Here is a 57,671-nt window from a genome sequence, read left to right on the forward strand (position 1 = left end):
AGATGTGTATAAGAGACAGGCCTCCGACTGATACCCCACCGCCTGCCCGATTTCCGCCTGCCCGCGCTGTGTCTCCTGCAGCAGCGTGCACGCATGCATCATCCGAATCTGCGCGACAAACGCGCCGACGCTCATCCCCGCCTTCTCGCGAAAATGCCGCGCATAGGTCGCGCGCGACATCGCGACGGCGTCGCCGAGCGACTCGACCGTCCACGGCTTCGCCGGCGCCTGCAGCACGGCCAGAACCGACGGGCCGAGCCGCGCGTCGGCCGCGACTGCGAGCCAGCCCGACGGCATCCGCGTATCGCGCCCGTACGCGCGCAGCGCATACGCGAGCAACGCCTGCCCGAGCGCATTCACGATCGCCCGCGCGCCCGGCTGCGCGCTCGACGCCTCGCTGCGCAGCGCATCCGTCAGCCACTGCAGCGGCGGCGCCGTCGCGAGCCCGTCGCGCAAACCCACGTGCAGCATGCGCGGCAGCGTCCGCATCAGCAATTCGCCGGCGCCGCGTGCGTAGACGAAGCGGCCGCAGAGCAGATCCACGCTCGCGCGATCCCGGTCGGCTGCACCCAGATTCGACTTGATCGGCAGCACCGTGCCGCCGTCGCGGTCCGGCTCGCGCAACGGCGCGGTGGCGCGCGACCGGACCGCGATCGCGTCGAGCAGATCGTGCGCGTCGCCGCCCGGCAGCAACACGAAGTCGCCTTCGGCCAGTTGCAACGTACGGCCGCCGGCGGTACGCAGCCGGCAACTGCCCGCCAGCACCAGATGAAAGGCCGCCTCGCCGGGCGGCAGCGGTGCGTGCGGCATCGCGAACGCGCCGTCGAGCAGACAGCGCAGATCGAGCTCGACGTGGCTGCGGCCGAGCAATAACAGTTGGCTCAATGCATCCATGAGACGATTGCGCTAAAAATCGACACTGTAGCGTATCGAAAGCCTCAGTGCGAACGCGCAGAATAGCCCTGCATCGCCAAGATTGCGGCTGCGGCCGCCCTCCTCACCTCTTTTCCAAAGGACGCATCATGCTGAACTGGAACGAATACCGGAAGGAACTCTCGACGCGCATCGGCGAAATCGCGAAGCTGTCGCCCGATACGCTGGCCGGCTACAAGGCGCTGTCCGGCGCCGGCGCGAAAACCGGCCATCTCGATGCGAAGACGCGCGAGCTGATCGCGCTCGCGGTCGCCGTGACGACGCGCTGCGACGGCTGTATCGCCGTGCACACCGCGGAGGCGGCGAAGCACGGCGCGACGAAGGAAGAAGTCGCCGAAGCGCTCGGCGTGGCAGTCGCGCTCAATGCCGGCGCCGCGCTCGTCTACTCCGCGCGCGTGATGGACGCGATGGGCGACTGACGCGCCGAGGCCGGCGCGACGCGACGGATTCGCGCCACGCCGGCCGCGCATGGAACTCGGCTACCATGCGCACAGACTCATCGCGAAGGAGCGTTTCATGTGTCGCTGGCTCGCCTATACGGGCAACCCGATCCATCTCGAGACCGTGCTGTTTCGCGCGAAGCATTCGCTGATCGACCAGAGCCTGCATTCCGAGCTCGGCGCGACGACGACCAACGGCGACGGCTTCGGCATCGGCTGGTACGGGCACCCCGACGAACTGCCGTTCCGCTATCGCTCCGTGCATCCCGCGTGGAACGATCGCAATCTGCGTGAAGCGGCACGCGCGATCCGCTCGCCGATGTTCGTCGCGCGCATCCGCGCGGCAACCGACACGCCGGTGCAGGAAACCAACTGTCATCCGTTCAGGCACGGCCGCTGGCTGTTCGTGCATAACGGACTGATCCGCGATTTCCACAAGCTGCGCCGCGATCTGACGATGAAGATCGATCCGGCGCTGTTCCCGACGCTCGAAGGCTCGACCGATTCGGAACTGATGTTCCGGCTCGCGCTGACGTACGGCCTCGAACAGGCGCCGCTGCCGGCGCTCGAGCGGATGGTCGGCATCGTCGAGGAAACCGCGGCGCGGCACCGCGTCGCCGAGCCGCTGAACATGACGATCTGCGCGACGGACGGCGAACGGATCATCGCGGTGCGCGACTCGAGCGAGCGGCAATCGCGGTCGCTGTTCCACAGCACGTCGTTCAAGCACCTGCACGCGCTGTATCCACATAATCCGCGGATCGCGGAAGCCGGCGACGATGCGTTCATGGTCGTGTCGGAACCGCTCGTCGATCTGCGCGGTGCGTGGGAGCAAGTGCCGGAGAGCACGGCGATCGTCGCGCACGGCGCGGAGGTTCGGCGTATGGGGTTTGCGCCTCGGCATAAGTAGGAGACGGATGTCGGTAAGATAAACTCGACCGTTTGACGCGAGACGGCGCCCCGAGGGCCGCCCGCACCCCACGGTCGAGCCGGCCGGACCGGACGCCCGTTCGGCCCCGCGGTTTCTTGATATTCTTCGCGCGGCCTTGAACGGGCCTTGCCGACCATGGAGCGCGCAAGGCTCGCGTCCGCTCAACGTAAAAGGGACTACATGATATTGGTGACAGGAGGCGCAGGCTTTATCGGCGCCAACTTTGTACTCGACTGGCTGCGCGCATCCGACGAAGCCGTGCTCAACGTCGACAAACTGACCTACGCGGGCAACCTTCGTACGCTGCAGTCGCTGGAAGGCAATCCGAAGCACGTGTTTGCGCGTGTCGATATCTGCGACCGCGCTGCGCTCGATGCGCTGTTTGCCGAGCACAAGCCGCGCGCGGTGCTGCACTTCGCGGCAGAAAGCCACGTCGATCGGTCGATTCACGGCCCGGCCGATTTCGTGCAGACCAATGTGGTCGGCACCTTCACGCTGCTCGAAGCCACGCGTCAATACTGGAACGCGCTGCGCGAAGCCGACAAGGCCGCGTTCCGCTTCCTGCACGTGTCGACCGACGAAGTGTTCGGCTCGCTGTCGGCAACCGATCCGCAATTCTCGGAGACGACGCCGTACGCGCCGAACAGCCCGTACTCGGCAACCAAGGCCGGCTCCGATCATCTCGTTCGCGCATACCATCACACCTACGGCCTGCCGACGCTGACGACGAACTGCTCGAACAACTACGGTCCGTACCAGTTCCCGGAAAAACTCATTCCGCTGATGATCGCGAACGCGCTCGCCGGCAAGCCGCTGCCCGTGTACGGCGACGGCCAGAACGTGCGCGACTGGCTGTATGTAGGCGACCACTGCAGCGCGATCCGCGAGGTACTCGCGCGCGGCGTGCCGGGCGAAACATACAACGTCGGCGGCTGGAACGAGAAGAAGAACCTGGAGGTCGTGCATACGCTGTGCGACCTGCTCGATTCGAAGCGGCCGAAGGCGGCAGGCTCGTATCGCGATCAGATCACGTACGTGACGGATCGCCCCGGCCACGATCGCCGCTATGCGATCGACGCGCGCAAGCTCGAGCGCGAACTCGGCTGGAAGCCGGCGGAGACGTTCGAAACCGGTCTCGCGAAGACGGTCGACTGGTATCTCGACAACCAGCAGTGGGTCGACGAAGTCGCGTCGGGCGAGTACCGCAAGTGGGTCGAGACCAACTACGCGCAGCGCGCGTAAGGGTGGCAGACATGGCACGCAAAGGCATCATTCTCGCGGGCGGTTCCGGCACGCGGCTCTATCCGATCACGCACGCGGTATCGAAACAACTGCTGCCCGTGTACGACAAGCCGATGATCTACTATCCGCTGTCGACGCTGATGATCGCGGGCATTCGCGACGTCCTGATCATCTCGACACCGCAGGACACGCCGCGCTTCGAATCGATGCTCGGCGACGGCAGTCAGTGGGGGATGAACATTCAGTACGCGGTGCAGCCGTCGCCGGACGGTCTCGCGCAGGCGTTCGTCATCGGCAAGGACTTCGTCGGCAACGATCCGTCGGCGCTGATTCTCGGCGACAACATCTTCTACGGCCACGATCTCGCCAAGCAGCTCGAGCACGCGAACGCGCAGGAGCACGGTGCGACCGTGTTTGCCTATCACGTGCACGATCCCGAGCGGTATGGCGTCGTCGAGTTCGACAAGGACTTTCGTGCGCTGTCGATCGAAGAGAAGCCGGCGAAGCCGCGTTCGCACTATGCGGTCACTGGGCTGTACTTCTACGACAACCGCGTATGCGACATCGCCGCCGACATCAAGCCGTCCGCGCGTGGCGAACTGGAAATCACCGACGTCAATTCGCGCTACCTCGCCGATGGCACGCTGAACGTCGAAATCATGGGCCGCGGCTACGCATGGCTCGACACCGGCACGCACGATTCGTTGATCGAAGCGGCGAGCTTCATCGCGACGCTGCAGAAGCGGCAAGGGCTGGTGGTCGCGTGCCCCGAGGAAATCGCATACCGCCGCCAGTGGATCGATGCGGAACAAGTGCAGAAATTGGCGCAGCCGCTGGCGAAGAACGGCTACGGCAAATATCTGCTGAACATTCTTACGGATCAGGTTGCATGGCCATCACGGTAACTGCTACGGCACTGCCCGAAGTCAAAATCATCGAGCCGAAGGTATTCGGCGATGCGCGCGGCTACTTCTACGAAAGCTTCAACGGGCGCGAGTTCGCGGAGCAGGTCGAGCCGGGCGTCGAGTTCGTGCAGGACAACCATTCGCGCTCGGCGAAGGGGGTGCTGCGCGGGCTGCACTATCAAATCCAGCATGCGCAGGGCAAGCTCGTGCGCGTGGTCGAAGGCGAAGTGTTCGACGTGGCCGTGGACATTCGCCGCAGCTCGCCGAATTTCGGCAAGTGGGTCGGCGTGACGCTGTCGGCGGACAACCATCGGCAGCTTTGGGTGCCGCCCGGATTCGCGCACGGCTTCGTCGTGCTGTCGGAGGCGGCGCAGTTCCTCTACAAGACGACCGACTACTGGTACCCCGAGCACGAGCGCAGCATCGTGTGGAACGATCCGGATATCGGCATCGAATGGCCGATCGATTTCGAGCCGCTATTGGCGGCGAAGGATGCGGCAGGCAAACGGCTCGCCGAAGCCGAGTGCTTCCAGTGAGGGCCGCCGTGCAGACCTTCGATCGCAAAACGATTCTGCTGACCGGCATCAACGGCCAGGTCGGGTTCGAATTGCAGCGTACGCTGCAGGGGCTCGGCAACGTGGTCGCCCTCGATCGCAGCCGGCTCGACCTGTCGCGCCTCGACCAGGTGCGCGACGTCGTACGCGACCTGAAGCCCGATTTGATCGTGAATCCCGCCGCTTATACGGCGGTCGATCAGGCGGAGACCGACGTGGCAATGGCCACACGGCTGAATGCGGAAGCGCCGGCCGTGCTCGCGGAAGAAGCGAAGCGCATCGGCGCCGCGCTGATCCATTACTCGACCGACTATGTGTTTTCGGGCACGAAAGCTGGCCCGTACGTCGAGGACGATGCAGTCGACCCGCAAAACGTGTACGGCAGGACGAAGCTCGACGGCGAACGCGCGATCGCGGCATCGGGATGCGCGCATCTGATTTTCCGTACGAGCTGGGTCTACGGCACGCGCGGCAAGAACTTTCTGCTGACGATGCTGCGGCTCGGCGCCGAGCGCGACGAACTGAAAGTCGTCGCCGACCAGATCGGCGCGCCGACGTGGTCGAACACGATCGCGACGCTGACTGCGCACGTCGTCGCGCAAGCGACATGCGCCTCTGTGCGCGGCGAATGGTGGCATGCACATTCGGGCATCTATCATCTGTGCGCCGCCGGTTCGACGTCGTGGCATGGCTTTGCCGAAGCGATCTTCCGCCTCGCCGATCTGCCGAAAAAGCCGGCGGTAATGCCGATTCCCGCCAGCGCATATCCGACGCCCGCGAAGCGGCCGGCCAATTCGCAGATGTCGAATGCGAAGCTCGCCGAGCATTTCGGTCTGCACGCGCCGCACTGGGAAGCGGCGCTCGCGCTCTGCATGATGCAGACGGTCCGGCATTCCGCTTAGCTCACGCGCGAAACGCGCGATTTCCCCGCGATGCAGTGCGGTCTTTGACATTTGTTGATCCTGCATCGCGGGCGCTTCGGTTATAACCATCGGTCCCCAAGCCGCCTGTCGGCCCCTTCACCCACGGAGCCCCCATGCTGAACCTGGAAACCGCCCAACAATTCCTGATGACCCGCGGCCTCGACTTCGGCCTGAACCTGCTCGCCGCGATCGCGCTCTGGTTCATCGGCCGCTGGGCGATTCACGTCGGCACACGCCTGCTCGGCAAGGTCGTGCGCCGCTCCGGCAAGGTCGATCCGACGCTTGCCGACTATCTGAGCTCCGTCGTCACCGTGCTGCTGACGATCCTGCTGATCCTCGCCATCCTGCAGCTCTTCGGCGTGCAGACCACGTCGTTCGCCGCGCTGCTCGCTGGCCTCGGCCTCGCGATCGGCACGGCGTGGGGCGGGCTGCTGTCGCATTTCGCCGCAGGCGTGTTCATGCAGGTGCTGCGCCCGTTCAAGGTCGGCGACGTCATCAGCGCGGGCGGCGTCACCGGCACGGTGAAGGAGCTCGGCCTGTTCGGCACGACGATCATCACGGCCGACAACGTCGTGACGATCGTCGGCAACAACAAGATCTTCTCGGACAACATCGCCAACTACAGCGCAACGCCGTACCGCCGCGTCGATCTGACCGCGAAGATTGCGAACGGCGTCGATGCGGTCGACGCGATCAACCGGCTCAAGGCCGCAGTCCAGAAGATTCCGAACGTGCTGACCGATCCGGCGCCCGACGTCGGCGTGCTGCAGTTCACGCCCGAAGGGCCGCTACTGTTCGTGCGCCCGTCCACGCAGCCCGCGAATTACTGGCAGGTCTACTGCGACACGCACCGCGTGATTCTCGAAACGTTCCGCGACGCGCAGTACCCGACGCCCGAAACGCCAGTCGCGCATCGCAGCGCATGACGGCGTCGCGACGCAAACGCAAACGCAAGCGCGACACGACAGCCTCCACCGAAACGACGAACGAACAAAGCGGGCGGACCGCGCCGAAAGCGGCCGCCGCAAAACAAAACCCCTCGCAGTACCACGCGAGGGGTTCGTCGATCGTCGATGCGTGGCACACCGCCACGCTCGTTCACCGCACTTCCGCAGCCGGCGTCGGCCTCACCGCCCGCCGGTTTTTTGCGTCGTATCGGAATGCCGTCCGCGCAGAAGTTTCCACAGCGCGCCGATCGCGACCGGCACCACTGCCGCGCCGATGCCGGCCAGCACGATCACGTTCAGATACTGGCGGATGAACGGAATGTTGCCGAAGAAATAACCGAGCAGCACGAGCAGCAGCACCCAGATCAGCGCGCCGAGCACGTTGAACAGCTGAAAGCGCGCCGCGCTCATCGCCGAGGCACCCGCGACGAACGGCGCGAACGTGCGCACGACCGGAATGAAGCGCGCGAGCACGATGGTCTTGCCGCCGTGCTTTTCATAGAACGTGTGCGTCTTCTGCAGCGCCGCGCGATCGAGGAAGCGTTCGAGCACCGGGATGCGCGTATTGAACACCTTCGGCCCGACCCAGCGACCGATCAGATAGTTGACGGTATTGCCGCCGATCGCCGCGACGAGCAGCAGCACGATCAGCGCACCGACATTCATTTCGCCGGTCGCGGCGAACGCGCCGCCGATGAACAGCAGCGAGTCGCCGGGCAGAAACGGAAACACGACCAGCCCGGTCTCGCAGAACACGATCAGGAACAGCACCAGGTACACCCACGCGCCGTACTGCCGGATGAAATCGCCGAGGAATGCGTCGATATGCAGGACAAGGTTGACGAAATGAAGCAGCGTATCCAAATGCGATTCCTCGAAGGCGAAAGGGCCAGACCGGCCACCGGGGTGAAAACGGCGTCCGGCAAGGCCGGCGCGCGCGACGCAGCCATGATACCCAAACTGCCTTCGCGCTCCGTGAAAAAACGTAACGGCCGGCGGCGCCGGCACGCACCCGCGGCCTCGCTATAATTCGGCCATGTCCGAATTCACCGAAACGGCCGCGACGGCCGCGCCCGCCCCTGCTCCGCGCCCGCTACGCGCGATCCAGCCCCTGCCCGACCAGCTGATCAGCCAGATCGCCGCGGGCGAGGTCGTCGAACGTCCGGCGTCGGTCGTCAAGGAATTGCTCGAGAACGCGATGGACGCCGGCGCGACGACGCTGCGCATCGTGCTCGAGGAAGGCGGCGTGAAGCGCATCTCGATCACCGACGACGGCTGCGGGATTCCGCCCAACGAGCTGCCGCTCGCGCTGATGCGCCACGCGACGAGCAAGATCCGCTCGCTCGAGGAGCTCGAAGCGGTCGCGACGCTCGGATTCCGCGGCGAGGCGCTCGCGTCGATCGCGTCGGTCGCCGAAATGTTCATCACGAGCCGCACGGCGGACGCCGCGCACGCGACGCGCATCGACGCGCAGACGGGCGTGCTGTCGCCCGCGGCCGGCGCGGTCGGTACGACGATCGAGGTGCGCGAGCTGTACTTCAACACGCCCGCGCGCCGAAAGTTCCTCAAGAGCGAGCAGACCGAATTCGGCCACTGCGTCGAAATGATCCGCCGCGCGGCGCTCGCGCGGCCGGACGTCGCGATCTCGGTGCTGCACAACGGCAAGGCCGTCGAGCACTGGAACGCGACCGAGCCTGCGCAACGCGTCGCGAAGATCCTCGGCGACGGTTTTGCGACTGCGCACCTGCCGCTCGACGAGCGCGCGGGCCCGCTCGCCGTGTACGGCTGCGCCGGGCTGCCGACTGCAAGTCGCGGCCGCGCGGACCAGCAATACTTCTTCGTGAACGGCCGCTTCGTGCGCGACAAGCTGCTCACGCACGCGGTGCGGGCCGCGTACGAGGACGTGCTGCACGGCGACCGCTATCCGTCGTACGTGCTGTTCCTCGACCTGCCGCCGGAAGCGGTCGACGTCAACGTGCATCCGTCGAAGATCGAGGTGCGGTTCCGCGATTCGCGCTCGATCCACCAGTTCGTATTCCACGCGGTGCAGCGCGCGCTCGCGCGCCATGCGGGCGCGTCGCCGGAAACCACCGCAGGCGGTCACGCCGCGCATCTCGAACCGGCGCCGCGCGGCCCGGCATCGTTCCTGTCGACGCCGCTCGGCCAGAGCCCGAATCAGCCCGCATCGACGGGCGGCAGCGGTTTCTCGTCGCCGTCTTCGTCAGCGCCGGGCAGCACATGGCTGCGCCAGGCACGCATGACGCAGGGCACGCTGCCGGTCGCGCAGCCGCTCGCGCTCTACGATGCGCTGTTCGGCCGCAAGGACACGGGCGCCGGCACGCCGGACGCCACGACGGCGACGGCGCGCGACGCAGCCGACGACCCGGCCGCGGCGCTGCCGGGGTTCGCGGCGATGCCGTCTGCCGTGTCCATGCACGACGAGCAGCCGCTCGGTTTCGCGCTCGGCCAGATTCACGGCATCTACGTGCTGGCGCAGAACGCGCACGGGCTCGTGATCGTCGACATGCACGCAGCGCACGAACGCATCCTGTACGAGCAGTTCAAGAACGCGCTGGCGGACCGCACGGTGGCCGTGCAGTCGCTGCTGCTGCCGGTATCGATGACGGCGACGCCGGTCGAGATCGGCACCGTCGAGGAAGAGCGCGACACGCTCGAAGCGCTCGGCTTCGATCTCGCCGTGCTGTCGCCGACGTCGCTCGCGATCCGTGCGGTGCCTGCGCTGCTGAAGGACGCCGACCTGCAGGCGCTCGCGCGCGCGGTGCTCGCCGATCTGCACGCGTTCGGCGGCTCGCGCGTGCTGACCGAACGCCAGCACGAACTGCTCGGCACGCTCGCGTGCCATCACGCGGTGCGCGCGAACCGGCGTCTGACGCTCGACGAAATGAACGCGCTGCTGCGTCAGATGGAAGCGACCGAACGCGCGGACCAGTGCAATCATGGCCGGCCGACCTGGTATCAGCTCACGCTGAGCGATCTCGACCGCCTGTTCATGCGCGGCCAATGAGCGTGTCCGCGCAGTCCGTCCCGACGACGATCGCCTGTCTGCTCGGCCCCACCGCATCGGGCAAGACGGCCGCTGCGCTGGCGCTCGCCGCGCGCCGGCCGATCGAGATCGTCAGCGTCGATTCGGCGCTCGTCTACCGCGACATGGACATCGGCACCGCGAAGCCGACGCGCGAGGAGCGCGCCCGCGTGCCGCACCATCTGATCGACATCATCGACCCGGCCGCCGCGTATTCGGCGGCCAGCTTCCGCGCGGACACGCTGCGGCTGATCGGCGAGATCGTCGCGCGCGGCAACACGCCGCTGCTCGCGGGCGGCACGATGCTGTACTACAAGGCGCTCACGCAAGGGCTGAACGATCTGCCGACCGCCGATCCCGCGGTGCGCGCGGAACTCGACGCCGAAGCCGCGCGCGACGGCTGGCCCGCGCTGCATGCGCGGCTCGCGCAGATCGATCCGGCAACGGCCGCGCGGCTCGCGCCGAACGATGCGCAGCGCATTCAGCGCGCGCTCGAAGTCTTCATGCTGAGCGGGCAGCCGATGTCCGCGCTGCTCGCGGCGCCGCGTCCCGCCGACGACGCGGCGGCCGCCTACCGCTTCGTGCCGGTCGCGCTCGAACCGTCCGATCGCGCGGTGCTGCACGCGCGCATCGCTCAGCGCTTCGACGCGATGCTCGCCGCGGGCTTCATCGACGAAGTGGAACGACTGCGCCGCCGCGACGATCTGCATCTCGGCCTGCCGTCGATGCGCTGCGTCGGCTATCGGCAGGCATGGGAATTCCTCGACGGCGACATCGATTACCGGACGATGCGCGACAAGGGCATCTTCGCGACGCGGCAGCTGTGCAAACGGCAGATCACGTGGCTACGCGCGATGCCGGAACGGATCGTCGTCGATTGCATCGCGCCCGATTCGACCGCGCGCGCACTCGACGCGCTCGAACGCGTGCTCGACGGGCGCATTGCCGCGGGTTGAGCCAGACGACATCGCCCGGTCGCGTCGCGACGGCGCCCCTACGCTGCGACCCGCGCCACGCAGCCGGAACACGCCTGCACCGTCGCCGCGCTCATTGCGCGAGCGTCACGAGATTCGCGTCGCGCACGAGCTGCCAGCGGCCGTCCTGCTTGCGGAAGATCGTCAGCGTATGACCGGAACGGCGCACGGTATCGCCGCCGGGCGGCGTCGCTTCGATCTCGATGAAGTTGCGCATGTACGCCCAGTCGCCGAGCACGCGCAGTTCGTCGATCCGGTAGCGGCCGTCGATCTTCGGCGCATCGGTGCCGCCGGTATTCGCATCGCGCGACGCGGCCGCGAACGCCGCCTTGTCGAACGGCGGCCGGCCGGCCACCATGAAGATCGCGTCGTCGGCGATCAGGTCGAGTACGGTGGCCAGATCGCCGCGCCGGCTCGACACGAACCAGCTGTCCACCAGTTCGCGAATCGCCCGTTCGTCTTCGCTCATCGTCGTCCCTCCTTCGGCAGCGCGCCGTACGGCGCCCGAAAAAAAACCGCCCGGTGCGAGCCCGGGCGGTTTTGCTGATCCATCGGCAGAACGCGGTGCGTCAGACCACGACCGTCTGCGCCTCGCCTTCGCGGCTCGCGCGCACGGTGCCGATCTTCCACACCTGTTCGCCGGCAGCCGTCAGATCGGCGACCGCTGCGTCGGCATCCGCCGCCGACACGATCACGGCCATCCCGATCCCGCAGTTGAACACGCGGTGCATTTCGGCATCGGCGACGCCGCCGTGCTCCTGCAGCCACTTGAACAGCGGCGGCAGCGGCCACGCCTTCTGGTCGAGCTCGGCCGTCAGGCCTTCGCGCAGCACGCGCGGAATGTTCTCGACGAGGCCGCCGCCCGTGATGTGCGCCATGCCCTTCACGGCGATCTTCTGCATCAGCGCGAGCAGCGGCTTCACGTAGATGCGCGTCGGCGCCATCAGCGCGTCGGCGAGCGAGCGGCCGTGGAAATCGGCCGACAGATCGGGATTCGCGCGCTCGATGATCTTGCGCACGAGCGAGAAGCCGTTCGAGTGGATGCCGCTCGATGCGAGGCCGAGCACGACGTCGCCTTCGGCGATCGTGCTGCCGTCGATGATCTTGCTCTTCTCGACCGCGCCGACCGCGAAGCCGGCCAGATCGTATTCGCCGTCCGGATACATGCCCGGCATTTCGGCCGTTTCGCCGCCGATCAGCGCGCAGCCCGACAGTTCGCAGCCTTGCGCGATGCCCTTGACCACCGTGGCGGCCGTATCGACGTCGAGCTTGCCGCACGCGAAGTAGTCGAGGAAGAACAGCGGCTCGGCGCCTTGCACGAGGATGTCGTTCACGCTCATCGCGACGAGATCCTGGCCGACCGTGTCGTGTTTGTTCAGATGAAACGCGAGCTTGAGCTTGGTGCCGACGCCGTCGGTGCCCGACACGAGCACGGGCTCCTTGTACTTCTTCGGCACTTCGAACAGCGCACCGAACCCGCCGATGCCGCCGAGCACGCCATCGCGCAGGGTTTTCTTCGCAAAAGGCTTGATCTTGTCGACGAGGGCGTCGCCGGCATCGATGTCGACGCCTGCGTCGCGGTAGGACAGACCCTGAGCGTCGGGAGCGGATTTCGGAGGATTCATGGGGGAATGCGAGAAGGTCGGTAAAATGCGATTTTACCCGAAGCCGGCCCGCTGGCCGGAATTCCCCGCATCGAATCGTCAGGGATCGCATCTTGGCCAACACGTCCCCGTTTTCCTCGCCGAGCGAGCCGCGCACGACGCCGCGCGCCGCCCTGCGTACGGTCGCGCGTGCCGCCAACCGGCCTGCGTTCCGCGGTGCGTGCCCGGCGCCCGGCACGCGTTTTTCCAATCGACCCGCATGGTGACCCGTCAACTGACGCTCGATCTCGGCACGCCGCCGCCCGCCACGTTCGACAACTTCATCACGGGCGAGAACGGCGAGCTCGTCACGCGGCTGCAGAAGCTCGATCTCGCGCTCGCGGCGGGCCCCGTGCCGGACCGCTCGTTCTACATCTGGGGCGAGCCCGGCAGCGGCCGCAGCCATCTGCTGCAGGCGCTCGTCAGCGACGCATCGTACGGCTACGCACGCTATCTGACGCCGCAAAGCCCGCTCGGCGCGTTCACGTTCGATCCGCGCATCGGCATCTATGCGATCGACGACTGCGACCGCATGTCCGATACGCAGCAGGTCGCGCTGTTCAATCTGTTCAACGAAGTCCGCGCGCATCCGTCGAGCGCGTTCGTGGCGGCGGGCCCCGCGGCGCCGCTCGCGCTCGACGTGCGCGAGGATCTGCGCACGCGGCTCGGCTGGGGGCTCGTGTTCCACCTGTCGCCGCTGTCCGACGCCGGCAAGATCGACGTGCTGCGCCTCGCGGCGAAGGAGCGCGGCATCACGCTGACCGACGACGTGGCCGCCTATCTGCTCACCCATTTCCGGCGCGACATGCCGAGCCTGATGGCGCTGCTCGACGCGCTCGACCGCTTCTCGCTCGAGCAGAAACGCGCGGTCACGCTGCCGCTGCTGCGCCGGATGCTGGCCCGCCCCGGCGACGACATCGCGCCGCCCGGCACGGGCCCGAACCGCTTCGAGTAAAATGCGCTTCCATGACTAATCTGGCACTCTTTGACCTCGATCACACGCTGATCCCGACCGATAGCGACCACGAATGGGGCCGCTTCATGGTGAAGCTCGGCATCGTCGACGCGGAAAGCTTCTCGCGTCAGAACGATCAGTTCTTCGCCGACTACAAGGCCGGCAAGCTCGACATCCATGCGTACCTGACGGCGATGCTCACGCCGCTCGCGAAGTATTCGCGCGAGCAGCTCGCGCAATGGCACGAGCAGTACATGCACGAAGTGATCCGCCCCGCGATGACGCCCGCCGCGCTCGAACTCGTGCGTACGCACCTCGACGCGGGCGATCTCTGCTGCATCGTCACCGCGACGAACGAATTCATCACGCGGCCGATCGCGGCCGCGTTCGGTGTCGAGACGCTGATCGCGTGCGAGGTCGAGACGATCGACGGCCATCCCGATTCGCCGTACACGGGGCGGCCGACCGGTACGCCGAGCTATCGCGAAGGCAAGATCGTGCGCACCGAAGCCTGGCTCGCCTCGCTCGGCAAGCACTGGGACGACTTCGAGCGCAGCTACTTCTACAGCGACTCGCACAACGACATCCCGCTGCTCGAGAAAGTCACCGATCCGATCGCGACCAATCCCGACGACACGCTGCGCGCGCATGCCCGCGACCGCGGCTGGCGCATCCTCGATCTCTTCTGAACGTCGTGATCAAGAAACTCATCCGCAAGCTGCTCGGCCAGGACGACGCCGTGCAAACCTCCCCCGCCGCGAGCGCGGCCGACGCACCGGCTTCCGCCGCACCGCGGCCGGCCAGATCCGCGCGCGCCGCCGCCGCGAAAAAGCCGCGCAGCAATCACGAGCCGACCATCGTGCCGGCCAGCGTGCACGGGATCGATCCCGCGCTGATCTCGAAGAACGCGGTGCGCGTGACCGACACGCTGCAGCAGGCCGGTTACCGCGCGTTCATCGTCGGCGGCGCAGTGCGCGACCTGCTGCTCGGGATCGCGCCGAAGGATTTCGACGTCGCGACCGACGCGACGCCGACCGAAGTGCAGCGCCTGTTCCGCCGTGCGCGCCTGATCGGCCGCCGCTTCCAGATCGTCCACGTGCAGTTCGGCCAGGAGCTGATCGAGGTGTCGACGTTCCGCGCGCTCGTCGATGCGCCGCCGGAAGCCGCGACGGCCGAGCCGCCCAGGCGCCTGAAGCGCGACGAGCTGGATCGCCGCACGCATGCGGTCGACGCGAGCGGCCGCGTGCTGCGCGACAACGTCTGGGGCGAGCAGCACGAAGACGCCGCGCGCCGCGACTTCACGATCAACGCGATGTACTACGACCCGTCGACGCAGACGGTGCTCGACTACCACGACGGCATGGCCGACGTGCGTGCGCGCCTGCTGCGGATGATCGGCGATCCGGCGACGCGCTACCGCGAGGATCCGGTGCGGATGCTACGCGTCGTGCGTTTCGCGGCGAAGCTCGGCTTCGAGATCGAGCCGCACACGCGCGAGCCGATCAACGCGCTCGCCGATCTCATCAACAACGTGCCGGCCGCGCGCCTGTTCGACGAGATGCTGAAGCTGCTGCTGTCGGGCCATGCGCTCGCGTGCCTGCAGCGGCTGCGCAAGGAAGGGCTGCACCACGGGCTGCTGCCGCTGCTCGACGTCGTGCTCGAACAGCCGCAGGGCGAGAAGTTCATCACGCTCGCGCTGAACAATACGGACGCACGCGTGCGCGCCGGCAAGCCCGTATCGCCGGGCTTCCTGTTCGCGACGCTGCTGTGGCACGACATGCGCCAGCGCTTCGAGCAGTACACGGCCGAAGGCGAATTCCCGGTGCCCGCGCTGCACCGCGCGATGGACGACGTGCTCGACATGCAGACCGAAAAGCTGGCGATCCACAAGCGCTATTCGGCCGACATGCGCGAGATCTGGGGCCTGCAGCTGCGCCTCGAAAAACGCTCGGGCCGCAGCGCGCTGCGGCTGCTGGAACACCAAAGATTTAGAGCGGGGTATGATTTCCTCCTGTTACGCTGCGAATCCGGCGAGCTCGACCCGGCTGTCGGACAGTGGTGGACGGATTTCATCGAAGGCGACGCGGCCGCGCGCGAGGCACTGCTCTCGCAGGGCGGATCGAAGGAAAAATCGCCCCGCAAGCGGCGCCGCCGCGGCGGTGCGCGCAACCGCAAGTCGGGCGAAGGCGCCGCCGAGCAGGCGCCCGATATCGCGGGCAGCTCCGACGACTGACGCGCTCGCCGGCGAACGACGCAGGAAGTGATGCCATGACGGTTGCATATCTCGGGCTCGGCGCAAATCTCGGCGATGCGCGCCAGACCCTGAAGGACGCGGTGGTGTGTCTCGCGCAGCAGCGCACCATCACGATTCTCGACAAGTCGAGCCTGTACCGCACCGCGCCGATCGATGCGGGCGGCGACGACTACTACAACTGCGTCGTCAAGGTCGACACGACGCTCGCCGCCCGCGAGCTGCTCGCGCTCTGCCAGAAGATCGAACATCACTTCGGCCGCGAACGTCCGTACCGCAACGCGCCGCGCACGCTCGACATCGACATCCTCCTGTTCGGCGCCGATTCGATCGACGAAGCCGACCTGATCGTCCCGCATCCGCGCCTGACCGAGCGCGCCTTCGCGCTCGTGCCGCTCGTCGAGATCGAGCCGCTGCTCGACATTCCGGCGCGCGGCCGCGCCGACGCATTCCTCGCTGCGGTCGCACACCAGCGCATCGAGAAGGTGCAGACCTGTCAGTGCCTGATGAAGGCGCTCGCCGCCGGCGACGGCGCCGACAAGAACCGCTGCCGATGAACCCGACACCGCTGACCGTCACCGCGCCTGATCTGCGCGCCCCGCATCGCTATCTCGTGATCGAAGGGCCGATCGGCGTCGGCAAGACGACGCTCGCACGGCTGCTGGCCGAACGCTGGTCGATGCAGACGCTGCTCGAGCGGCCGCAGGACAACCCGTTTCTCGAACGCTTCTATCGCGACACCGCGCGCTATGCGCTGCCGACGCAGCTGTCGTTCGCGCTGCAGCGCGCGCAGCAGGCAGCCGAGCTGATCGGCGCGCTCGATACGGGTCGGCCGGTCGTCGCCGACTTCATGCCGCAGAAGAACGACATCTTCGCGCGGCTGAACCTGCCCGAAGACGAATGGCAGCTGTACCGGTCGCTCGCCGCGCATCTCGAAGCGCCGCGCGCGCCGGCGCCCGATCTCGTCGTCTATCTGCAGGCGAGCCCCGAAGTGCTGTTCGCGCGGATCCAGAAGCGCGGGCTGCCGATGGAGCTGCAGATCAGCGATGCGTACCTGCGCGCGCTCGTCGACGCCTACAACGAATTCTTCTATCACTACGACCGCACGCCCGTGCTGACGGTCGCCGCGGAACACCTGAACCCGCTGGATTCCCCCGAAGACTTCGCGCTGCTGGTCGAGCGCATCGAAACGATGCGCGGCCGCAAGGAATTCTTCGTCAAGGGCGAGACGACGCGCTGACGCGCGCCTCGCCCGTCGTTTTTCACTCATCGAACCGGATTTCCCCATGACCTATCTCCAGGAATCGAGCCGGCCTGCCGTGACGGTGCCGAAGCTGCAGGCGATGCGCGACGCCGGCGAGAAGATCGCGATGCTCACGTGCTACGACGCGAGCTTCGCCGCATTGCTCGACCGCGCGGGCACCGACGTGCTGCTGATCGGCGATTCGCTCGGCAACGTGCTGCAGGGCCACGCGACGACGCTGCCCGTGTCGCTCGACGACATCGCGTATCACACCGCATGCGTCGCGCGCGCGCAGCCGCGTGCGCTCGTCGTCGCCGATCTGCCGTTCGGCACCTACGGCACGCCGGCCGATGCGTTCGCGAACGCGGTCGAGCTGATGCGCGCAGGCGCGCAGATGGTCAAGCTCGAAGGCGGCGAATGGCTCGCCGAGACGATCCGCTTCCTCGTCGAGCGCTCGGTGCCGGTATGCGCGCACCTCGGCCTCACGCCGCAGTCGGTCCACGCGTTCGGCGGCTTCAAGGTGCAGGGCAAGACCGAAGCCGGCGCCGCGCAGCTGCTGCGCGACGCGCGCGCGATCGAGGCGGCCGGCGCACAGCTCGTCGTGCTCGAAGCGGTGCCGACGCTCGTCGCCGCGGAAGTCACGCACATGCTGAAGATTCCGACGATCGGCATCGGCGCGGGCGCCGACTGCTCGGGGCAAGTGCTCGTGCTGCACGACATGCTCGGGATCTTCCCCGGCAAGCGGCCGCGTTTCGTGAAGGATTTCATGCAGGGGCAGCCGAACATCGAGGCGGCGGTCGATGCGTACGTCAAGGCGGTCAAGGACGGCTCGTTCCCCGGACCCGAACATTCGTTCTGAGCATCCATCGCGGCGCATACACGCGATCCGTCGACAAACAAAAAGCGCGACGTCCGTCACCGGGCGTCGCGCTTTTTGTTTGCAGCGTGAGCGAAGGCGCCGCGCTACTTCATCAATACCGCGTCGAGCGCGCCGCGCAACGCGTTCGTGAGCAGCAGCGCCTGCGCACGCGCGAGATCGTCGCGCGTGACGATGCGCTCGACCGCGCCGAAGGCCGGATCGTCGAGCAGCACTGCGCGCATCACGCCCGGGAGCACGCCCGACGCGAGCGGCGGCGTCACCCACTGCCCGTCGAGCTTCACGAACAGGTTCGAGCGCCCGCCTTCGGTCAGCTCGCCGCGCTCGTTGACGAACAGCATGTCGAAGCCGCCCAGCGCTTCCGCCGCCTGCCAGGCGCGATCGTAATCGGCGCGGCGCGTCGTCTTGTGCAGCAGCAGCGCGTCGTTCGCGCGCGTCGGCGCGAAGCCGTGGTCGGCCGCGAGCCAGACGCGCACCGGCCCCGCGGGCAGCGGCTTCAGCGCTGCGGCGACGATGTCGAGCGTACCGTCCTTCGCAAGCGAGAGCTTCATCCGGTACGGCCCGTCGCCGTCGAGCGCCGCGCAGCGCGCGTCGATCGCGCGCCGCAGCGCATCGGCATCGAAGCGAAAGCCGAACGCGTCCGCGCTGCGCTGCAGCCGCGCGAGGTGGCGATCGACGTGGCGGATGCCGTCCGCGCGCGTCGCGCAGGTCGTCTCGAACAGCTGGAAGCCGGGATCGGCGTCGGTCAGGAAGCGTGCTTTCAATTCGCACTCCGCGTATTCGTCGGCGGCCACGCTGTCGAGCACGATGCCGGCGCCGACGCCCATCGTCCCGCGCCGCCGGTCGTCGCCCGCCGGCGCGGAGGCCGGTGGCGCGTCGAGCGTCAGCGTCCGGATCGCGACCGACAGACAGAAATCGCCGCACGCCGCGGCCGCATCGCGCGGCGCATCGAGCCAGCCGATCGTGCCCGTGTAGAGGCCGCGCGGCGTCGTTTCGATCGCATCGATCAGCTGCATCGTCTTGTGCTTCGGCGCACCCGTGATCGAGCCGCACGGAAACAGCGCGCGCAGCATGTCGGCGAACGTCGTGCCGTCGCGCCAGCCGGCCTCGACCGTCGACGTCATCTGCCATACCGACGCATACGGTTCGACCGAAAACAGCGCCGGCACGCGGACCGTGCCCGTGCGCGCGATCCGCGACACGTCGTTGCGCAGCAGATCGACGATCATCACGTTTTCCGCGCGGTTCTTCGGATCGTTCGCGAGGAACGCGGCGGACGCCGCATCCTGCTGCGGATCGGCCGAACGCGGCGCGGTGCCCTTCATCGGCCGTGCGCGCAGCAGTTCGCCGTGCTTCTCGACGAACAGCTCGGGCGAGCACGACACGACCCACGCGCCGTCGGGCAGCGCGATCAGCGCGCCGTAGCGCACCGGCTGACGCGCACGCAGCCGCCGGTACAGCGCGAGCGGCGTGCCGAACACGTCGAAGTTCAGCCGGTACGTATAGTTGATCTGATACGAATCGCCGGCGCGCAGCGCGTCGTGCACGGCGGCGATCGCCGCGCCGAACGCGTCGCGCGTCACGCTTTTCCGCACATGCGCGACGCCCGCGATCGACGGCGTATCGGCGCCGTCCTGCGCGGCGAGCCACGCGTCCACCTCCGCGCACGACAGCCGCTCGCAGCGCGCATATAGCAAAAAGCGCAGCGGGGCATGGCCCGGCTGCGCACGTTGCAGATTGCGTCCGAATTCATAGTCGCCGACGACGACCGCATGCAGACCGTCGCGCAAGTCCTGCGCGAGCGCCGCATCGAGCGCGTCGAGCCGTGCGGGATCGGTACACACGCGTTCACGCACGAAGCCCGAATACAAACGACTCGACCGCGCGGACGCGGTCGAGTCGCAATCGTCCAAGAGCGCGAACGACGCGCTCCCGTTACCGTCAGTCATGACTTACTCGAAGAAGCTCTTCACGCGGTCGAACCAGCTCTTGCTCTGCGGGCTGTGACGCGCACCGCCTTCGGCCAGCGACTTCTCGAACTGCTTGAGCAGATCGCGCTGATGCTCGGTCAGCTTCACCGGCGTCTCGACCTGGACGTGCACGTACAGATCGCCGGCAATGCTCGAACGCAGCCCCTTGATGCCCTTGCCGCGCAGACGGAACGTCTTGCCCGACTGCGTGCCTTCCGGCACCGGGAACGTCGCGCGACCGGCCAGCGTCGGCACCTCGATCTCGCCGCCGAGCGCCGCCGTCGTGAACGGGATCGGCATCTGGCAGTGCAGATCGTCGCCGTCGCGCTCGAACACCGCGTGCGGCTTGATGTGGATCTCGACGTAGAGGTCGCCCGGCGGCCCGCCGTTGATGCCCGGCTCGCCGTTGCCGGCCGAGCGGATCCGCATCCCGTCGTCGATCCCGGCCGGGATCTTCACTTCGAGCGTCTTGGTTTCCTTCACCTTGCCAGAGCCGTGGCAGTGCGCGCACGGCTCCGGGATGTAGGTGCCGGTGCCGTGACACTTCGGGCAGGTCTGCTGGATGCTGAAGAAGCCCTGCGACATGCGCACCGAGCCCTGGCCATGACAGGTCGGGCAGGTTTCGGGCTTCGTGCCCGGCTTCGCGCCCGAGCCGTGACAGACTTCGCACGATACCCAGCTCGGCACGCGGATCTGCGTGTCGTAGCCGTGCGCGGCCTGCTCCAGCGTGATTTCCATGCTGTAGCGCAGATCGGCGCCGCGATACACCTGCGGGCCGCCGCGGCCGCCACGACCGCCCGCAGCCTGACCGAAGATGTCGCCGAAGATGTCGCCGAACGCGTCCGCGAAGCCGCCGAAGCCCTGTGCGCCCGCACCGCCCATGTTCGGGTCGACGCCCGCGTGGCCGTACTGGTCGTACGCGGCCCGCTTCTGGCTGTCCGACAGCATTTCATAGGCTTCCTTCACCTCCTTGAAATGCTCTTCCGCATCCTTGTTGTCCGGATTGCGGTCCGGGTGGTACTTCATCGCCAGCTTGCGATACGCCTTCTTGATTTCGTCGTCGCTCGCGTTCTTCGCGACGCCCAGAACCTCGTAGTAATCCCGTTTCGCCATATCGATTCACCGCCGCCGCGCGCCGCACGCGCGCCGGCTCCTTTCGCCCGCAGTAAAGTCTCTCGACTCGTCCGGCGCCGCAGACGTTACGCAGCGCCCGCCAAAAAACAAATGTGCCCGGAGGGCCGCGAAGCCCGCCAGGCGTGGAGTCGATCCGGCCATCCGCCGCGCAGCGCGCAGCGGCAGGAAGGAAAGACAGACGGCTTGTCGGCCGCGCCGCGCGCGGTTCGCGCGCGCGGCGTACGGTGCCATTGCAACCCGGCCTCAGTCCTTCTTCACTTCCTTGAACTCGGCGTCGACGACGTCGTCCGCAGCCTGCTGCGCGCCGCCCTGCGCCGCGCCCTCCGCTGCACCGGCCGCGCCGGCCGCACCCGCCTGGGCCTGCATGTCGGCGTACATCTTCTCGCCGAGCTTCTGCGATGCCTTGCCAAGCTCCTCGACCTTCGCGTCGATCGCGGCCTTGTCGGCCGACGTGTCCTTCAGCACGTCCTCGAGCGACTTCAGCGCCGCCTCGATCTTCTCCTTCTCGCCGGCGTCCAGCTTGTCGCCGTACTCGGAGAGCGCCTTCTTCGTGCTGTGGACGAGCGCGTCGCCCTGGTTGCGCGAATCGGCCAGCTCACGCAGCTTGTGATCTTCCGCCGCGTTCGCTTCCGCGTCCTTGATCATCTGATCGATTTCCGCCTCGGACAGACCCGAGTTGGCCTTGATCGTGATCTTGTTCTCCTTGCCGGTCGCCTTGTCCTTCGCGCCGACGTGCAGGATGCCGTTCGCGTCGATGTCGAAGGTCACTTCGATCTGCGGCACGCCACGCGGTGCGGGCGGGATGCCTTCGAGGTTGAACTCGCCGAGCAGCTTGTTGCCGGCCGCCATTTCGCGTTCGCCCTGATACACCTTGATCGTCACGGCCGACTGGTTGTCGTCCGCCGTCGAATACACCTGCGAGTGCTTCGTCGGGATCGTCGTGTTCTTGCTGATCATCTTCGTCATCACGCCGCCGAGCGTTTCGATGCCGAGCGACAGCGGGGTCACGTCGAGCAGCAGCACGTCCTTGCGGTCGCCGGACAGCACCTGGCCCTGGATCGCCGCGCCGACGGCGACGGCTTCGTCCGGGTTCACGTCACGGCGCGGTTCCTTGCCGAAGAATTCCTTCACCTTCTCCTGCACCTTCGGCATGCGCGTCTGGCCGCCGACGAGGATCACGTCGTCGATGTCCGACACCTTGACGCCGGCGTCCTTGATCGCGATGCGGCACGGTTCGATCGTGCGCTCGACCAGATCCTCGACCAGCGCTTCGAGCTTCGCGCGCGTGATCTTGAGGTTCAGGTGCTTCGGACCCGATGCGTCGGCCGTGATGTACGGCAGGTTGATTTCGGTCTGCTGGCTCGACGACAGCTCGATCTTCGCCTTTTCGGCCGCTTCCTTCAGGCGCTGCAGCGCGAGCACGTCCTTCGACAGGTCGACGCCCTGCTCCTTCTTGAACTCGCCGATGATGTAATCGATGATGCGCTGGTCGAAGTCCTCGCCGCCGAGGAACGTGTCGCCGTTGGTCGACAGCACTTCGAACTGCTTCTCGCCGTCGACGTCCGCGATCTCGATGATCGACACGTCGAACGTACCGCCGCCGAGGTCATACACGGCGATCTTGCGGTCGCCCTTCTCGGCCTTGTCGAGACCGAACGCGAGCGCGGCCGCGGTCGGCTCGTTGATGATCCGCTTGACTTCGAGGCCCGCGATGCGGCCGGCGTCCTTGGTGGCCTGGCGCTGGCTGTCGTTGAAGTATGCCGGCACCGTGATCACGGCTTCCGTGACCGGCTCGCCGAGGTAGTCTTCGGCCGTCTTCTTCATCTTGCGCAGCACTTCGGCCGACACCTGCGGCGGCGCGAGCTTCTGCCCGTGCGCCTCGACCCATGCGTCGCCGTTGTCGGCCTTGATGATCGAGTACGGCATCAGGCCGATGTCCTTCTGCACTTCCTTCTCTTCGAAGCGGCGGCCGATCAGGCGCTTCACCGCGAACAGCGTGTTCTTCGGGTTCGTCACGGACTGACGCTTGGCCGGCGCACCGACGAGCACTTCGTTGTCGTCCATGTACGCGATGATCGACGGCGTGGTGCGCGCACCTTCCGAGTTCTCGATGACCTTGACCTGGTTGCCTTCCATCACCGCGACGCACGAGTTCGTGGTGCCGAGGTCAATACCGATGATCTTTCCCATTTTTTCCTAATCTCCAGAAATGCTTGTTTGCTGCGCGAAACCGGCCGTTTTTGGCCGGTTTCGCGCGCCGAATTCAACTCTGTTCCCGAAATGCGTCCGGCGGATCCGTTTTCAAGACCTGACGACCGATGCGGATATTAAATTTTTTCAATCGCCGCGCGAAGCAGGATCGTCCTCCGCGGGCGCCGACGCAGCGATCTTCGCGCGCGCGGCCGCGACCGCCGCCTGGAACTGCGCGAGCCCGTGCCAGCCGGTCGCGCGGCCCAGCCGCTTGCCGCGATGGAAGAAGAACCAGGTGGGCACGCCGTGCAGCCCGAAGCGGCGCCCGAGCTCGCGGTGTTCGTACACGTTGCAGTGGAACCACTTCAGGCCCAGTGCGCGGATCGCGTCGGGCTGCGCGAGCATCGCCTTCTTCGCGATCTCGCAGTTGAAGCAGTCGACGCCCCAGAAGAACACCACGGCGAGCGCGTCGCCGGCGCCGGCGATGCCGGCGTCGAACGTGTCGGCGGACAGCGGCTGCATGCCGAACGCGTCGAACGCGGCCGGATCGACGCCGGCGGGTAGCATGGCGACGCCCTTACTTCGGCTGCGCGACCGTCACGAGCGCCGGACGCAGCACGCGGTCGGCGATCGTGTAGCCCTTTTGCAGCACCGTGACGACGGTGTTCGGCTCCTGATCGGCCGGGACCATCGAGATCGCCTGGTGGCGGTGCGGATCGAACTTCTCGCCGACCGGATTGATCGCGACGACGCGGCCCTTCTCGAGCGCGCTCGTCAGCTGGCGCAGCGTGAGCTCGACACCTTCGCGCACCTTGGCGATGTCGCCCGACGTGTCGCCGACGGCGGCTTCGAGGCTGTCGAGCACCGGCAGCAGGTGCTCGGCGAAGCTTTCGATCGCGAATTTATGGGCCTTCGCGACGTCTTCCTGCGCGCGACGACGAACGTTCTCGGTCTCGGCCTTCGCCCGCAGGTAGCTTTCCTGCAGCTCGGCGACCTTGGCTTGAGCCTCGGCGAGCGCCGCGTCGGCTGCTTGCGCGGCGGGAGCCGCGTCTTGTGCCGCCTGCGTCTCGCTGCCGTTTTCTTCGGCCGATTGGGATGCCGGGTTCTCTTGCGTGTTTTCCATGTCGCTGAAAGTCGATTAGAGGTTGAAGCCAAATCGGCAACCGCCGGACGTATGACCGAAGGTGCCGCACATTGCTGGTGCAGATAAGGGCAAAAACCGCGGTTTCAAGAGGGAGATTCGCCGGAATTCGCGCGTGCGGCGAAACAACGATGCGGTTTGCCCCGCATTGCGCGCATCGGCCGCCGAATCGCGCGAAACGGCCGGTAACAACGCTTACCGGGGAAGTACTAGCCCGGCACTGTGCGCTGCACTACACTCGTTTCAGGCGTCGGGAAAAGCGCGTTTACCCTAGCTCCCGCCGCCCGATCTCCGCCTGGCGCCATTTACCCGTCTTTTCGAGGGGAGTACCGTGAAACTGACCTTTGCGATATCGGCGGTCGCGCTGGTACTCATCGCCGGCACCACCACCATTTGCCTTTCGGGCGCCGTGACCGACCGCACGACCGAATACGGCAGCGTGCGCGCGACGTTCGATCAGCTGTTCAGCGTCCACCGGACAGTTTGTCGATGATGCGGCGGTCGCGCTTCGTCGGCCGGCCGTGCAGCGCGGCCGCCGGCTCGCGATACGTACGCCGCCGCTCCAGTTCGGCGAGCCGCTCGGCGCGCCCTGCTTCCGTTTCCGCATAGAGCGTCTGCGCGACGCTCGCCGGCCCGCGCACGTCGCAGACGCCCAGCACGGCAATGTGCCAGACGATGCCGTCGATCGCAATCTCGACCTCGTCGCCGACGCGCACTTCCTTCGCCGGCTTGACGGCCGCGCCGCCGATCTTCACGCGCCCCTTGTCGACCGCATCGCTCGCGAGCGAGCGCGTCTTGAAGAACCGCGCGGCCCACAGCCATTTGTCGATGCGCAGCTTCGCGCCGGGCTCCGTCGAAATCCTGTAGTTCATCCGTTCACCGTTTCGGGTTGGGCGGTCCGCACGGGCCAGCCCTGCAGATTCTCCGCGACGATCTCGCCGAGCGCGCCGATCCACGCCGGCGCGCCGTTCAGGCACGGAATCCGGTGGAACGACTGGCCGCCGCCCGCGATGAACTCGTCGCGCACTTCCATGCCGATCTCCTCGATCGTCTCGAGGCAGTCGGCCGTGAAGCCCGGGCAGAACACGTCGGCGCGCCGCACGCCGGCCTCGCCGAGCTCGCGCAGCGTCGGCGCCGTGTACGGCTGCAGCCATTCGGCCTTGCCGAAGCGCGACTGGAACGTCACGCGGCATTCGATCGTCGAGAGCCCGAGCGCGGCCATCAGCAGCGCGCCCGTCTGCTGGCACTGGTCGTGATACGGATCGCCGAGATCGAGCGTGCGCTTCGGCACGCCGTGAAAGCTCAGCACGAGCTTGTCGCCGGCCGCGAAGTCGGGCCGGCCGTGCTGCGCCCAGTAGTGGCGCACCTGCTCGGCGAGCGCGTGGATGTAGGCCGGATGGTCGGCATAGTGGCGCACCGTGCGCACTTCCGGCTGGTTGCGCATGCGCGCGAGCGCCGCGAAGGCGGCGTCGAACGCGGTGGCCGTCGTCGATGCGGAATACTGCGGGTACATCGGCATCAGCAGCACGCGCTCGACGCCCGCGCGCTTGAACTGCGCGAGCGCCTGCGCGATGCCGGGGCTGCCGTAGCGCATCGCGTAGTCGACCAGCACGTGATAGTCGTTCGAGGCGAGCAGATGCCGCACGCCCTCGGTCTGACGCTCGGTGTACACGCGCAGCGGCGAACCCTCGGGCATCCAGACCGCCGCGTACTTCTTCGCCGACGCCCGGCCGCGCAGCGGCAGGATCAGCGTGCGCAGCAGCACCTGCCAGACGGGCTGAGGGATTTCGACGACACGCGGATCGGACAGGAATTCGGCGAGGTAGCGCCGCACCGCACGCGGCGTCGGCGCGTCGGGCGTGCCGAGATTGATCAGCAGCACGCCGACGCGGTGGGCAGCCGCGACGCTCGAAGGCGGCTCAAGGTCGAAACGCATGGGCAAGAGCGTGCTCGAGGCACGAAACCGGATGGTTTTCAATTATAGCGGGGCGCGGAGGTGGGGCCGCGAAGGCCGGGCCGCGGAAGACCGGCCGGCGCGCAGGTCGGGGCGCGTGGTCAAACCGCGGGAGACCGGCCCGGCGCGCAGGCCGCCCGCGACGATCGATCCGCCGCCCCCTGGCCGTCCGGCCGACTGGCGGCGCGGCGCCCGCGCGCCGATGATGGCGAAACGCGCTCGTGCCGGCTATTGCTGGCTCAGCGTCAGCGACAGCAGGCGCGCGGTGATGTCGACGATCGGGATCACGCGGTTGTACGCCATCCGCGTCGGCCCGATCACGCCGAGCGTGCCGACGATCTTGCCGTTCACCTCGTAAGGCGCGGTGACGACGCTCATCTCCTCGATCGGCACGAGCGTCGATTCGCCGCCGATGAAGATCTGCACGCCCTGGGCGTGGCTCGACACGTCGAGCAGTTGCAGGAGGCCCGTCTTTTGGTCGAATACGTCGAACAGCTTGCGCAGCCGCGCCATGTCGGACGAGAGGTCCGCCACCTCGAGCAGGTTGCGCTCGCCGGAAATCAGCACCGTGTCCTCGGTGTCGGGCACCTCGGTGCTCGCCGTCACGGCCGCGTGCATCAGCGCGGTCATGTCGCCGCGCAGCTGGTCGATTTCGTCGCGCAGGCGCCGCCGCACCTCGTCGAACGACAGGCCCGCGAAATGCGCGTTGATGTAGTTCGACGCTTCGGTCAGCTGCGACGGCGAATAGTCGCGCGGCGTCGCCAGCATGCGGTTCTGCACGTCGCCTTCGGGCGTCACGATGATCAGCAGGATGCGCTTTTCCGACAGCCGCATGAACTCGATCTGCTTGAACACGTGGCTGCGGCGCGGCGTCAGCACGACGCCGGCGAACTGCGACAGGTTCGACAGCACGCTCGCCGCGGCGGCGACCACCTTCTGCTGCGGCTCGCCGGCCTGCAGCGTGCTCTGCACCTGCCGCGCGACGGCCGCGGCGTCGATCGGCGTTTCGACGGTCAGCATCGTGTCGACGAACAGCCGGTAGCCGCGCGGCGTCGGCACGCGGCCGGCCGACGTGTGCGGGCTCGACACCAGGCCGAGCTCCTCCAGATCGGACATCACGTTGCGGATCGTCGCGGGGCTCAGTTCGAGCCCCGAGTACCGGGACAACGTGCGCGATCCGACCGGCTGACCGTCGGCGATATACCGTTCGATCAGGGTTTTCAGGAGGGTTCGTGCGCGAGGATCTAGCATGGTGGAAAATTTTAGCGCAACCGCGCGAGCGCGGCGAGTGGCCGCAAGCGCTGTTGCGCGGCGGCGTCCGATCCGGCCCCGCGGCGGCACGACCGGTTCTTTTCGGCATCGAGCTATGGTGTAATGCCGGCATGAAAACCGGTAATCTGTTCAACACCGTCGCACTCGTCGGCCGCAGCAACACGCCGGGCATCGCCGAGCCGCTCGCGACGCTCGCCGCCTGCATCGCGAAGCGCGGGTTCGAGGTCGTGTTCGAAGGCGACACCGCGCGCGAGATCGGCATCTCGGGCTATCCGGCGCTGACGCCGGCCGAGATCGGCGCGCGCGCCGACGTCGCGGTCGTGCTCGGCGGCGACGGCACGATGCTCGGCATCGGCCGGCAGCTCGCGCCGTACCGGACGCCGCTGATCGGCATCAACCACGGCCGGCTCGGCTTCATCACCGACATCGCCGCGGCCGACATGCAGGCGCTCGTCCCCGTGATGCTGTCGGGCAAGTTCGAGCGCGAGGAGCGCTCGCTGCTCGAGGCGCGAATCGTCCGCGACGGCGAACCGATCTACCACGCGCTCGCGTTCAACGACGTCGTCGTGAACCGCAGCGGCTTCTCCGGGATGGTCGAGCTGCGCGCGTCGGTCGACGGCCGGTACATGTACAACCAGCGCTCCGACGGCCTGATCGTCGCGACGCCGACCGGCTCGACCGCGTACGCGCTGTCGTCGGCGGGCCCGATCCTCCATCCGCAGCTGCAGGGCATCGTGCTCGTGCCGATTGCGCCGCACGCGCTGTCGAACCGGCCGATCGTGCTGCCGGACGATTCGAAGATCGCGATCCAGATCGTCGGCGGGCGCGACGTCAACGTGAACTTCGACATGCAGTCGTTCACCGCGCTCGAACTGAACGATACGATCGAGGTGCGCCGCTCGAAGCACACGGTGCCGTTCCTGCATCCGATCGGCTACAGCTACTACGCGACGCTGCGCAAGAAGCTGCACTGGAACGAGCACGCCTCGAACGAAGACGACAAGGCGTCCTGACGCGCCGCCGCCCGACACCATGCTCCGCCACCTCTCGATACGCGACTTCGTCATCGTCGCCGCGCTCGATCTCGAATTCGACGCCGGCTTTACCGTCTTTTCCGGCGAAACCGGCGCCGGAAAATCGATCCTGATCGACGCGCTCGCCCTTGCGCTCGGCGAACGCGCCGACGCGAGCGTCGTGCGCACCGGCTGCAGCCGCGCCGACATCACCGCCGAATTCACGCCGCACGACCGCGTCGCGCGCTGGCTCGACGAACACGCGTTCGATGCCGAAGACACCGTGATGCTGCGCCGCGTGATCGACGCGAACGGCCGCTCGCGCGCCTTCATCAACGGCACCAGCGCGACGCTCGCGCAACTGCGCGAACTCGGCGAGATGCTCGTCGACATTCACGGGCAGCACGCGCACCAGCTGCTGATGCGTCCCGACGCGCAGCGCGAGCTGTTCGACACGCACGCGGGGCTCGTCGCCGAGGCCGCGAACGTCGCGCGCGCGTGGCGTGTCTGGCGCGACGCGACGCAGGCGATCGACGCGGCGAAGGCGCACGAACGCGAGCTGCAGCTCGAGCGCGAAAAGCTCGCGTGGCAGCTCGCGGAGCTCGACAAGCTCGCGCCGCAGCCGGGCGAATGGGAAGAGGTGAGCGCCGAGCACAAGCGCCTGTCGCATTCGGCGAATCTGATCGAAGGCGTGCGCGGCGCGCTCGATGCGCTGTCCGAATCGGACGATGCGATGCTCACGCAGCTCGGCGCGATCGTGTCGAAGCTGCGCAGCCTCGCCGACTACGATGCCGCGCTCGGCGACGCGCTCGCGTCACTCGAGCCGGCCGAAATCCAGCTGCAGGAAGCGGTCTATTCGCTGTCGCATTACGCGCAGCGTCTGGATCTCGATCCCGACCGCCTCGCGCAGGTCGAAATGCGCCTCGACGCGCTGCATTCGACCGCCCGCAAGTTCCGGCTGCCACCCGACACGCTGCACGAGGAACACGCGGCGCGCCGCGCGCAGCTTGCCGCGCTGGACGCGGCGGCCGATCTCGGCGCGCTCGAAGCCGCGCAGGCGAAGGCGTGGGACGCTTATCTGGCCGACGCGAAGCGCCTGTCGAAGGCGCGCGCGCAAGCAGCGAAGGCGCTCGGCACCGCGGTGACGGCCGGCATGCAGGAGCTGTCGATGGCGGGCGGCAGCTTCGAAGTCGCGCTCGTGCCGCTCGCGGACGGCGGCCCGCACGGGCTCGAACAGATCGAATTCCGCGTTGCGGGCCACGCCGGCGTGCCGCTGCGCCCGCTTGCCAAAGTCGCGTCGGGCGGCGAACTCGCGCGGATCAGCCTTGCGCTCGCGGTGATCGCGAGCGCCGCGAGCCCGACGCCGACGCTGATCTTCGACGAGGTCGATACGGGTATCGGCGGCGGCGTGGCCGAAGTCGTCGGCCGGCTGCTGCATCAGCTCGGGCGCGACCGGCAGGTGCTGTGCGTGACGCACCTGCCGCAGGTCGCCGCGCGCGGCGACCACCATTTCCAGGTCGCGAAAGGCAGCGACGAGCACGGCGGCACGGTGTCGACCGTCGTCGCGCTCGACAAGGCGAGCCGGATCGAGGAAGTCGCGCGGATGCTCGGCGGGCTCGAGATCACCGCCACGACACGCAAGCACGCGAAGGAAATGCTCGCGGCCTGACGCTGCGGCGCAGCAAGCACGCCGGCGCCGCAGCGCCGTCGCGGCGGGCGGACCGCACGTGCGCCCGCCTGCTCCGCCCGCGCGTTTACTTATATAGAAGCGCCGCCCGCCCGCGCACGCCGCCGCCAATCAAACGCCCGTTTCAAGCGCACCGAATACACGCGTCCACAGCGCGATCACGGCCGCGCGCTCGTCGGCGACGAGCGCCGGCTCGACGCGCGCCTTCTCCATCCCGTCGAGCCGCAGCTTGTGCTGCAGCTTCCGGTACGTGCGGTACGCCGCGCCGACGCGCTCGGCCTCGTCCTCGCCCATCAACCCGAAGCGCGCGACTTCGCGCAGCAGCGCGATATTGCCCGTGTTGCGGATCAGTTCCGGGTCGCTCGACGCGTGCAGCAGCACCCAGTACTGGACGATGAACTCGATGTCGACCATCCCGCCGCGGTCGTGCTTCAGATCGAACAGCTCGGTCTGGTTCGGGTGTCCGGCGAGCACCTTCGCGCGCATGTCGACGATTTCCTTCGCGAGGACGTCCGCGTCGCGCGGCGTCGTCAGCACCTGCCGGCGGATCGCCTCGAACGCCGCGCCGATCTCCGCGTCGCCCGCGCTGTAGCGCGCCCGCGTCAGCGCCTGGTGCTCCCAGACCCAGGCGGTGTTCGCCGCATCGCCTTCGCGCAGCTGATAGCGGCGGAACGCGTCGAGATCCGTCACGAGCAGCCCGGCCTCGCCGTTCGGCCGCAGGCGCAGGTCGATGTCGAACAGCGCGCCGGCGCCGGTGGCCGTCGTCAGCCAGGTGATGAGGCGCCGCGTGAACGTGGTGTACACGTCGGCCGAGCGATCGTCCGGATCGTCGTACAGGAAGATCAGGTCGAGATCGGATGCGTAGCCGAGCTCCTTGCCGCCGAGCTTGCCGTATGCGATCACCGCGAATTTCGGCACGTCGCGGTGACGCTTCGCGAGCTGCGACCAGACGACTTCGATCGTGACGTCGAGCACCGCGTCGGCGAGCTCCGACAGCCGGTCGCTGACGTGCTCGACCGACAGCTGCCCGGCCAGGTCGATCAGCAGGATCCGGAATACCTCCGCGTGCTGCGCATGCCGCAGCAGGTCCATCTGCTGCTCGGGGCCGTCGGCGGCGGCCAGGCGCGCGCGCAGCGCGTCCTTGAACGCGGGCCAGTCGAACGGGCTTGCAATCGCTTCGTCGTCGAGCAATTCGTCGAGCAGCTGCGGGTGGCGGATCAGATAGCCGCCGCCCCAGCGCGTCGCGCCGAGCACCGACAGCACGCGGTCGAGCGCGGCCGGATATTCGGTCAGCAGCGCCAGGTAGACGCCGCGCCGGCTGACCGTCTCCAGCAGGTCGAACAGGCGCACGATCGTGTCGTCGCGGCGCGCGGCGTCGATGTTCGGTGCCGCCTCGAGCGCGCGCTGCGCGACGCTGTCGAAGCGCTGACGGCTCTTTTCCGGCAGCCCCGTATAGCGCGACGATTGCCATACGGCGCGCAGCCGCGCGAGCATCGCGGCCGGATCGGCGAAGCCGAGCCCCCCGAGGCGCGCCGTCAGCGCGTCGTCCTCGCCGTCGTCAGCGAGTGCGCCGCTCCAGATCCAGGTGGCCGCCGTGTCGTCGCCGGCACTGCACGGGCCGCCGCCCACCTTGTCCGCGAAGATCTGATCGAACTGCGCCTCGACGAACGTGCGATGCGCGTCGAGCACCGTCATCAGCGCCACGTAGTCGGCAAAGCCGAGCGAGGCCGCGAGCGCCGCGCGCTCGTCGGGTTCGACCGGCATCGCATGCGTCTGCGCGTCGTTGCGGTACTGCAGCCGGTGCTCGAGCGTGCGCAGGAAGTTGTACGCGTCGGTCAGCCGCGCACGCACGTCGTCGGCGATCAAGCCGCGCGCCTGCGCGTGCGCGAGCACCGCGAGCGTCGGCCGCACGCGGAACCCCGCATCCTGGCCGCCGCGGATCAGCTGGAACACCTGCGCGCTGAACTCGATCTCGCGGATGCCGCCGCGGCCGAGCTTGATGTCGTCGGCCTTGTCGGGCCGCATCGACGCGCGGCGCGCGGCTTCGTGGCGAATCTGCTGATGCAGCGAACGGATCGCGCCGATCACGCCGAAGTCGAGATAGCGCCGGTACACGAACGGCTTCACGATCGACTCGAGCTGCGACGCGAGCCGCCGCGCGGCGTCGCTGTCGCCTTCCGACACGAGCCGCCCCTTGATCCAGGCGTAGCGCTCCCACTCGCGCCCCTGCACGTAGAAATACTCTTCGAGCATCCCGAGGCTGCATACGAGCGGCCCGGAATCGCCGTTCGGGCGCAGCCGCATGTCGACGCGAAACACGTAGCCGTCGGCCGTGACTTCCGACAGCACGCCGATCAGGCGCCGGCCGAGCCGCGTGAAATATTCCTGCGTGGACAGCGGCGCGCGCGTGCCGCCGGCCGTCTCGCCGTCGTCCTCGTAGACGAAGATCAGGTCGATGTCGGACGACACGTTCAGTTCGCGGCCGCCGAGCTTGCCCATCCCGACGACGCCGAGCACCACGCGCTGGCCGTCGGCGCCGCGCGGCTCGCCGTACAGCGCCTCGAATTCGGCCGACAGCAGCGCGAGCGAGCGCTGCACGGCGAGCTCGGCCAGATCGGTCATCGCGCCCGTCACCTCGGCGACGCTCGCGAGCCCGCGCAGGTCGCGCTCGGCCACCGCGCCGAACACCTCGGTGCGCAATTGCCGCAGTGCGCGCTTCAACTGTTCGTCGGTCGGCACGGCCGCGCCGGCCGGCGGCACGCCGAGCAGCTCGGTGAGCCGTTCGTCCTGCTGCGCGCGCGTGAGCGGCGCGTCGGCCCAGCGGGCGATCTGCTCGACGAGCGCCGGGCGCGCGGCGGCCGCGCGCGCGAGGTAACGGGAATAGGACGTGCTGATCAGGGCGGAAGCGTCGGTCATCGAGAAGCAGGCCTTGCGGTCGGGCCGGCCGGCACGCGCCTGCATTCGATGCGCGCTGCGGGCCGGCCCCAATGGACAAGGCGCGGCATCGCGGACGCGCCGCGCCCGTGCGACGCCGCGCGCCGGGAGGCCCGCGCCGCGCCGCCTGGCGGCCGCCGGCACGAACCCGTGTGATACATTTCAACGTCAGTCTGCAAAACTACCATATCGCCGCCCGTCCGCCGCATGTCCGACCGTCAGGAATCCGCCGCAGCAGCGCCCGAAGCGGCCACTCCGAAGCACGATCATCCGGTGCTGCGTCGCGTGTTCAAGGTGACGCTGGCGGTCGCGATCGGCACGTACTTCGTCGCGTGCGGCACGTTCCTCGGGCTGCGCTACGTGCTGCTGCCGCGCATCGACGAATTCCGCCCGCGCATCGAGCGAGCGGTGTCCGACAAGCTCCACGCACAACTGTCGATCGGTAAGCTCTCGCCGCACTGGTCCGGCATGCAGCCGGGCGTCGAAGTCACCCATCTGACGATTCGCGGCCGCGACGGTCAGGTCGCGCTGTCGGTGCCGCACGCGACGGCTGCGCTGTCGTGGATGTCGCTGCTGCGGCTGTCGCCCGCGCTGTCGAGCCTGATCGTCGATGAGCCGGATCTCGTCGTCGCGCGCGCGGCGGACGGCTCGCTCAGCATCGCGGGCGTCGGCGTCGCGTCCGCGCACGGCGGCAACGACACGTTCGGCACCTGGCTGCTGAAACAGGAAGCGATCGTGCTGCGCGGCGGCACGCTGCGCTGGCGCGACGCGCAGCACGACGCGCCGGAACTCGCGCTGTCCGGCATCCGGCTCGCCGTGCTCAACGACGGCCGCCTGCACAAGGCCGCGCTGCAGGCGCCCGCGAACGGCACGCTGCTGCTCGGCCCGCTCGATTTCCGCGCACGCTTCACGCACAAGGCGCTCGCGCCGATCGGCAAGCCCTCGAACTGGACGGGCAATGCCTATCTGTCGACGGGCCCCGTCGATCTGCAGACGCTGGCGCGCTATGTCGACATGCCGCTCACGATCCATGCCGGCCGGATCGACAACGCGATCTGGGCGACCTTCAGCAACGGCCGGCTGCGCTCGGCGGGCGGCGACCTGCAGGGTGCCGACGTCGCGCTGCGCGTACGGCCGACACAGCCGCGCCTCGACGTGCCGACGGTCGGCTTCCGCTGGGATCTCGCGCTCGATCCGGGCCGCGACTACACGCTGCATCTGACGCACTTCAACGCCGAGCTGGGCCAGCCGCCGCTGCCCGACGGCACGCCGCTCGCGCGTTCGCTCGCGCTGTCGACGCTGAAGGCGCGCTATCGCGTGCCGACGGCCGATCAGGGCCAGCTGCTCAGCGTCGTCGGCGACCGCGTCGATCTCGGCATCCTCAGCGAATTCATCCGCGGGCTGCCGCTGCCCGCGCGGCTGCGCAACGAGCTCGTCAAGATCGACCCGCGCGGGATGATGTCGAACTACCACATCGAAGTCGAACGCGCGAAGCCCGCGCGCGCCGACCTCGCCGACGAGGAGCGCCGCATGGGCGCCGCGCCCATCGTGCGCTACCGGTTCCTCGGCGATCTGCAGGGCATCAGCTTCGCGGCGCAGGAGCCGCCACCGGGGCTGTCCGCGCGCGGCCATCCGCGCGCCGGCCTGCCGGGCGTCGAGAACCTGTGGGGCCGCGTCGACGCGAGCGAGACGGGCGGCACCGCCGAATTCGACACGGTCGACGCGGCCGTCACGGTGCCCGGCGAATTCGACGAGCCGCGGCTCACCTTCGACAAGCTGCGCGGCCGCGCGAACTGGACCATCACGCCGGCGCCCGGCGAAAAGCACGCGCGCGTCGACGTGAATGTGCCCGATCTGTTCGTGGCGAACCCCGACGCCGAGATCGCGGTGTCGGGCACCTACACGAATCCGGGCCACGGCCGCGGCTCGCTCGACCTGCGCGCCGATTTCGCGCGCGCGTCGGTCGCCCGGATTCCGCGCTATCTGCCGACGGGGATGTCCGATCACCTGCGTGCCTATCTCGGCCACGCGCTGCAGGACGGCCGCGTGACGAAGGGCGCGTCGATCGTCGCGCGCGGCCCGCTCGACAAGTTTCCGTTTCAGCACGAGCCGACGGCCGGCGTGTTCCACATCGTCGCGCCGTTTACGGGCGGCCGCTTCGAGCCGACGCCGTACCCGCCGCGCACGCTCGCGAACGGCACGCCGAGCGTGTGGCCCGCGCTCGACGGCATCGACGGCGTGTTCGAGCTCGCGCAGAACAAGCTGCGCTTCGACATCGACCGCGCGCATTACAAGCGTGTCGCGGTGACGAAGGTCGCCGGCCGCATCGACGACCTCGGCCACCCGAGCGACTCGCCGCTCGTGATCGAAGGCCACGCGCAAGGGCCGCTCGCCGACCTGATCGATTACGCGGACAACAGCTCGCTCGGCGCGATGAGCGATCACGTCGGCGCGCGCATCGACGCGCAGGGGCCGGCGTCGCTCGCACTGAAGCTGACGATTCCGCAGCACGTCGCGCATCCGCATACGCGGATCGAAGGCGCGCTCGCGTTCGGCGGCAACACGCTGTCGGCGGACGGCATGCCGCCGCTGTCCGCGCTGCGCGGACAGGTGCGCTTCACCGAAACCGGCGCGTCGCTGCATGCGCTGTCGGGCCGCTTCCTCGGCGGCCCGGTGCGCGCGAGCGGCCGCTTCCAGTCGCACGGGCCGTACGCCGTCGACGTCGACGGCAAGCTCGCGCTCGACGCCGCGCGCGGGCTGAATCTGCGTGGCGCCGCGGCGGCGCTGCTCGAACACGTGAGCGGCGACGCGCCGTACCGGATCGCGGTGCGCGGCGCGCCGGGCCGCCTGCCGGACATCGCCGCGCAATCGGACCTGACCGGCGTCGCGCTGAACTTCCCCGCGCCCTTCGCGAAGCCGGCCGGCACGACGATGCCGTTCCGCTTCACGCTGCAGCCGGCGCCGCAGACCGACGGCACGCGCCTCGAGCACGCGGACCTGACGCTCGGCCCCGTGTCTGCGACCTATCTGCTCGATGCGACGCGCGGTGCGCCGCTGCGCGCCGTGCGCGGCGCGATGGGCATCCACCGCATGCCCGACATGCCGCAGGAAGGCGTCAGCGCGGCCGTCGACGTCGACGCGTTCGACGCGGACGCCTGGATCGCGCTGGCGCACACGCTGCGCGCCGAGACGCCGCGCGCGGCGCAGCCGCCGGCCGCATCGCGCGTCGATGTCGCGAGCTTCACGCCGAAGCGCTTTGCGCTCCATTTCGGCACGCTGACGCTGCTCAAGCGCAACTGGGAAAACGTGATCGTCGGCGCGTCGCACGTCGACGATCTGTGGCAGGCCAACATCGCCTCGAACCAGGTGTCGGGCTATCTGTCGTGGGCGCCGGGCGGCGGCCACAACGGCGCCGGTGTGCTCAACGCACGGCTCGCGAAGCTCGTGATTCCCGACAGCGCGCAGCACGATCTCGTCGGCCGCGCGATGAACCTGCCGACGCCGACCGATCGGCCGATGCCGTCGGTCGACGTGATCGTCGACCAGGTCGTCGCGCGCAACCACGACATCGGCCGCCTCGTCGTCAACGCACGCAACGTCGACGAGAACGGCACGCCGGTCTGGCAGCTCGACCGCCTCACGCTGACGAACCCGGACGCGAAGCTGAGCGCGACCGGCAACTGGCGCACGTCGCGCCGCGCGCTCGCGCGCGGCGTCGAGGAAAGCGAGGCGCCGCGGCGGTCGGTGTTCGACTTCCGGCTCGACGTCGACGATGCGGGTGCGCTGCTCGATCGCGTCGGGCTGCCGCGTACGCTCGCGAAGGGCCAGGGTTCGGTGACCGGCAAGGTCGGCTGGCGCGGCGGCCCGACCGCGGTCGACCTGCCGTCGCTGAACGGCCAGATCGCGCTCGACCTCGAGCACGGGCAAATCCTGAAGGTCGATCCGGGCGCCGCGAAGTTGCTCGGCGTGCTGAGCCTGCAGAGCCTCGCGCGCTTCCTGACGCTGAATTTCCGCGACGTGATCGGCAAGGGACTGCCGTTCGACAAGATCACCGGCACCGCCCGCGTTTCGAACGGCATCGCGCGCACCGACGATTTCGCGATGACGACCGCACCGGCGAACGTGACGGTGCGCGGCGCCGTCGATCTCGGCACCGAGACGCAGGATCTCCATGCGCACGTCGCGCCGAAGGTCGGCGCGGGTGCGGCCGCGATCGCGGCGGCGGTGATCAATCCGCTGCTCGGCGTCGGCGTGCTCGCCGCCGACTTCGCGCTGTCGCAGACGCTGCAGCACGCGTTCGCGCTCGACTACGCGATCACCGGATCGTGGGCGCATCCGCACATCGAGCGGGTGCGGGGCGATCAGGGTAAGATGAATCGCGATGCAGCCGAGGCGGCCGGGCACTGAACCGCCGTTACCGCCGGGCCGCACCCCATTTATGACGCCACCGATTTCGCGATGACCGATTCCGCCCCATCCGCCACGCCGTTCCGCGTTGCCGCCTTGCAGATGGTCAGCACGCCCGACGTCGGACGCAATCTCGCCGAAGCGCGCCGCCTGATCGCGGAAGCCGCCGACGAAGGCGCGCAACTCGTGCTGCTGCCCGAGTATTTCTGCTTCATGGGGCAGCGCGACACCGACAAGCTCGCGCTCGCCGAGCCGTACGGCGACGGCCCGATCCAGCAGTTCCTCGCCGACGCCGCACGCCGCCACGCGCTCTGGGTCATCGGCGGCACGCTGCCGCTGAAGGCGCCGGAACCGCAGCGCGTGCTGAACACGACGCTCGTGTTCGATCCGTCGGGCAACGAGGCCGCGCGCTACGACAAGATCCATCTGTTCAACTTCGAGAAAGGCGACGAGTCGTTCGACGAGGCGCGCACGATCCGCCCGGGCGAGACGGTCGTCACGTTCGACGCGCCGTTCGGCCGGGTCGGGCTGTCGGTCTGTTACGATCTGCGCTTTCCGGAGCTGTATCGCAGGATGGGCGATTGCGCGCTGATCGTCGTGCCGTCGGCGTTTACGTATACGACGGGCCGCGCGCACTGGGAGACGCTGCTGCGCGCGCGGGCGGTCGAGAACCAGTGCTACGTGCTCGCGGCCGCACAGGGCGGCAAGCACGAGAACGGCCGGCGCACCTGGGGTCACAGCATGCTGATCGACCCGTGGGGCGAGATCGTCGCGGTGCGCGACGAAGGCGCGAGCGTCGTGAGCGGCACGCTCGACCCGCAGCGCATCGCCGACGTACGCCAGAGCCTGCCCGCGTGGCGGCACCGCGTACTGACCTGAGCGGCCGGTCCGCTTGAAACGCCGCGCGGCCCACCCATCTGCGCGATACGCATCCGACAACTTTTTGAGAGCACCCGATACCCGCATGAACATCATCGAACCCGGCATCCGCAACCTGGCGCTGGCGAAGGACATCCTGCTGACGCCGTACGGCCTCGACGAGAGCCTGCTCACGCGCACGATCGCGGACATCTTCACGCACCGCGTCGACTACGCGGATCTGTACTTCCAGGCGACGCGCAGCGAGGCGTGGAGCCTCGAGGAAGGCATCGTGAAGTCGGGCAGCTTCAGCATCGATCAGGGCGTCGGCGTGCGCGCGGTGGCGGGCGACCGCACCGCGTTCGCGTATTCGGACGACCTGTCGCCGGAAGCGATCGCGCAGGCCGCCGCGGCGACGAAGGCGATCGCGGCCGCGGGCGGCGGCCGCCAGAAGGTGAAGGCGGCGACCTCGCTGAAAGGCATCTCGGGCCGCGACCTCTATCTGCCGTCCGATCCGCTCGCGTCGCTCGACGCGACGGCCAAGGTGAAGCTGCTCGAACGCGTCGAGCAGATGGCGCGCAGCCGCGACCCGCGCATCACGCAGGTCATGGCGGGCCTCGCCGGCGAATACGACGTCGTGCTCGTCGCGCGCAGCGACGGCGCGCTCGCGGCCGACATCCGCCCGCTCGTGCGCGTTTCGGTCACGGTGATCGCCGAGCAGAACGGTCGCCGCGAAATCGGCACCGGCGGCGGCGGCGGCCGCTTCGACTACGGCTACTTCACCGACGACGTGCTGTCGCGCTACGTCGATGACGCCGTGCACGCCGCGCTCGTGAACCTCGACGCGCGCCCCGCGCCGGCCGGCGCGATGACGGTCGTGCTCGGACCGGGCTGGCCGGGCGTGCTGCTGCACGAGGCGATCGGCCACGGTCTCGAGGGCGACTTCAACCGCAAGGGTTCGTCCGCGTTCGCGGGCCGCATCGGCGAGCAGGTCGCCGCGAAGGGCGTGACGGTCGTCGACGACGGCACGCTGCCGAACCGTCGCGGCTCGCTCAACATCGACGACGAAGGCAACCCGACGCAGTGCACGACGCTGATCGAGGACGGGATCCTGAAGGGCTACATCCAGGACACGCTGAACGCGCGCCTGATGAAGATGCCGGTCACGGGCAACGCGCGCCGCGAGTCGTATGCGGCGCTGCCGATGCCGCGCATGACGAATACCTACATGCTCAACGGCGACAAGGATCCGCAGGAAATCATCGCGTCGGTGAAGAACGGCCTCTACGCCGTCAACTTCGGCGGCGGCCAGGTCGACATCACGAACGGCAAGTTCGTGTTCTCGGCGTCCGAGGCGTACATGATCGAGAACGGCAAGATCACGTATCCGGTCAAGGGCGCGACGCTGATCGGCAGCGGCCCCGAATCGCTGAAGTACGTGAGCATGATCGGCAACGACATGTCGCTCGACACGGGCGTCGGCGTATGCGGCAAGGAAGGCCAGAGCGTGCCGGTCGGCGTCGGCCAGCCGACCCTGCGCATCGACAAGATGACGGTCGGCGGTACGGCATAACCGCATCGTCGCGCAGACAATCCGCGTATTTTTGACCGAACGCGCGGATTGTCCGCATTTTTGACGCACCCCGGTTGCCAGCGGCACGGCGACCGGGTATAAATTCCGAATCGACTTTTTCGACGAACCGAATCTCCGTCATGTCCGCCAAGTTTTACTTTTACTTTTTTTGGTATCTCAGACCGCTGGCGGATCGAGAGGGTTGATGGCGCGCGAAGCGCAACCGAAATTCCCGAAAAAACCGCCGGCGAACCCGGCGGTTTTTTTTCGCCCTTCGCCAGCCGTCGTCGCGACGGCCGCCCTGCAGCCCGAACGACACACCGCACCACCCGAATCGACGAATCTGCCGCACGCACACTGACCGAACGGCGCCCCCAAAAGCTAGGAGAAACAGCATGCCCCCGCACAATACCGACGACGTCCGCATCCGCGAACTCAAGGAACTGACGCCGCCCGCTCACCTGATCCGCGAATTCGCCTGCTCCGAAGCGGCGTCCGAGCTGATCTACAACGCGCGGCAGGCGATGCACCGGATTCTGCACGGCATGGACGACCGTCTCATCGTCGTGATCGGGCCGTGCTCGATCCACGATACGAAGGCGGCGCTCGAATACGCGGGCCGGCTCGTGAAGGAACGCGAGCGCTTCAAGGGCGAACTCGAAATCGTGATGCGCGTGTACTTCGAGAAGCCGCGCACGACGGTCGGCTGGAAGGGGCTCATCAACGACCCGCATCTCGACAACAGCTTCAAGATCAACGAAGGGCTGCGCACCGCGCGCGAACTGCTGCTGCAGATCAACGAGATGGGGCTGCCGGCCGGCACCGAATACCTCGACATGATCAGCCCGCAGTACATCGCCGACCTGATCTCGTGGGGCGCGATCGGCGCGCGCACGACCGAGTCGCAGGTGCACCGCGAGCTGGCGTCGGGGCTGTCGTGCCCGGTCGGCTTCAAGAACGGCACGGACGGCAACGTGAAGATCGCGGTCGATGCGATCAAGGCCGCATCGCAGCCGCACCACTTCCTGTCGGTGACGAAGGGCGGCCACTCGGCGATCGTGTCGACGGCCGGCAACGAGGACTGCCACGTGATCCTGCGCGGCGGCAAGGCGCCGAACTACGACGCGGACAGCGTGAACGCCGCGTGCGCGGACATTGGCAAGGCCGGCCTCGCCGCGCGCCTGATGATCGACGCGAGCCACGCGAACAGCTCGAAGAAGCACGAGAACCAGATTCCGGTATGCGCGGACATCGGCCGCCAGGTCGCGGCCGGCGACTCGCGCATCGTCGGCGTGATGATCGAGTCGCACCTCGTCGAAGGCCGTCAGGATCTGAAGGAAGGCTGCGAACTGACGTACGGCCAGAGCATCACCGATGCCTGCATCAACTGGGAAGACAGCGTGAAGGTGCTCGAAGGGCTGGCGGAATCGGTGAAGGCGCGCCGCGTCGCGAGCGGCAGCGGAAACTGACGGGGCGGCAAGCAGCGCGATCGTCCCGTGGCGCCTCGGCCATGCGGCCAGCGCGCGGTGATCGCCTCGCTCTGCTAGACCAGCTAACATTCTCTAGCTAACTTGCCGGGCTGAACATCCCGACAACCGTCGAGGCATTCAATGCCGCCGACGAATCGATCGCCGCCGATTGCGAGGCCAGCTCGGAACAAAGGCTGGCGCCATGAAGCTGCTGCTCGATACGCCCATCGCGCTATGGGCGGCGGAGGGCGCGCATCAACTGTCGACAACAGCGGCCGCGTTGATCGGGCATCCCGAGAACACGCTGTACGTCAGTGCCGCATCCATCTGGGAAATCGCGATCAAATACCGCAAAGGCAATCTGCCGGTCCATCCGCGCGATGCCCGTTCGGCGTTCCGGCTTGCGGGCTTTGCGGAGCTGCCTATCAGCAGCGATCACGTCGAAGGCGTTGCCGCGCTGCCCGATTTTCCGGATCACGCCGATCCGTTCGACCGCGTGATGGTTGCGCAGGCGCTACATGAAGGTATGCCGCTCGTCAGCGCAGATCCCAAACTGTGGCGCTATCACGACACGCTCGTGCTGCGCGCCTGACGTGCTGCACGCAACGAAATCAAAGCCCGGCATACGCCGGGCTTTTTCACGCGCAGCCGCGAGTGCCTGCGCGACGCGTTACTCGAGCGCCCCCGAACCGAAAATCTCCGTATTCACGCGCTCCGGCGCGACGCCCAGCGCGAGCAGCGCATCGCGCTGCGCCTTCATGAACGCGATCGGGCCGCAGATGTAGTAGTCGGCGTCCGGCACCAGCGCGTACTGCTTCACGCGCTCGGGCGTCAGACGCCCTTCGAGGTCGTGATCGATGCCGACGCGGTCGTTCGGCCCGACCCGCTCGTACAGCACCGTACGCTTCACGTTCGCGTGCTCGCGCACGGTGTCGTTCAGCCAGTCGCGGAACGCGTGCACCGCGCCCGACCGGCATGCGTGGACGAACCGCACGTCGCGCCGGCTGCCTTCGGCGACGAGCGTCGACAGCATCGACATCATCGGCGTGATGCCGACGCCGCCCGAGATCAGCACGACGGGCGTATCGGCGTCGCGCTTCAGCGAGAAATCGCCCATCGGCGCCGTCACCTCGACGATCGAACCCGCTTCGACGCCGTCGTGCATCAGCGTCGACACCTTGCCGGCCGGAATCGCCTCCGCGTCGCCCGACTCGCGCTTCACCGAGATGCGCAGCCACTTGCCGTTCGGCGCGTCGGACAGGCTGTACTGGCGCGGCTGATCGACGCCGAGATCGCCCACGAAGCGCTTCACCGTCACGTACTGGCCCGGCTCGAACGACGGCGCCGCGCCGCCGTCCGCCGGCACCAGGTAGAACGACGTGATCTCGTCGCTTTCGCGCACCTTGCGCGCGACCTTGAACGGACGGAATCCGCTCCAGGCGGCACCCGCGTACAGGTCGGCCTCCGCGCCGATCAGGATTTGCGCGAGCTGGCCGTAGGCGACGCGCCACGCTTCGAGCGTATCCGCGTCGACCGCGTCGCCGAGCACCTCGACGATCGACGCGAGCAAGTTCTCGCCGACGATCGGATAGTGCTCGGGACGAATGTTCAGGCTCGCGTGCTTGTGCGAAATCCGCGACACCGCACCGCCGAGCGCACCCAGATTGTCGATGTTCGCCGCATACGCATAGACGGCCTTCGCGAGCGTCTCGGGCTGCGTGCCCGTCTTCTGATGCGTCTGGTTGAACAGGTTCTTCAACTCCGGATGGCGCGCGAACATGCGCTGGTAGAAGTGCTTCGTAATCGTCGCGCCGTGTTCGGCGAGGACGGGAGCGGTCGCCTTCACGCGTGCCATCTGATCGGCGGTGATCTGGGTCATGTTCGTTCTCCGTTAAACATGCGGATACGATACCTCTTTAAAATCGCGGGCCGGACGGACAAATTGTCGCAGTGCGGAAAAAGGCGCCGGCTGGGTTACCGGACGCGGCCGCGCTCCCACAGCACGTCCGCGCCGCCGGCCGCGCGGTTCAGCACGCGCGCGAGCACGAACAGCAGATCCGACAGCCGGTTCACGTAGCGTCGCGGCGCATCGTTGAGCGCGTCGTGCCGGCCGAGCGCGACGATCGAGCGCTCGGCGCGGCGGCACACGGTCCGGCACACGTGCGCGAGCGATGCCGCGCGCGAGCCGGCCGGCAGAATGAATTCCTTCAGCGGCGGCAGCGTCGCGTTGTAGTCGGCGAGCCAGCGGTCCAGTCGCGCGAGATGCGTGTCGTCGATCACCGTGTGCCCGGGGATGCACAGCTCGCCGCCGAGATCGAACAGATCGTGCTGAATCGTCACGAGCGCCGTGCGCACGTCGTCGGGCAGCGTTTCGGCGAGCAGCACGCCGAGGTTCGAATTCAGCTCGTCGACGTCGCCGATCGCGGCGATCCGCGCATCGTCCTTGCCGACGCGCCGGCCGTCGCCGAGGCCGGTGGTGCCGTCGTCGCCGGTGCGCGTGGCGATCTTGCTCAAGCGGTTGCCCATGCGAATGTCCTCTCCGGTGCGCGGCCGCGATGCGGCCCGGTTGCGTTGGAACGCGATTATCGCAGCCCGCGGCGACGGCCGCAGCAGGCGTTCCAGCGTAGAATGGGCCGAAACCGCGTCGAAGCGGGACCCGTTTTTCGGACGGTCGGCCGCCGCGAACCCGGTCGGCGCGACATGCGCCCGGCGTCGTCCGCCGGTCGCCGCGCACGATGCCGGCACGCGCCCGCGCGCTGCCCCGACAAAGGAGACATTCGTGAATCACCCCGCCCCGCCGGCGGCCACGCGCCGCCCCCTGCCCCCCGCCATGCTCGATGCGCTGCGCGCCAGATTCGGCGAGCGCGTCTCGGTCGCCGATGCCGTGCGCGCACACCACGGCCGCGACGAATCGCCGTTCGATCCGCAGCTGCCCGACGCGGTCGTGTTCGCGCACAGCGTCGACGACGTCCGCGAAGTCGTGTCGCAGTGCGCGCTCTACGGCGTCCCGCTGATTCCGTACGGCGCCGGCTCGTCGCTCGAAGGTCATCTGCTCGCGGTGCGCGGCGGTGTGTCGCTCGATCTGTCCGAGATGAACCGCGTGCTGTCGATCAACGCGGAAGACCTGACCGTCACGGTCGAGCCCGGCATCACGCGCAAGGCGTTGAACGAAGCGCTGCGCGACACGGGGCTGTTTTTCCCGATCGATCCGGGCGCCGACGCGAGCATCGGCGGGATGACCGCGACGCGCGCGTCGGGCACGAATGCCGTGCGCTACGGCACGATGCGCGAGAACGTGCTCGGCCTCACGGCGGTGCTCGCCGACGGCCGCGTCGTGAAGACCGGCTCGCGCGCGCGCAAGTCGTCGGCCGGCTACGATCTGACGCGCCTGTTCGTCGGCTCCGAGGGCACGCTCGGCGTGATCACCGAAATCACGCTGCGGCTGCATCCGCTGCCGGAAGCCGTATCGGCCGCGATCTGCACGTTCCCGACGATGGGCGACGCCGTGCGCACCGTGATCGAGACGATCCAGATCGGCGTGCCGATCGCGCGCGTCGAATTCGTCGACGCGCTTGCCGTGCGTTCGATCAACCGCCATTCGAACCTGACGCTCGCCGAAGCGCCGACGCTGTTCTTCGAATTCCACGGCACGGAAGCCGGCGTGAAGGAACAGGCCGAACTCGTGCAGGCGCTCGCGGGCCAGAACAACGGCCAGGGTTTCGAATGGGCGACGCGGCCCGAAGACCGCAGCCGGCTCTGGTCCGCGCGCCATAACGCGTATTTCGCGATGCTGCAGCTGAAGCCCGGCTGCCGTGCGGTGACGACCGACGTATGCGTGCCGATCTCGCAGCTCGCCGCCTGCGTCGAGGAAACCGAGGCCGATCTGCGCGCGTCGTCGCTGCCGTGCCCGATCGTCGGTCACGTCGGCGACGGCAATTTCCACGTCGCGATCCTGATCGATCCCGACAAGCCCGAAGAAATCGACGAGGCCGAACGCATCAACGACCGGATCGTCGAGCGTGCGCTGCGGCTCGGCGGCACGTGTACGGGCGAGCACGGCGTCGGGCTGCACAAGATACGCTTCCTGCCGAAGGAGCACGGCGACAACGCGATCGACACGATGCGCGCGATCAAGCTCGCGCTCGATCCGCGCAACCTGATGAACCCGGGCAAGATCTTCGCGTGCTGATGCGGCGGCGAAGCGGCGGCCGCGACTGCCGCCGTGCTTTGCCTGGGACGGGAGCAAGCGCTGAAGCGCTAACTCCAGCCGCGCTTTGCCTGGGACGGGAGTAAGCGCTGAAGCGCTAACTCCGGCCGCGCTTTGCCTGGGACGGGAGTAAGCGCTGAAGCGCTAACTCCCGTCGCGCTTTGCCTGGGACGGGAGTAAGCGCTGAAGCGCTAACTCCCGTCGCAAAAGGAGACCCGATGAACGCCCCTGTCGAACTGTCCGCCCAGATGCGCGCGCAGCGCCAGCGCGAAGTCGTCCAGGCGCTGATGGCCGTGCTGCCGACGCACTGCCTGTTGTATCGCGACGAAGACACCGCACCGTACGAATGCGACGGCCTGTCGGCATACCGCCGTCTGCCGCTCGCGGTCGCCCTGCCCGAAACCGAATCGCAGGTGCAGCGCATCGTGCAGATCTGCCGCCGCATGGACGTGCCGATCGTGCCGCGCGGCGCCGGCACGAGCCTGTCCGGCGGCGCGCTGCCGATCTCGCTCGGCGTCGTGCTGTCGCTCGCGCGCTTCACGCGCATCGTCGAAGTCGATCCGTATGCGCGCACCGCCACCGTCCAGCCTGGCGTGCGCAATCTCGCGATCTCCGAAGCGGCCGCACCGTACGGGCTGTACTACGCGCCCGATCCGTCGTCGCAGATCGCCTGCACGATCGGCGGCAACGTCGCGGAAAATTCGGGCGGCGTCCATTGCCTCAAGTACGGACTCACCGTGCACAACGTGATGCGCGTGCGCGCCGTGACGATCGACGGCGAAATCGTCGAATTCGGCTCGCTCGCACTCGACATGCCGGGCCTCGACCTGCTCGCCGTGATGATCGGCAGCGAAGGGATGTTCGCGATCGTCACCGAAGTGACGGTGAAGCTGATCCCGAAGCCGCAGGCGGCGCAGCTCGTGATGGCGAGCTTCGACGACGTCGTCAAGGGCGGCGAGGCCGTCGCCGCGATCATCGCGTCCGGCATCATCCCGGCCGGCCTCGAGATGATGGACAAGCCGGCGACGCGGGCCGTCGAGGCGTTCACGCACGCCGGCTACGACCTCGACGCGAAAGCGATCCTGCTGTGCGAATCGGACGGCACGCCCGAAGAAGTCGCCGAGGAAATCGTGCGGATGACGGCCGTGCTGCGCGAGCACGGCGCGACGCGCATCCAGGTCTCGCGCAACGAAAGCGAGCGGCTGCGCTTCTGGTCCGGCCGCAAGAACGCGTTTCCGGCCGCCGGGCGCATCTCGCCCGACTATTACTGCATGGACGGCACCGTGCCGCGCCGCGCGATCGGCCCGCTGCTCGCGCGCATCGAACAGCTCGAAACGCGCTACGGCTTGCGCTGCATCAACGTGTTCCATGCCGGCGACGGGAACATGCATCCGCTGATTCTGTACAACGCGAACAATCCGGACGAGCTCCATCGTGCCGAGCAGTTCGGCGCGGAAATCCTCGAATGCTGCGTCGAATTCGGCGGCAGCGTGACCGGCGAGCACGGCGTCGGCATCGAGAAACTGAACTCGATGTGCGTCCAGTTCTCGCCGCAGGAGCGCGACGCGTTCTTCGCGGTCAAGCGCGCATTCGATCCGCCGGAGCTGCTCAATCCCGACAAAGGCATTCCGACCCGCGCACGCTGCGCCGAATACGGACGCCAGCACGTGCGCGGCGGGCTGCTGCCGCACCCCGATCTGCCGCGCTTCTAGGCGCGCGCATGCCGGCCGTCGCCCGGCCGGCTTCAGGAAGCGCCCGGCGCCGCCGCGCGGTATTGCGTGGCGTGGCGCGGGCTCGCGCGCGCCGCCTGCGCAGTCCGGGCGGCGCGCCCCGCCCCCCGCTCGATACGCGCTGTAGCGCCCCCTTTCCTCGATGTCGCGGATGTCGCCGACGCATCCTAGGGATAGTCGCGATGTGGATTCGCGCCACCCCGGTACAATCGATCGGACAACAAGACGAGGCAGCCACGAAAACATGGAAGAGGACGACATCGTCGCCGAATGGGCCGAACGCGTCCGCTCGGCCAGTGCCGACGGCCGCCCGCTGCGGATTCGCGGCGGCGGCACGAAGGACTGGTACGGGCAGACGCTCGAAGGAGAAATACTGGACACGCGCGCGCTGCACGGCGTCGTGTCGTACGACCCGGCCGAACTCGTCGTCACGGTGCGCGCGGGCACGCCGCTCGCGCAGCTCGAAAGCGTCGTCGCGGAGCGCGGCCAGATGCTGCCGTTCGAGCCGCCGCACTTCGGGCGCGCGGCCACCGTCGGCGGCTGCATCGCGGCCGGCCTCGCGGGCCCGCGCCGTGCGACCTCCGGCGCGCCACGCGACTTCGTGCTCGGCGTCACGCTGATGAACGGCCGCGGCGAAACGCTGCGCTTCGGCGGGCAGGTCGTGAAGAACGTCGCCGGCTACGACGTCTCGCGGCTGATGGCCGGCTCGCTCGGCACGCTCGGGCTGATGCTCGAGCTGTCGATCAAGGTGCTGCCGGTGCCGGTCGCCGAAGTCACGCTGAAGTTCGAAATGACGGCGACCGATGCCGTGCGCAAGCTCAACGAATGGGGCGGTCATCCGCTGCCGGTCAGCGGCAGCGCGTGGCGCAACGGCACGCTCGTGCTGCGGCTGTCCGGCGCCGAGGCGGCCGTCAAATCGGCAAAGACGCAGCTCGGCGGCGAAGTCGTCGATGCGGTCGAGGCCGAGCGATTCTGGGCCGGCCTGCGCGAGCACACCGATCCGTTCTTCAACGGGATCCCGCCCGACTATGCGCTGTGGCGACTGTCGCTGCCGTCGATCACCGAACCGATGCACCTGCCCGGCACGCAGTTGATGGAATGGGGCGGCGCGCAGCGCTGGTGGATCACCGATGCCGACGCGCAGACGGTCCGCATGAGCGCGAAGCAGGCCGGCGGCCACGCGACGCTGTTCCGCGCGGGCGACGCCTACGATCGCAGCGCCGGCGTGTTCACGCCGCTCGCCGCGCCGCTGCTGAAAATCCACCGCGGGCTGAAGGCGGCGTTCGATCCCGCACGCATCTTCAACCGCGGCCGGCTGTATCCCGATCTCTGAGCTGCCGATGCAAACGAACCTCGCTGACTTCATCCGCGACACGCCCGACGGCAACGAGGCCGACGCGATCCTGCGCAAGTGCGTGCACTGCGGGTTCTGCACCGCGACGTGCCCGACCTATCAGTTGCTCGGCGACGAACTCGACGGCCCGCGCGGACGCATTTACCTGATCAAGCAGATGGTCGAAGGCGCGAAAGTCACGCGCAGCACGCAGCAGCATCTCGATCGCTGCCTCACGTGCCGCAGCTGCGAGACGACGTGCCCGTCGGGCGTCCAGTACGGCCGGCTCGTCGAGATCGGCCGCAAGCACGTCGAGGCGCAGGTGCAGCGCCCGCTGTCGCAGCGGCTCGTGCGCCGCCTGCTCGCGAGCCTCGTGCCGAACGCGACGCTGTTCTCGCCCGTGATGCGGCTCGGCCAGCACGTGCGGCCGCTGTTGCCGAAACGGCTGCGCGACAAGGTACCGCCGCGCACGCGATTGCTCGAATGGCCGCAGCGCACGCATCCGCGCAAGATGCTGATGCTCGGCGGCTGCGTGCAGCCGTCGATGCTGCCGAACATCAACATCGCGACCGCGCGCGTGCTCGACGCGCTCGGCGTCGAGACGATCGTCGCGCCCGACGCAGGCTGCTGCGGCGCGATCCGGCTGCACCTCAACTATCACGACGAAGCGCTCGACGACGCGCGCCGCAACATCGACGCATGGTGGCCGTACGTCGAACAGGGCGTCGAGGCGATCGTGATGAACGCGTCGGGCTGCGGCGCGACCGTGCTGGAATATGCGCACCTGCTGCGCGACGATCCGGCCTATGCGGAGAAGGCGCTGCGCATCGTCGCGCTGACGCGCGACATCTCCGACGTGCTGCTCGCGTTCGAGGCCGAACTCGCGACGCTCGGCCGCCGCCGTGCGATCCATACGGTCGCGTACCATCCGCCGTGCACGCTGCAGCACGGGCAGCAGTCGCGCGGCAAGGTCGAACGCCTGCTCGAAACGCTCGGCATCGACGTGCGGCTGCCGGCCGACAGCCACCTCTGCTGCGGCTCGGCCGGCACCTATTCGCTGACGCAGCCGTCGCTGTCGTACCGGTTGCGCAAGCAGAAGCTGCTGAAACTGCAGGCGCTCGAACCGCAGATGATCGTGTCCGGCAACGTCGGCTGCATCGCGCACCTGCAAAGCGGCACGCAGATTCCGGTCGCGCACTGGATCCAGCTCGTCGAGCATCTCATCTACGGTTAATGTCGGCGCTGGCCGCGCCGCTCGCCGCGCACCGCTGGCCGCGCGCCACGATCGCCGCGTGAAGGGCACGCATGCACGCGAGCGCGTCGCGGCGGCGCGCGCCGCGTCCGTATAATGTGCGGATCGTTGCGCCGCCTGCGGCGCATCCGCTCCGTGCCCGTTTTCTCGCGCCGTATCCGTGCCCGTCATGTCCGATCTCGCCGTTCGTCTCGAATCCGTTCATCGCCGCATCGCCGACGCCGCGCGTGCCGCCGGCCGCGATCCGGCCTCCGTGTCGCTGCTCGCCGTATCGAAGACCTTTCCCGCCGATGCGGTACGCGCCGCGCATGCGGCCGGGCAGCGCGCATTCGGCGAAAACTACGTGCAGGAGTCGATCGACAAGATCGACGCGCTCGCCGATTTGCGCGCGTCGCTCGAATGGCATTTCATCGGGCCGCTGCAGTCGAACAAGACGCGCGCGGTCGCCGAGCGCTACGACTGGGTGCATTCGATCGACCGGCTGAAGATCGCGCAGCGGCTCGCCGAGCAGCGCCCCGCGCACCTGCCGCCGCTGAACGTGTGCGTGCAGGTGAACATCAGCGGCGAGGCGTCGAAGAGCGGCGTCGCGCCGGCCGAGGTCGCCGAGGTCGCACGCGCGGTGGCTGCGCTGCCGTCGCTGCGGCTGCGCGGGCTGATGGCGATCCCGGAACCGGCGGCCGATCTCGACGCGCAACGCGTGCCGCATCGCGCACTGCGCACGCTGTTCGATGCGCTGCGTGCCGACGGCCTGCCGCTCGACACGCTCTCGATGGGCATGTCCGCCGATCTCGAGGCGGCCGTGCTCGAAGGCGCGACGATCGTGCGCGTCGGCACCGCGATCTTCGGCGCGCGCGACTATTCGCGCTGAACGCCGCGCCCTATCCCTTCACTCACTCGCTCAATCCGACATCATGAAAATCGCATTCATCGGCGGCGGCAACATGGCCGCGGCCCTGATCGGCGGCCTGATCAAGCGCGGCGTCGCCGCGGACGGCCTGTACGCCATCGACGTCAACGAAGACGTTCGCGCGCGCGCCGCGCAGCAGTTCGGAATCCGCACCGGCGCCGCGATCGACGCCGCACTCGGCGACTACGACGCGATCGTGCTCGCGGTCAAGCCGCAGGTGCTGAAGGACGTCGCGCAGGCGCTCGCGCCGCATCTGCGCGCGCAGCTCGTGATCAGCATCGCGGCCGGCATCCGCGGCGCCGATCTGTCGCGCTGGCTCGGCGGCTACGCGCGCGTCGTGCGCACGATGCCGAACACGCCCGCGCTCGTCGGCATGGGCGTGACGGGCCTCGCCGCCCTGCCCGGCGTCGATGCGGCCGGCCGCGAACTGGCTTCGAACGTACTCGGCGCGGTCGGCGAGATCGTCTGGTTCGACGACGAATCGCGGCTCGACGCCGTCACCGCGATCTCGGGCAGCGGGCCCGCATACGTGTTCTATTTCATCGAAGCGCTGCAGGAAGCGGCGCGCCGCCTCGGGATGAACGACGAACAGGGCCGCGCGCTCGCGGTCGCGACGTTTACGGGCGCCGCGCAGCTCGCCGCGCAATCGGGCGAGCCGGCCGGCGTGCTGCGCGAGCGCGTGACGTCGAAGGGCGGCACGACGGCCGCCGCGCTCGCGTCGTTCGACGCGCAGGGCGTGAAGGAAGCGATCGTGCGCGGCGTTCTCGCGGCCGACGCACGCGCGAAGGAAATGGGCGACGAACTCGGCCGCGCCTGAGCGGCTCGACGCTTCGTCCTGCACGAGGATGGACTTGCGCAGCAGACCGCGCACGCCATCATCCCGCAGCAGCAACAAAAAAGCGGCCTCGGCCGCTTTTTCGTTTTCCGCTTCAGCACGCCGCGCACGGCACGAAGCCGCGCGGGCCGCCGCTCAGCTCCCCGCCATCAGGTAATGCGCGGCAATGCCGGCGAACAGCACGCCGCCGAGCCAGTTGTTGTGGCGGAATGCCGCGAAGCACGGCATCCGTTCGCGGCCCTTGATCAGCGTGTAGTGATACACCGCGCAGCCGGCCGCGGCGACCCAGCCGACCCAGTACGCCGCACCGAAGCCGAGCGCGATGCCGATCCACACGTAGATCCCGAGCGTGACCGCATAGCACGCCATCACGGCGGCGACGTCGAAACGGCCGAACGTCAGCGCCGACGTGCGAATACCGATCTTGATGTCGTCGTCGCGGTCGACCATCGCGTATTCGGTGTCGTACGCGATCGACCAGAACACGTTCGCGATCAGCATCACCCACGCGAGCGGCGGCACGGTGTTCTGCACGGCCGCGAACGCCATCGGAATCCCGAAGCCGAATGCGATCCCGAGATACGCCTGCGGAATCGCGAAGAAGCGCTTCATGAACGGATAGGTGCCCGCGACGAACAGCGCGACGACCGACAGCTCTTTCGTCAGCGTATTGAGCGGCAGAATCAGCAGAAACGCCACGAACGACAGGCCGACGGCGATCGCGACGGCCTCCCACGCGCGGATCTTGCCCGACGTCAGCGGCCGGTCGGCCGTGCGCTTCACGTGCCGGTCGAAATCGCGGTCCGCGTAGTCGTTCATCGCGCAGCCGGCCGAGCGCATCAGCAGCGTGCCGAGCGCGAAGATCACGATCAGCGGCCAGCGCGGATGGCCGTCCGACGCGATCCACAGCGCGTTCAGCGTCGGCCACAGCAGCAGCAGGCTGCCGATCGGCTTGTCCATCCGGACAAGGCGCAGGTACAGGGGAAAGCGGGCAAGCATGACGAAGCACCGGAAAGACGATCCCGGCATTTTAGAGCCCAACGGCCGTTTGCGTCATGGTGCGGCCGGCGCGAGGCGCGGCCGAGGGGAAGGGATCGGTGTGAAGAAATCGGCGGATCGCCGACCAAAATCGACGGCGGGCCGGCATGATCGGGGACCGTCGGCGCCGCGCGCGTCGCCGTGCGAATCGTGCGGCGGCGCCGCCGGCCGCCTTGCGGCCATGCGGCACGCCGCAACGGCATGCCGCGCGCCCGGCCGGCGCAACGTCCTTACGCGAGCAGCGACCGCAGCATCCACGCGGTCTTTTCATGCGTCTGCAAGCGCTGCGTGAGCAGGTCGGCGGTCGGCTCGTCGCTCGCCGCGTCGGCCGCCGGGAAAATCTCGCGCGCGGTGCGCACGACCGCCTCGTGCCCTTCGACGAGCTGGCGGATCATGTCTTCGGCGGCCGGCACGCCCTCGGCTTCCGGCACCGACGACAGTCGCGCGAAATCGCCGAACGTGCCCGGCGCGACGACGCCGAGCGTGCGAATGCGTTCCGCGATCGAATCGACCGCGAGCCACAGTTCGTTGTACTGCTCCTCGAACATCAGATGCAGCGTGTTGAACATCGGGCCCGTCACGTTCCAGTGGAAATTGTGCGTCTTCAGATACAGCGAAAACGTATCGGCCAGCAAGCGCGACAGGCCTTCGGCGATCTTCCTGCGATCCTTGTCGCTGATGCCGATGTTGATTTGCGTTGCATTTGCATTGCCTTTCTTTGCCATCGTCGGACTCCTCATTTCGACAGGTTGAACCGATGAAAATGCGTCGAGCCATCCGCATGTCGCGTGCACGCGGCATGCGCTCGCGGCCTGCCAGTTTAGCGTGACGCGCGCCAATGCGCGCTTACGCGCCGGTCACGTGAGCGATCGCGCCGAGCGCGTGCGCGATCAGCACGGCCGCGCCGCTGCCGGCGATCGCCGCGCCGACCAGGCGCCGCGCGGCGGCCGGCGCACGCAGCGCGGGCGCGGCGAACGCCGCGTGCAAGTCGAGCGTGCGTTGCGTCATGATGGTTCCTCCTTCAACGAAACGGCGACGTCGCGCCGGGCTGCCGATCATCGGCCGCCCGGCGCTCGCCGCCCTCTGCACGACTTTGCTGCCGCATCGCTGCCGGCAGCGGGCTGTTAGACGAGATCGAAGCGGTCGAGGTTCATCACCTTGTTCCATGCCGCGACGAAGTCGTGTACGAACTTCTGCTGCGCATCCGCACTGCCGTACACCTCGGCAAGCGCGCGAAGCTGCGAATGCGAACCGAACACGAGGTCGACGCGCGTGCCCGTCCACTTCAGCTCGCCCGTCGCACGATCGCGGCCTTCGAACACGTCGTTGTCGGCCGATGCCGGCTTCCACTCGGTACGCATGTCGAGCAGGTTCACGAAGAAGTCGTTCGTCAGCGTGCCCGGACGATCGGTCAACACCCCGTGCTTCGGATCGCCGACGTTCGTGCCGAGCACGCGCATCCCGCCGACGAGCACCGTCATCTCCGGCGCGGTCAGCGTCAGCAGCTGCGCCTTGTCGACCAGCAGCGCTTCGGCCGGCGTCTTGAACTTGCGCTTCAGGTAGTTGCGGAAGCCGTCGGCGACAGGCTCGAGCACGGCCATCGCGTGGACGTCGGTCTGCTCCTGCGACGCATCCGTGCGGCCCGGCGCGAACGGCACCGTCACCGCGACGCCTGCGTTCTTCGCGGCCTGCTCGACGCCGGCCGCACCGGCCAGCACGATCAGATCGGCGAGCGACACGCGCTTGCCGCCCGTCTGCGCGTCGTTGAACGCCTTGCGTACGCCTTCGAGCGTCTCGAGCACCGCCGCGAGTTCGGCCGGGCGGTTCACTTCCCAGTCCTTCTGCGGCGCAAGACGAATGCGCGCGCCATTGGCGCCGCCGCGCTTGTCCGAGCCGCGGAACGTCGACGCCGACGCCCATGCGGTCGATACGAGCTGCGACACCGACAGCCCCGACGCGAGCACCTTCGCCTTCAGCGCCGCGATGTCGGCCTCGTCGATCAGCGGATGGTCGACGGCCGGCACCGGGTCCTGCCACAGCAGTTCCTCGGCCGGCACGTCCGGGCCGAGATAGCGCGAGCGCGGGCCCATGTCGCGGTGCGTGAGCTTGAACCATGCGCGCGCAAACGCGTCGGCAAACTGGTCCGGATGCTCGTAGAAGCGGCGCGAGATCTTCTCGTACTCGGGATCGAAGCGCAGCGCGAGGTCGGTCGTCAGCATCGTCGGACGATGCTTCTTCGACGGATCGAATGCATCGGGGATCACCGCCTCCGCATCCTTCGCGACCCACTGGTGCGCGCCGGCCGGGCTCTTCGTGAGCTCCCACTCGTAGCTGAACAGGTGCTTGAAGAAATCGTTGCTCCACTTCGTCGGCGTCGACGTCCACGTCACCTCGAGGCCGCTCGTGATCGCGTCCTTGCCCTTGCCGGTGCCGAACGTGCTCTGCCAGCCGAGACCCTGCTGCTCGAGGGCCGCCGCTTCCGGCTCGGGGCCGACGCTCGAGGCCGGGCCGGCACCGTGCGTCTTGCCGAACGTGTGGCCGCCCGCGATCAGCGCGACCGTCTCTTCATCGTTCATCGCCATCCGTGCGAACGTCTCGCGGATGTCGCGCGCGGCCGCGACCGGATCGGGATTGCCGTCCGGGCCTTCCGGGTTCACGTAGATGAGGCCCATCTGCACGGCCGCGAGCGGATTCTCGAGTTCGCGGTTGCCGGAGTAGCGGCTGTTCGGGCCGCCGCTCAGCTCGAGCCAGATCTTTTCGGAACCCCAGTACACGTCGTCCGGTTCCCACGTGTCGGGACGGCCGCCCGCATAGCCGAACGTCTTGAAGCCCATCGATTCGAGGGCGACGTTGCCGGTCAGGATCAGCAGGTCGGCCCACGAGATGTTGCGGCCGTACTTCTGCTTGATCGGCCACAGCAGCCGGCGCGCCTTGTCGAGGTTCGCGTTGTCGGGCCAGCTGTTCAGCGGTGCGAAGCGCTGCTGCCCGCCGCCCGCGCCGCCGCGGCCGTCGGCGATCCGGTACGTGCCCGCGCTATGCCAGGCCATCCGGATGAACAGGCCGCCGTAGTGCCCGAAGTCGGCCGGCCACCAGTCCTGCGACGTCGTCATCAGCGCGTGCAGATCGCGCTTCACGGCCGCGAGGTCGAGCTGCTTGAATGCCTCGGCATAGTCGAAGTCCTTGTCCATCGGATCGGACAGCGACGAATGCCGGTGCAGGATATTCAGGTTGATCTGATTCGGCCACCAGTCTTTGTTCGATGTGCCGCTGCCTGCGGTGTGGTGGAACGGGCACTTCGGTTCGGTCGACATGCTTTTTCTCCTTGGATGGCTCATGTGCCCCCGTGCCGGCGTAGTGCCGGACGACGTGCGCGGAGCGTGATTGCGGGGGTGGAAAACGGAACAGGCGGGGCCTGCCGCCTGACTACGGGATGCGCTTCGCGTCGCGCTTGCCCGGCGAAGCGCCGCAGGCGGGACGCTTCGGGCAAGCGCGGCCGGCAGACGCGCCGCCGGCGATGCGCTGGGTCTTCGTGTTGTCGATCATGCTTTGCTCCCTCTTCGGCGCGGTTGAATCGGGGGAACACGGGACCGGCGTACGGCGTCATCCGCCATACGTGCGATCCGCCAGGTATGCGAACGCAATCGGACGCAGGCTGCGGATCGCGGCCCTGGCACGATTGACGACTTGCTCGCGCGACGCGATGTTCCGCTGCGCGTGCCGCAATACCGATCGCATCATGACATCCTCCTTTGATGCTTGCATTCAATCTGCAACGGGCGTCTCGGGGGACGACGACCATGTGAAGAGTCTACGCAAATCTATCGTTAAACAGAATTCGATTGTTTAAATCTATGTGATAGGGAAAAATAAACGGGGTCGTGAGACCCCGTCGATCGATGCGGCGCGGCGGCCGCGTCAGTTCAAGGTAGCCGGCATGTCGAGCTTCGCGACGCCGGGCAGCTCGCACGCGGCGATCGCTTCGCTGATCGCGTCGATCGCCGGCATCCGCGTGAAGCTCTTGCGCCACACCAGCACGACGCGGCGGTCGGGCACCGGCTCGTTGAACGGCACGTACGACAGCAGCTCGGCGTCCGGGCCATTCGCGCGCGGGCCGATCTCCGGCACCGACATCCTCGGCAGCACCGTGATGCCGACGCCGCTTGCGACCATATGGCGGATCGTCTCGAGCGACGAGCCTTCGAACGTCTTCTGGATGCCGTCGGCCGTCTGCGAGAAGCGCATCAGTTCGGGGCACACGCCGAGCACGTGATCGCGGAAGCAGTGACCGTTGCCGAGCAGCAGCATCGTTTCCTGCTTCAGGTCTTCCGCGTCGATCTCGCGGCGCTTCTCCCACGGATGGCCGGCCGGCAGCGCGACGACGAACGGCTCGTCGTACAGCGGCCGCACCATCAGCCCCGTTTCGGGGAACGGCAGCGCCATGATCGCCGCGTCGATCTCGCCTTGCTTCAGCAGCTCGAGCAGCTTCAGCGTGTAGTTCTCCTGCAGCATCAGCGGCATCTGCGGGACGCGCTGGATCATCTGCTTGACGAGCGTCGGCAGCAGGTACGGGCCGATCGTATAGATCACGCCGAGGCGGAACGGGCCGACGAGCGGGTCCTTGCCCTGCTTCGCGATCTCCTTGATCGCGAACGTCTGCTCGAGCACGCGTTGCGCCTGTGTGACGATCTGGTCGCCGATCGGCGTGACGCTCACTTCGCTCGCGCCGCGCTCGAAGATCTGCACGTTCAGCTCGTCCTCGAGCTTCTTGATCGCCACCGACAGCGTCGGCTGGCTCACGAAGCACGCTTCGGCCGCGCGGCCGAAATGCCGCTCGCGCGCAACCGCGACGATGTATTTCAATTCAGTCAGCGTCATTGTGGGTCAATCAGGTATAAACGAGCGATAG

General features: G+C 68.0%; 49 protein-coding genes and 1 pseudogene. 30 read left to right on the forward strand and 20 right to left on the reverse strand.

What is annotated here, in order from left to right; all coding sequences use genetic code 11:
* The coding region (locus ACSHSS_RS01260; RefSeq protein ID WP_445544476.1) for a cupin domain-containing protein at positions 1–894 on the reverse strand (894 nt) is incomplete at its 3' end.
* A 128-nt stretch (positions 895–1,022) separates the two neighbouring features.
* Between ACSHSS_RS01260 and ACSHSS_RS01265 the strand changes: the two genes are divergently transcribed.
* From ACSHSS_RS01265 to ACSHSS_RS01295, 7 genes are all read left to right on the forward strand, one after another.
* Positions 1,023–1,352 (forward strand): carboxymuconolactone decarboxylase family protein, encoded by a 330-nt coding sequence (locus ACSHSS_RS01265; RefSeq protein WP_006401580.1) that lies wholly within the window; start codon positions 1,023–1,025, stop codon positions 1,350–1,352.
* 97 nt (positions 1,353–1,449) lie between these two features.
* Entirely contained in the window at positions 1,450–2,283 is an 834-nt protein-coding gene (locus tag ACSHSS_RS01270; protein ID WP_445544477.1) for a class II glutamine amidotransferase, read from the forward strand.
* Between the two features lie 201 nt (positions 2,284–2,484).
* Entirely contained in the window at positions 2,485–3,546 is a 1,062-nt protein-coding gene (gene rfbB / locus ACSHSS_RS01275; protein WP_217075469.1) for a dTDP-glucose 4,6-dehydratase, read from the forward strand.
* Between the two features lie 11 nt (positions 3,547–3,557).
* Positions 3,558–4,451, forward strand: a complete 894-nt coding sequence (gene rfbA / locus ACSHSS_RS01280; RefSeq protein ID WP_445544478.1) for a glucose-1-phosphate thymidylyltransferase RfbA — start codon at positions 3,558–3,560, stop codon at positions 4,449–4,451.
* The gene (gene rfbC, locus ACSHSS_RS01285) at positions 4,436–4,987 is read left to right on the forward strand and encodes a dTDP-4-dehydrorhamnose 3,5-epimerase (RefSeq protein ID WP_048805208.1); all 552 of its coding nucleotides are present in this window, start codon (positions 4,436–4,438) and stop codon (positions 4,985–4,987) included. Before rfbA ends, rfbC begins: the two co-directional genes overlap by 16 nt.
* Positions 4,988–4,995: 8 nt before the next feature.
* Positions 4,996–5,907, forward strand: a complete 912-nt coding sequence (gene rfbD, locus ACSHSS_RS01290) for a dTDP-4-dehydrorhamnose reductase (protein WP_445544479.1) — start codon at positions 4,996–4,998, stop codon at positions 5,905–5,907.
* Between the two features lie 134 nt (positions 5,908–6,041).
* Positions 6,042–6,854, forward strand: a complete 813-nt coding sequence (locus ACSHSS_RS01295) for a mechanosensitive ion channel family protein (RefSeq protein WP_445544480.1) — start codon at positions 6,042–6,044, stop codon at positions 6,852–6,854.
* 201 nt (positions 6,855–7,055) lie between these two features.
* On the opposite strand, the gene ACSHSS_RS01300 is transcribed toward ACSHSS_RS01295, so the two are convergent.
* Entirely contained in the window at positions 7,056–7,739 is a 684-nt protein-coding gene (locus ACSHSS_RS01300; protein WP_006401587.1) for a DedA family protein, read from the reverse strand.
* A 172-nt stretch (positions 7,740–7,911) separates the two neighbouring features.
* Here ACSHSS_RS01300 and mutL point away from each other — a divergent pair, with 172 nt between their 5' ends.
* On the forward strand, positions 7,912–9,900 hold the full coding sequence (mutL, locus tag ACSHSS_RS01305; RefSeq protein ID WP_445544481.1) for a DNA mismatch repair endonuclease MutL: 1,989 nt from the start codon (positions 7,912–7,914) through the stop codon (positions 9,898–9,900).
* On the forward strand, positions 9,897–10,874 hold the full coding sequence (miaA, locus tag ACSHSS_RS01310; RefSeq protein WP_217262375.1) for a tRNA (adenosine(37)-N6)-dimethylallyltransferase MiaA: 978 nt from the start codon (positions 9,897–9,899) through the stop codon (positions 10,872–10,874). Before mutL ends, miaA begins: the two co-directional genes overlap by 4 nt.
* Positions 10,875–10,965: 91 nt before the next feature.
* Here miaA and ACSHSS_RS01315 read toward each other — a convergent pair whose 3' ends face one another.
* Together ACSHSS_RS01315 and purM are read right to left on the reverse strand one after the other, a co-directional pair.
* Entirely contained in the window at positions 10,966–11,361 is a 396-nt protein-coding gene (locus ACSHSS_RS01315; protein WP_039224562.1) for a YybH family protein, read from the reverse strand.
* Positions 11,362–11,461: 100 nt separating this feature from the next.
* Entirely contained in the window at positions 11,462–12,517 is a 1,056-nt protein-coding gene (gene purM / locus ACSHSS_RS01320; protein ID WP_006406403.1) for a phosphoribosylformylglycinamidine cyclo-ligase, read from the reverse strand.
* A 238-nt stretch (positions 12,518–12,755) separates the two neighbouring features.
* Here purM and hda point away from each other — a divergent pair, with 238 nt between their 5' ends.
* From hda to panB, 6 genes are read left to right on the forward strand one after another with little or no spacing between them, the layout of a single operon-like run.
* Entirely contained in the window at positions 12,756–13,490 is a 735-nt protein-coding gene (gene hda, locus ACSHSS_RS01325; protein ID WP_012467489.1) for a DnaA regulatory inactivator Hda, read from the forward strand.
* Positions 13,491–13,501: 11 nt separating this feature from the next.
* Positions 13,502–14,179 (forward strand): histidinol-phosphatase, encoded by a 678-nt coding sequence (locus ACSHSS_RS01330; RefSeq protein ID WP_006401594.1) that lies wholly within the window; start codon positions 13,502–13,504, stop codon positions 14,177–14,179.
* Between the two features lie 5 nt (positions 14,180–14,184).
* Positions 14,185–15,723 carry a polynucleotide adenylyltransferase PcnB gene (pcnB, locus tag ACSHSS_RS01335; protein WP_445544482.1) on the forward strand — a complete coding sequence of 513 codons (1,539 nt, stop codon included), beginning with the start codon at positions 14,185–14,187 and terminating at the stop codon, positions 15,721–15,723.
* 35 nt (positions 15,724–15,758) lie between these two features.
* Positions 15,759–16,298, forward strand: coding sequence for a 2-amino-4-hydroxy-6-hydroxymethyldihydropteridine diphosphokinase (folK, locus tag ACSHSS_RS01340; RefSeq protein ID WP_006417097.1), 540 nt, complete (start codon positions 15,759–15,761; stop codon positions 16,296–16,298).
* Positions 16,295–16,981 carry a deoxynucleoside kinase gene (locus ACSHSS_RS01345; RefSeq protein WP_048805218.1) on the forward strand — a complete coding sequence of 229 codons (687 nt, stop codon included), beginning with the start codon at positions 16,295–16,297 and terminating at the stop codon, positions 16,979–16,981. The genes folK and ACSHSS_RS01345 overlap by 4 nt, the downstream gene beginning before the upstream one ends.
* A gap of 46 nt (positions 16,982–17,027) precedes the next feature.
* Positions 17,028–17,843 (forward strand): 3-methyl-2-oxobutanoate hydroxymethyltransferase, encoded by an 816-nt coding sequence (panB, locus tag ACSHSS_RS01350; protein WP_039224558.1) that lies wholly within the window; start codon positions 17,028–17,030, stop codon positions 17,841–17,843.
* A 104-nt stretch (positions 17,844–17,947) separates the two neighbouring features.
* Here panB and pabB read toward each other — a convergent pair whose 3' ends face one another.
* The 5 genes from pabB to grpE form a co-directional block, all read right to left on the reverse strand.
* Complete coding sequence (pabB, locus tag ACSHSS_RS01355; RefSeq protein ID WP_445544483.1) at positions 17,948–19,810, reverse strand: aminodeoxychorismate synthase component I; 1,863 nt, start codon at positions 19,808–19,810, stop codon at positions 17,948–17,950.
* A 3-nt stretch (positions 19,811–19,813) separates the two neighbouring features.
* Positions 19,814–20,944 carry a molecular chaperone DnaJ gene (dnaJ, locus tag ACSHSS_RS01360; RefSeq protein WP_039224554.1) on the reverse strand — a complete coding sequence of 377 codons (1,131 nt, stop codon included), beginning with the start codon at positions 20,942–20,944 and terminating at the stop codon, positions 19,814–19,816.
* Positions 20,945–21,208: 264 nt separating this feature from the next.
* A complete protein-coding gene (gene dnaK / locus ACSHSS_RS01365) occupies positions 21,209–23,155 on the reverse strand; it encodes a molecular chaperone DnaK (RefSeq protein WP_006401601.1) in 1,947 nt (648 codons plus the stop codon).
* A gap of 147 nt (positions 23,156–23,302) precedes the next feature.
* Positions 23,303–23,722: a thioredoxin family protein gene (locus ACSHSS_RS01370; RefSeq protein WP_006417104.1), complete on the reverse strand. Its 420-nt coding sequence runs from the start codon at positions 23,720–23,722 to the stop codon at positions 23,303–23,305.
* A 10-nt stretch (positions 23,723–23,732) separates the two neighbouring features.
* Positions 23,733–24,278, reverse strand: coding sequence for a nucleotide exchange factor GrpE (grpE, locus tag ACSHSS_RS01375; protein ID WP_253576571.1), 546 nt, complete (start codon positions 24,276–24,278; stop codon positions 23,733–23,735).
* A gap of 349 nt (positions 24,279–24,627) precedes the next feature.
* On the opposite strand from grpE, the gene ACSHSS_RS01380 reads away from it, so the two are divergent.
* A complete protein-coding gene (locus ACSHSS_RS01380; protein WP_445544484.1) occupies positions 24,628–24,789 on the forward strand; it encodes a hypothetical protein in 162 nt (53 codons plus the stop codon).
* On the opposite strand, the gene ACSHSS_RS01385 is transcribed toward ACSHSS_RS01380, so the two are convergent.
* From ACSHSS_RS01385 to hrcA, 3 genes are all read right to left on the reverse strand, one after another.
* Positions 24,761–25,168, reverse strand: a complete 408-nt coding sequence (locus ACSHSS_RS01385; RefSeq protein WP_006401607.1) for an RNA-binding S4 domain-containing protein — start codon at positions 25,166–25,168, stop codon at positions 24,761–24,763. The two genes, ACSHSS_RS01380 and ACSHSS_RS01385, sit on opposite strands and share 29 nt — an antisense overlap.
* The gene (gene hemH / locus ACSHSS_RS01390) at positions 25,165–26,232 is read right to left on the reverse strand and encodes a ferrochelatase (RefSeq protein WP_006401608.1); all 1,068 of its coding nucleotides are present in this window, start codon (positions 26,230–26,232) and stop codon (positions 25,165–25,167) included. The genes ACSHSS_RS01385 and hemH overlap by 4 nt, the downstream gene beginning before the upstream one ends.
* Before the next feature lie 246 nt (positions 26,233–26,478).
* Positions 26,479–27,501 carry a heat-inducible transcriptional repressor HrcA gene (gene hrcA / locus ACSHSS_RS01395; protein WP_006416966.1) on the reverse strand — a complete coding sequence of 341 codons (1,023 nt, stop codon included), beginning with the start codon at positions 27,499–27,501 and terminating at the stop codon, positions 26,479–26,481.
* 131 nt (positions 27,502–27,632) lie between these two features.
* On the opposite strand from hrcA, the gene ACSHSS_RS01400 reads away from it, so the two are divergent.
* The gene (locus ACSHSS_RS01400) at positions 27,633–28,535 is read left to right on the forward strand and encodes an NAD kinase (RefSeq protein WP_006409161.1); all 903 of its coding nucleotides are present in this window, start codon (positions 27,633–27,635) and stop codon (positions 28,533–28,535) included.
* 19 nt (positions 28,536–28,554) lie between these two features.
* The gene (recN, locus tag ACSHSS_RS01405) at positions 28,555–30,204 is read left to right on the forward strand and encodes a DNA repair protein RecN (RefSeq protein ID WP_012214079.1); all 1,650 of its coding nucleotides are present in this window, start codon (positions 28,555–28,557) and stop codon (positions 30,202–30,204) included.
* Positions 30,205–30,333: 129 nt separating this feature from the next.
* Here recN and glnE read toward each other — a convergent pair whose 3' ends face one another.
* Positions 30,334–33,138, reverse strand: a complete 2,805-nt coding sequence (gene glnE / locus ACSHSS_RS01410) for a bifunctional [glutamate--ammonia ligase]-adenylyl-L-tyrosine phosphorylase/[glutamate--ammonia-ligase] adenylyltransferase (RefSeq protein ID WP_445544485.1) — start codon at positions 33,136–33,138, stop codon at positions 30,334–30,336.
* A 225-nt stretch (positions 33,139–33,363) separates the two neighbouring features.
* On the opposite strand from glnE, the gene ACSHSS_RS01415 reads away from it, so the two are divergent.
* From ACSHSS_RS01415 to ACSHSS_RS01440, 6 genes and pseudogenes are all read left to right on the forward strand, one after another.
* A complete protein-coding gene (locus ACSHSS_RS01415; protein WP_445544486.1) occupies positions 33,364–37,563 on the forward strand; it encodes a YhdP family protein in 4,200 nt (1,399 codons plus the stop codon).
* 51 nt (positions 37,564–37,614) lie between these two features.
* Entirely contained in the window at positions 37,615–38,442 is an 828-nt protein-coding gene (locus ACSHSS_RS01420; RefSeq protein ID WP_006401615.1) for a carbon-nitrogen hydrolase family protein, read from the forward strand.
* Between the two features lie 85 nt (positions 38,443–38,527).
* Positions 38,528–39,994 (forward strand): metalloprotease TldD, encoded by a 1,467-nt coding sequence (tldD, locus tag ACSHSS_RS01425; RefSeq protein ID WP_006408370.1) that lies wholly within the window; start codon positions 38,528–38,530, stop codon positions 39,992–39,994.
* Positions 39,995–40,389: 395 nt separating this feature from the next.
* Positions 40,390–41,463, forward strand: a complete 1,074-nt coding sequence (gene aroG / locus ACSHSS_RS01430) for a 3-deoxy-7-phosphoheptulonate synthase AroG (RefSeq protein ID WP_006401618.1) — start codon at positions 40,390–40,392, stop codon at positions 41,461–41,463.
* A gap of 101 nt (positions 41,464–41,564) precedes the next feature.
* Positions 41,565–41,669 (forward strand): annotated as a pseudogene (locus ACSHSS_RS01435) (type II toxin-antitoxin system Phd/YefM family antitoxin); the annotation flags it as partial.
* Positions 41,666–42,055 (forward strand): type II toxin-antitoxin system VapC family toxin, encoded by a 390-nt coding sequence (locus ACSHSS_RS01440; protein ID WP_217075474.1) that lies wholly within the window; start codon positions 41,666–41,668, stop codon positions 42,053–42,055. The pseudogene ACSHSS_RS01435 and the gene ACSHSS_RS01440, both read left to right, overlap by 4 nt.
* A gap of 78 nt (positions 42,056–42,133) precedes the next feature.
* Here the strand turns inward: ACSHSS_RS01440 and hmpA are convergent, their stop codons facing one another.
* Positions 42,134–43,342, reverse strand: coding sequence for an NO-inducible flavohemoprotein (gene hmpA / locus ACSHSS_RS01445; protein WP_217060818.1), 1,209 nt, complete (start codon positions 43,340–43,342; stop codon positions 42,134–42,136).
* Between the two features lie 95 nt (positions 43,343–43,437).
* Positions 43,438–43,989, reverse strand: a complete 552-nt coding sequence (locus ACSHSS_RS01450) for a cob(I)yrinic acid a,c-diamide adenosyltransferase (RefSeq protein WP_006401622.1) — start codon at positions 43,987–43,989, stop codon at positions 43,438–43,440.
* A 253-nt stretch (positions 43,990–44,242) separates the two neighbouring features.
* On the opposite strand from ACSHSS_RS01450, the gene ACSHSS_RS01455 reads away from it, so the two are divergent.
* The 6 genes from ACSHSS_RS01455 (at position 44,243) to proC (ending at position 51,709) form a co-directional block, all read left to right on the forward strand.
* Positions 44,243–45,652, forward strand: a complete 1,410-nt coding sequence (locus tag ACSHSS_RS01455) for an FAD-binding oxidoreductase (protein WP_445544487.1) — start codon at positions 44,243–44,245, stop codon at positions 45,650–45,652.
* Positions 45,653–45,888: 236 nt separating this feature from the next.
* The gene (locus ACSHSS_RS01460; protein WP_445544488.1) at positions 45,889–47,382 is read left to right on the forward strand and encodes an FAD-linked oxidase C-terminal domain-containing protein; all 1,494 of its coding nucleotides are present in this window, start codon (positions 45,889–45,891) and stop codon (positions 47,380–47,382) included.
* Between the two features lie 262 nt (positions 47,383–47,644).
* Complete coding sequence (gene glcE / locus ACSHSS_RS01465; RefSeq protein ID WP_006401626.1) at positions 47,645–48,733, forward strand: glycolate oxidase subunit GlcE; 1,089 nt, start codon at positions 47,645–47,647, stop codon at positions 48,731–48,733.
* A 7-nt stretch (positions 48,734–48,740) separates the two neighbouring features.
* Complete coding sequence (gene glcF, locus ACSHSS_RS01470) at positions 48,741–49,967, forward strand: glycolate oxidase subunit GlcF (protein WP_217060820.1); 1,227 nt, start codon at positions 48,741–48,743, stop codon at positions 49,965–49,967.
* Positions 49,968–50,154: 187 nt separating this feature from the next.
* Entirely contained in the window at positions 50,155–50,853 is a 699-nt protein-coding gene (locus ACSHSS_RS01475; protein ID WP_006411014.1) for a YggS family pyridoxal phosphate-dependent enzyme, read from the forward strand.
* A 43-nt stretch (positions 50,854–50,896) separates the two neighbouring features.
* On the forward strand, positions 50,897–51,709 hold the full coding sequence (gene proC / locus ACSHSS_RS01480; RefSeq protein WP_105779090.1) for a pyrroline-5-carboxylate reductase: 813 nt from the start codon (positions 50,897–50,899) through the stop codon (positions 51,707–51,709).
* Positions 51,710–51,862: 153 nt separating this feature from the next.
* Here the strand turns inward: proC and ubiA are convergent, their stop codons facing one another.
* The 5 genes from ubiA to ACSHSS_RS01505 form a co-directional block, all read right to left on the reverse strand.
* Positions 51,863–52,726 (reverse strand): 4-hydroxybenzoate octaprenyltransferase, encoded by an 864-nt coding sequence (gene ubiA, locus ACSHSS_RS01485; protein WP_445544489.1) that lies wholly within the window; start codon positions 52,724–52,726, stop codon positions 51,863–51,865.
* A gap of 269 nt (positions 52,727–52,995) precedes the next feature.
* On the reverse strand, positions 52,996–53,490 hold the full coding sequence (locus ACSHSS_RS01490; RefSeq protein WP_006412288.1) for a Dps family protein: 495 nt from the start codon (positions 53,488–53,490) through the stop codon (positions 52,996–52,998).
* Positions 53,491–53,611: 121 nt separating this feature from the next.
* The gene (locus ACSHSS_RS01495) at positions 53,612–53,773 is read right to left on the reverse strand and encodes a hypothetical protein (RefSeq protein WP_088926018.1); all 162 of its coding nucleotides are present in this window, start codon (positions 53,771–53,773) and stop codon (positions 53,612–53,614) included.
* A 116-nt stretch (positions 53,774–53,889) separates the two neighbouring features.
* Positions 53,890–56,076 (reverse strand): catalase/peroxidase HPI, encoded by a 2,187-nt coding sequence (gene katG / locus ACSHSS_RS01500; RefSeq protein WP_006401638.1) that lies wholly within the window; start codon positions 56,074–56,076, stop codon positions 53,890–53,892.
* A 604-nt stretch (positions 56,077–56,680) separates the two neighbouring features.
* Positions 56,681–57,640, reverse strand: a complete 960-nt coding sequence (locus ACSHSS_RS01505) for a LysR substrate-binding domain-containing protein (RefSeq protein ID WP_006401641.1) — start codon at positions 57,638–57,640, stop codon at positions 56,681–56,683.
* Between the last annotated feature and the right edge of the window lie 31 nt (positions 57,641–57,671).

The sequence above is a fragment of the Burkholderia sp. BC1 genome (assembly GCF_052683555.1).

Bases quoted from the DNA above. Each gene is read 5' to 3' on its own strand.
- ACSHSS_RS01265 (WP_006401580.1), top strand. From the start codon at position 1,023: ATGCTGAACTGGAACGAATACCGGAAGGAACTCTCGACGCGCATCGGC.
- ACSHSS_RS01270 (WP_445544477.1), top strand. From the start codon at position 1,450: ATGTGTCGCTGGCTCGCCTATACGGGCAACCCGATCCATCTCGAGACC.
- rfbB (WP_217075469.1), top strand. From the start codon at position 2,485: ATGATATTGGTGACAGGAGGCGCAGGCTTTATCGGCGCCAACTTTGTA.
- rfbA (WP_445544478.1), top strand. From the start codon at position 3,558: ATGGCACGCAAAGGCATCATTCTCGCGGGCGGTTCCGGCACGCGGCTC.
- rfbC (WP_048805208.1), top strand. From the start codon at position 4,436: ATGGCCATCACGGTAACTGCTACGGCACTGCCCGAAGTCAAAATCATC.
- ACSHSS_RS01295 (WP_445544480.1), top strand. From the start codon at position 6,042: ATGCTGAACCTGGAAACCGCCCAACAATTCCTGATGACCCGCGGCCTC.
- mutL (WP_445544481.1), top strand. From the start codon at position 7,912: ATGTCCGAATTCACCGAAACGGCCGCGACGGCCGCGCCCGCCCCTGCT.
- miaA (WP_217262375.1), top strand. From the start codon at position 9,897: ATGAGCGTGTCCGCGCAGTCCGTCCCGACGACGATCGCCTGTCTGCTC.
- ACSHSS_RS01315 (WP_039224562.1), bottom strand. From the start codon at position 11,361: ATGAGCGAAGACGAACGGGCGATTCGCGAACTGGTGGACAGCTGGTTC.
- purM (WP_006406403.1), bottom strand. From the start codon at position 12,517: ATGAATCCTCCGAAATCCGCTCCCGACGCTCAGGGTCTGTCCTACCGC.
- hda (WP_012467489.1), top strand. From the start codon at position 12,756: ATGGTGACCCGTCAACTGACGCTCGATCTCGGCACGCCGCCGCCCGCC.
- ACSHSS_RS01330 (WP_006401594.1), top strand. From the start codon at position 13,502: ATGACTAATCTGGCACTCTTTGACCTCGATCACACGCTGATCCCGACC.
- folK (WP_006417097.1), top strand. From the start codon at position 15,759: ATGACGGTTGCATATCTCGGGCTCGGCGCAAATCTCGGCGATGCGCGC.
- ACSHSS_RS01345 (WP_048805218.1), top strand. From the start codon at position 16,295: ATGAACCCGACACCGCTGACCGTCACCGCGCCTGATCTGCGCGCCCCG.
- panB (WP_039224558.1), top strand. From the start codon at position 17,028: ATGACCTATCTCCAGGAATCGAGCCGGCCTGCCGTGACGGTGCCGAAG.
- pabB (WP_445544483.1), bottom strand. From the start codon at position 19,810: ATGACTGACGGTAACGGGAGCGCGTCGTTCGCGCTCTTGGACGATTGC.
- dnaJ (WP_039224554.1), bottom strand. From the start codon at position 20,944: ATGGCGAAACGGGATTACTACGAGGTTCTGGGCGTCGCGAAGAACGCG.
- dnaK (WP_006401601.1), bottom strand. From the start codon at position 23,155: ATGGGAAAGATCATCGGTATTGACCTCGGCACCACGAACTCGTGCGTC.
- ACSHSS_RS01370 (WP_006417104.1), bottom strand. From the start codon at position 23,722: ATGCTACCCGCCGGCGTCGATCCGGCCGCGTTCGACGCGTTCGGCATG.
- grpE (WP_253576571.1), bottom strand. From the start codon at position 24,278: ATGGAAAACACGCAAGAGAACCCGGCATCCCAATCGGCCGAAGAAAAC.
- ACSHSS_RS01385 (WP_006401607.1), bottom strand. From the start codon at position 25,168: ATGAACTACAGGATTTCGACGGAGCCCGGCGCGAAGCTGCGCATCGAC.
- hemH (WP_006401608.1), bottom strand. From the start codon at position 26,232: ATGCGTTTCGACCTTGAGCCGCCTTCGAGCGTCGCGGCTGCCCACCGC.
- hrcA (WP_006416966.1), bottom strand. From the start codon at position 27,501: ATGCTAGATCCTCGCGCACGAACCCTCCTGAAAACCCTGATCGAACGG.
- ACSHSS_RS01400 (WP_006409161.1), top strand. From the start codon at position 27,633: ATGAAAACCGGTAATCTGTTCAACACCGTCGCACTCGTCGGCCGCAGC.
- recN (WP_012214079.1), top strand. From the start codon at position 28,555: ATGCTCCGCCACCTCTCGATACGCGACTTCGTCATCGTCGCCGCGCTC.
- glnE (WP_445544485.1), bottom strand. From the start codon at position 33,138: ATGACCGACGCTTCCGCCCTGATCAGCACGTCCTATTCCCGTTACCTC.
- ACSHSS_RS01415 (WP_445544486.1), top strand. From the start codon at position 33,364: ATGTCCGACCGTCAGGAATCCGCCGCAGCAGCGCCCGAAGCGGCCACT.
- ACSHSS_RS01420 (WP_006401615.1), top strand. From the start codon at position 37,615: ATGACCGATTCCGCCCCATCCGCCACGCCGTTCCGCGTTGCCGCCTTG.
- tldD (WP_006408370.1), top strand. From the start codon at position 38,528: ATGAACATCATCGAACCCGGCATCCGCAACCTGGCGCTGGCGAAGGAC.
- aroG (WP_006401618.1), top strand. From the start codon at position 40,390: ATGCCCCCGCACAATACCGACGACGTCCGCATCCGCGAACTCAAGGAA.
- ACSHSS_RS01440 (WP_217075474.1), top strand. From the start codon at position 41,666: ATGAAGCTGCTGCTCGATACGCCCATCGCGCTATGGGCGGCGGAGGGC.
- hmpA (WP_217060818.1), bottom strand. From the start codon at position 43,342: ATGACCCAGATCACCGCCGATCAGATGGCACGCGTGAAGGCGACCGCT.
- ACSHSS_RS01450 (WP_006401622.1), bottom strand. From the start codon at position 43,989: ATGGGCAACCGCTTGAGCAAGATCGCCACGCGCACCGGCGACGACGGC.
- ACSHSS_RS01460 (WP_445544488.1), top strand. From the start codon at position 45,889: ATGAACGCCCCTGTCGAACTGTCCGCCCAGATGCGCGCGCAGCGCCAG.
- glcE (WP_006401626.1), top strand. From the start codon at position 47,645: ATGGAAGAGGACGACATCGTCGCCGAATGGGCCGAACGCGTCCGCTCG.
- glcF (WP_217060820.1), top strand. From the start codon at position 48,741: ATGCAAACGAACCTCGCTGACTTCATCCGCGACACGCCCGACGGCAAC.
- ACSHSS_RS01475 (WP_006411014.1), top strand. From the start codon at position 50,155: ATGTCCGATCTCGCCGTTCGTCTCGAATCCGTTCATCGCCGCATCGCC.
- proC (WP_105779090.1), top strand. From the start codon at position 50,897: ATGAAAATCGCATTCATCGGCGGCGGCAACATGGCCGCGGCCCTGATC.
- ubiA (WP_445544489.1), bottom strand. From the start codon at position 52,726: ATGCTTGCCCGCTTTCCCCTGTACCTGCGCCTTGTCCGGATGGACAAG.
- ACSHSS_RS01490 (WP_006412288.1), bottom strand. From the start codon at position 53,490: ATGGCAAAGAAAGGCAATGCAAATGCAACGCAAATCAACATCGGCATC.
- ACSHSS_RS01495 (WP_088926018.1), bottom strand. From the start codon at position 53,773: ATGACGCAACGCACGCTCGACTTGCACGCGGCGTTCGCCGCGCCCGCG.
- katG (WP_006401638.1), bottom strand. From the start codon at position 56,076: ATGTCGACCGAACCGAAGTGCCCGTTCCACCACACCGCAGGCAGCGGC.
- ACSHSS_RS01505 (WP_006401641.1), bottom strand. From the start codon at position 57,640: ATGACGCTGACTGAATTGAAATACATCGTCGCGGTTGCGCGCGAGCGG.